Source organism: Saccharothrix saharensis (assembly GCF_006716745.1).
In the GTDB taxonomy this organism is placed as follows: Bacteria; Actinomycetota; Actinomycetes; order Mycobacteriales; family Pseudonocardiaceae; genus Actinosynnema; species Actinosynnema saharense.
This window is the reverse complement of sequence record NZ_VFPP01000001.1, coordinates 5,428,684-5,486,354: the sequence shown is the minus strand read 5'-3', so window position 1 is coordinate 5,486,354 and position 57,671 is coordinate 5,428,684. Positions and strand designations below refer to the sequence as shown.

Sequence of the window (57,671 nt, the reverse complement as noted above, 5' to 3'; positions counted from 1 at the left end):
GGGTACTGCTCGGTCTTGACGAAGTCCTTGACCGTGATCAGGCCGCGCAGCTTGCCGTCGCCGTCCACGATCGGCAGCTTCTCCACCTTGTGCCGGCGCAGCAGGCCGAGCGCGGCCTCCGCCGAGACGCCGACCTGGGCCGTGATCAGCGGGCCCTTGGTCATCACCTCGCTGACCTTGCGCGAGTGGTCCACCTCGAAGCGCATGTCGCGGTTGGTGATGATGCCGACCAGCTTGCCGTCGGCGTCCGTGACCGGCACGCCGGAGATCCGGTAGCGGGCGCACAGGTCGTCCACGTGCTTGATCGTGTCGTCCGGGGTGCACGTGACGGGGTCGCTCACCATGCCCGCCTCGGACCGCTTCACGGTCTCCACCTGGCGGGCCTGCTCCTCCAGGGACAGGTTGCGGTGCAGCACGCCGATGCCGCCCTGGCGGGCCATCGAGATGGCCATCCGACCCTCGGTCACGGTGTCCATCGCGGCCGAGGCCAGCGGCACCCGCAGGGTGATGTTGCGCGACAGCTTGGTGCTGGTGTCGACACCGCTCGGGACGATCTCCGACTCGGCCGGCAGCAGCAGTACGTCGTCGAAGGTCAGTCCCAGCATGGCGAACTTGGGCGGGACTCCGTCAGCGTTGAGCTCGCTGGTCATGGCGGCTGGCTTGCCTTCCGTCGTGCGGCGATCCCGCCGCCGCGGATCGGGTGCCACGCAGCGGCGATGGGTTCAGGTCATGGTATCTGGACGTGGTCGGGGGTCCGCCCGGTACCGTGCGGGGTCGTGCCGCACGACGCGTTGCCACCAGACCCGTTCGCGGGCGACCCGGAGGACCCGGCCCGGGCCCTCGGCGAGCCCGACCACGACCACGACCACCCGCCGATGGACGACGCCGAGCGGGCCGAGCTGATCGGCGACCTCAGCGACCTCGCGGTGTACCAGGCGCTGCTGGAACCCCGTGGTGTCAGGGGAATCGTGGTCGACTGCGGCGAGTGCCAGGAGCCGCACTACCACGACTGGGCGCTGCTGCGGTCGAGCCTGGAGCAGCTGCTGTCCGACGGCCGGATGCGCCCGCACGAGCCCGCGTACGACCCCGATCCGGCGGCGTACGTCAGCTGGGAGTACTGCCGCGGCTACGCCGACGGGGTCACCGCGACCGAGAGCGCCCGCTGAAAGTGTGACGAAGCCCGCCCCCTTCGTGCGGGGCGGGCTTCGTCACACGCGTGCTCGCGGGTCAGTTCTCGGACGTGGTCTGGCCGTCCGTGGCACCGGGGGTCTCCGACTCGCCCCGCGTCTGGCCGCCGGCCGGCTCACCCGAGGTGGGCGGCGGCGGCTGCGCCGTGCCGTCCGTGCTCGGGACCGTCACCGTGGTCGTCGTCGGCTGGGTCGTCGTGGTCGGTTCCGTCGTCGTGGTCACCACCGTGGCCGACGGCTTGCTCGGCTCGGTCGTCGGCAGCACCGGCGGCGTGGACGGCCCGGCGGTGGTCGGCGTGTTCGGCGACGGCGTGGTGCTGGTCAGCTCCTCCAGCAACGACGAGTGCTGCTGGACCAGGGCGTCCTTGTCGTCGTCCGGCGAGACCGACGGCAGGCTCTCCCCCGCCTTGAGCAGGGCGTCGCGGGCCTCGCTGTACCGGCCGTCGCGCAGGGCCGCGCGAGCGGTGTCGAGGTCGGTGCGCACGGCGACGGCGGCTTCCACCGACCGCGCGTGCTCGGAGTACAGGACCCTGGTCAGTCCCCAGAGCGCGTCGCCGGGCTGGGCGTCGCGCGCGACCAGGCTCATCCCCGTGAACGCGATCGCCAGCACGGCGGCGGCGCTCGCGAGGGGGATCAGGAAGCGTTGCCTGCCCCGCGGCTGGGGGCGGGCGGCGGCGATCGTGGCCACCGCGGTCTCGGTGTCGACCAGCTCGCCCATCGGCGGGCTGTCGACCTCGCGCCGCCAGGCCAGCAGCAGCGCGTTCAGCTCGTCGTCGACGAGCGAGTCCGGCTGCTCGCCGTCGCGCCCGCCCAGCGCGTCGAGCAGCGCGTCGTCAGCTCGGATGCCCGCGAGGTCGTCACCGGGTTCCACCGCGACGTCCTCGATCAGGGTGTCATCAGACTGCGGCGGTCTCTCATCTCGTCCGCGCACGACTTCTCCGTTGCCCTTCTCGTGCTGGTCAGCCACTCAGACCACCTCCTCCGCTGCCAACGTCTTGCGAAGGCGGGCCAAGGCGCGGTGCTGCGCCACCCGAACCGCGCCCGGGGTGGAGCCGACCGCGTCGGCGGTTTCCTCGGCCGACAGGCCGACGACCACTCGGAGCAGCAGGATCTCCCGCTGCTTCTCCGGAAGGACCTTCAGGAGCAGCGCCATCCGGTCCGACAGCTCGCCCTGCATGGCGCGCTGCTCGGGACCGGCCTCCGTTTCGGGGGCGTCGGGCACCTCCGGGACCGGTTCCGACCGGTTCCGGGCTGCGGAGCGATGCGCGTCGGCCACCTTGTGCGCGGCGATCCCGTAGACGAACGCCAAGAACGGCCGACCCTGGTCGCGATAGCTGGGCAGGGCCGTCAGCACCGCGAGACACACCTCCTGGGCCACGTCGTCCGCCGAAGCGAAAGACCTCTCCTGCCTTCCGACTCTGGCGCGGCAGTACCGCACCACGAGGGGTCGGATGGATGCCAGGAGCCGCTCGATCGCGTGGCGGTCGCCATCGACGGCTGCGCCCACTTCGGCGTCCAGTCCGTCCCCCAAGTTGGTCATCGCAGACAACTGCCCTGGTGTTACGCGTAGGCGTACCGACAAAGAACAGCACGGGACGATCGACGTCGCCCGTACTGGTGATGCTCACCGTACCGGTCCCGCGGCCGGATGTTCCGCAATGGGGTCCAGATGGGGTCTTTCGACCTCACCTGACCAGCCGACACACCGGGTACCCGCGGTGGACGCACGACGGCCCGGTGACGCGTGGGCGTCACCGGGCCGCGGCTGGAGGAAGGAGTGCCGGTGCGACTCGCCTGACGAGTCCGACGAGCCTGGCCCCGAGCCGTGTGGAGTCCTCGTGGAGTCCGCGTGCGCGCTACCGCTAGGACACGAGGCCACGCCGGAAGCCGTGCGCGACGGCCTGGGCGCGGTCGCGCACGCCGAGCTTGCGGAACAAGCGCCGGGCGTGCGTCTTCACCGTGTCCTCGGACAGGTAGAGCTCGCGCCCGATCTGCCCGTTGCTCTTGCCCTGGCTCATCCCGCGCAGCACCTGGAGCTCGCGCTCGGTGAGCTGGACGCCCGGGTCCGACGGCTGGCGCGGCGCGGGCACGCTGGTGCTCGCGAGCGTGTGCGCCAGCGCGGCGACCAGCTCGGGGCGCGAGGCGTCCCAACGCAGGTAGCCGCGAGCTCCGCCGGCGATCGCGGCGGCGATGCTGCCCGCGTCGTCCGGTGCGCCGAAGACGATGACGTTTGCCTGCGGGTTGGCCGAGACGAGTCGCCGGGTCGCTTCGACCCCGGTCGGGACGGCGCGCTGGGTGCCAACCAGTACGACGTCGACCGGCTGCCGAGAGAACCGAGCCAACAACTCGTCACCGTGCGCTACGCAGTCGATGCGGCTAACCCCTGGGACAGCCGACATCACGCGGGTGAGACCCTCCCGCACACTGCGCCGGTCGTCGCAAATAAGGACCGTGGTCACGGGGACTCCTTCCTGCAGCCGAGTGACGTTCCACATCCCCTATCGGACGCTAGAGGCCGAACCTTGACACGATCCGGTGCTTAATCCGTCAAGAAGTTCGTCTCAGCGTCTGCGTTCGGGGGTTCCCCGGAACGGAGCAGCGCAGTCGGGATCCACGGCGAGCGGTCCGCGAGTCGGCGGCCCGACGGGTCGGCTCTGCGCAACACGCAGCTCAGAGCGTTTTCCGCGCGTTCCTTCATGTTTCCCGTGCCCGCAATAGTGCGGTCTGCCTGGGCGTTTGTCAGGACAAGCGCCGTCGGCCAGACCAACGAGAAAAGCCCTCGGCGGTCAGTGTGATTTAGGTCACAGCGTAGCAGGTCGACCCCCCGGCCGACGCTTTCGGGTGTCCCCCGTACCACCAAAGCGACGCCCAGGACGAGGTCTGACTTGAGGATGTGTCGCGTCGCGCCGACGTCCCGGGCGGTCGCCGCGGCCTCCTCGGCCGGGTGCACCGCCTGTTCGGCGTGGCCGGCGGCCAACGCGATCTCGGCGGCCAACCACCGGTGCCGCACCCGGCTGCGCCACCCGCGCGGTTCGACCCGCGCGTGCAGCCGCCGCGCCTCGTCGAGCCGGCCGCCGCCGATCGCGTCGGCCGCGAGCCCGAGCATCGCGTCCGCCCGCGCACCGGCCACGTCCACGTCGTCGGGGTCGGGGTCGGGGTCGGGGTCGATTCGGCCGGGTTCGTCGGGCACCATCGCCAACGCCCGCCCGTCCAGCACCCGCGCCGCCGCGTGCCCACCCAACTGCCGCCGGTGCGAAGCCAGCGTGGAAGCCGCCAACGACCCGAACAACCCCCCGCCGGCGATCAACCCCTGCAGCACGGCCGCCGCCGCCGCGTAGTGCCCCTGCCCCCCGAGCACCACCGCCGCCAACCACCGCTCCCGCGCCCCACCACCCGACGCCGACCACACCCCGGCCTCGGGCCGATCCCCGAACGCCGCCTCCCGCAGGTCCACCGGCTCCACCTACTCACTGGTCGTCCACAGGCCCCGGAGTTGTCCACAGGCGGTGTGCTGACGCCTCGGACCGTCGGACCTCGGTGGCAGGGTAAAAGCAGGGGTCCCTCTGGCGGGGACCCCTGCGCAGCGAGGACAAGAGGTCACCGGCGCCACCCGGGCCGACGCCGTCGGGTCAGCAGACGGCTCGTTCGATGGCGTCGGCGGCGGAGGGGAGGGTGGTGATCCGGTCCGCCGGTTGGGGCACGACGCCGCGTTCCCAGCCCGGGCCGCCGACGAACACGCGGACTTGTTGGCGGGTTCGGGGCAGGGCCGTCACGACACCCGGATCGGCGTAGCGCGGCAGCTGGGCCCACAGCACGACGGCGGCCGGTGCGGTTCGGCGGACGGCGGCGGCCAGGGCGTCGGCGGGCAGGGCCGCGCCCAGTTGCCGCACCCCGACGCCACGCAGCGCGAGCACGGCCGCCAACGGGTACAGCGGAAGGTCGTGCCGTTCATCCGGCATGCACGCCAGCAGCACGGGGCGGTGGTTGCGCGGGCTCGTCACGACGGGGGTCGCGCGCACCAGCGCGGCCAGCGCGCACTCCTCGACCAGGTGCGCCACCTCGACCCCGGCGCCCGAGTGCTCCCACTTGGCCGAGATCGCGGCCATCACCGGGCGCACCACCTCGTCCCACGTCGTGATGACGCCGTCCGCCTCGATCGCGTCGGCCAGCAGCGTCTGCACCGCCGCCGAGTCCATCGCCAACGCCGCCCGCCCCACGACCCGGGCCCGCCGGTTCGCCACCGGCAGCTTCAGACCCCGCCCACCGGCGGGCCCGCCGCCGTCGAGCTCACCGCCGGTCAACGACGCGGGCACGGCGGTCGGCGGCGTGCGCACCGGGCTGGCCAGCGCGTACTTGGCCGCCTCGGCGGACGACGCGCCGCGCAGCAGCGCCCGCTGCATCAGCTCCAACCGCGCTACGTCGAGTGGCGCGTACTTGCGGTGTCGCCCGGTTGTGTGATCACTGGGTCCGAGGCCGTACCGCCGGTCCCAGGTGCGGAGGGTGGCCGGCGCGACGCCCAGCCTGCGTGCGACCGCGGCCACCGAGAGGGTCACCGCATGCGCGGGATCGTCTTCCTCCGCAACGGTTTCCCGATCGCCTTCCGGCACGGTCCCGGTGTGGTCGGGGGGCGTCATCACGCTGACATCGTCCGTTCACCTGACGTCACCGGCAACTCCGGGTTTCAACGCCGACCGATCACCCATCGTATGAATTGCCCGCAAAAGCCCCCGCACCCCCTTGAACAAGTTTTGGCGCGGTTCTACGGTGGATCATCATTAAGCCGAATGGAGCAGTTCTCGTCCATGGGCCAAGGAGGCGGTCTCGATGGCGGACACCCGAAGGCTTCCCGGTCCCAACGCGGATCTGTGGGACTGGCAGATGCGCGGCTCGTGCCGCGGGATGGACAGCGCGTTCTTCTTCCACCCGGACGGGGAGCGCGGACCGGCGCGGGCTCGACGGGAGGCGCGGGCGAAGGCCGTGTGCCTCTCGTGCCCGGTGCTGGAGATGTGCCGGCGGCACGCCCTGGCGGTGCAGGAGCCCTACGGGATCTGGGGCGGCCTCTCGGAGTCCGAGCGGGACAGCATCATCAAGGCGCGCAAGCGGCAGTTGACGCCCGCTTGACGCCACAACGCGCGGGAGGGACGGCACCACGCGGGTGCCGCCCCTCCGTTCGCGCTCTGACCGACCGATAACGCCTGGTCAGCGCCGGCCGTCAGCCACCGGCGCCGACCGTCGGCCGGCGGTGGCCGCTGTCAGTGGCCGTGACCGTGCCCGTGCCCGTGGCCGTTGGCGGCGGCGGGCTCCTCTTCCTTCTTCTCCACGACGGCGCTCTCGGTGGTGAGCACCATGCGGGCGATGGAAGCGGCGTTGGTGACCGCGGACCGCGTCACCTTCACCGGGTCGATGATCCCGGCTTCGAGCAGGTCGCCGTAGGTGAGGGTGGCGGCGTTGAGGCCGAAGCCCCAGTCCTGCTCGCGCACCTTGTTCACCACGACGGCGCCTTCGAGACCCGCGTTCGCGGCGATCCAGAACAGCGCCGAGCCCAGGGCCTCGCGGACGATCGCGACGCCGGTCGCCTCGTCGCCGGACAGGTCGAGCCCGCCGTCGAGCACCTTGGCCGCGTGCACCAGGGCCGAACCGCCGCCGGGCACGATGCCCTCCTCGACCGCGGCCTTGGTCGCCGACACCGCGTCCTCGATGCGGTGCTTGCGCTCCTTCAGCTCGGTCTCGGTGGCCGCGCCGACCTTGATCACCGCGATGCCGCCGGACAGCTTGGCCAGCCGCTCCTGCAGCTTCTCGCGGTCCCAGTCGGAGTCGGTGGCCTCGATCTCGCGGCGCAGCAGCTCCGCGCGACCCGCCACGTCGGCCTTGGTGCCGCCGCCGTCGACGATGGTCGTGTTGTCCTTGGAGACGACGACCCGCCGGGCCGAGCCCAGCACGTCGAGACCCGCCTCGGACAGCTTCAGGCCGACCTCGGCCGCGATGACCTGCGCGCCGGTGACGACGGCCAGGTCGTCCAGGAACGCCTTGCGGCGGTCGCCGAAGTACGGCGCCTTGACCGCGACCACGCGCAGGGTCTTGCGCAGGGCGTTGACGACCAGGGTGGACAGCGCCTCGCCCTCGACGTCCTCGGCGATGATGACCAGCGGCTTGCCGGCCTCGGCGACCTTCTCCAGGATCGGCAGCAGGTCGGCCAGCGCCGAGATCTTCTCGCGGTGCAGCAGGATGCGGGCGTCCTCGAACACCGTCTCCTGGGCTTCGAGGTCGGTGGCGAAGTGCGCCGACACGTAGCCCTTGTCGAACTGCACGCCCTCGGTGATCTGCAGCTCGGTGGCCATCGAGGAGGACTCCTCGACGGTGATCACACCGTCCTCGCCGACCTTCTCGATGGCCTCGCCGAGCAGGGCGCCGATGGACTCGTCACGCGACGAGACGGTGCCGACCTGGGCGATGTTGTCGCGACCCTTGACCGGGGTGGCCTTGGCCTTGAGGGCGTCCACGACGGCCTCGGCGGCGGCCTGGATGCCGACGCCGAGCGACATCGGGTTCGCGCCGGCCGCGACGTTGCGCAGGCCGACCCGGACCATGGCCTGGGCCAGCACGGTCGCGGTCGTGGTGCCGTCACCGGCGACGTCGTTGGTCTTGGTGGCGACGCTCTTGGCCAGCTGCGCGCCGAGGTTCTCGAACGCGTCGTCCAGCTCGATCTCGCGGGCGATGGTCACGCCGTCGTTGGTGACGGTGGGCCCGCCGAACTTCTTGTCGAGCACCACGTGCCTGCCGCGCGGGCCGAGGGTCACCTTGACCGTGTCCGCGAGCTTGTTCACGCCGCGCTCGAGTGCCCGACGAGCGTCCTCGTCGAAGCTGATCTGCTTGGGCATTGCCTACGCCTCTCTTGATGCGAAACGCCCCGGGAAGCCCCGGTGAGGGGTTCGCCGGGGCGCCTTGCGTGTCAGCCGAGCGTCAGTTGATGACGGCCAGCACGTCGCGGGCGGAGAGGATGAGGTACTCCTCGCCGTTGTACTTGACCTCGGTGCCGCCGTACTTGGAGTAGATGACGACGTCGCCGACAGCCACGTCCACGGGGACGCGGTTGCCCTTGTCGTCGATCCGGCCGGGGCCGACCGCGAGGACCTTGCCCTCCTGGGGCTTCTCCTTCGCGGTGTCCGGGATCACGAGGCCGGAAGCGGTCGTGGTCTCGGCCTCGCTGGCCTGGACGACGATCTTGTCCTCGAGCGGCTTGATGTTCACGCTCACCGGGCTGACCTCCACGGTCGTCGAAAGCGTTGGCAGGTTGCGTTTACGGCTCCTGCCACCCCGCCGTCGCGGGGGTCGGGGCGGTTGCTGGTGCCGTGCATCTAGCACTCTACCCACGCGAGTGCCAACGCTTCAACGAACCCCCCGCAACCGGTGGGGTGAAGTCGTCCACTCGTGTCACACCGCCGTTCACCTGGTCGCCAACCTGGTCGGCAACGGTGTCGGGCATGACTGCGGTGACCCGACGTTCCCTGCTCATCGGCGGTGCGGCCGGTGTGGCGCTCGCTACCGCCGGCGCGGGCGTGCCCAAGCTCGACGACCCCTTCACGCTCGGCGTGGCCTCCGGCGACCCCGGCCCGGACGGCATGGTGCTGTGGACGCGGCTGGCGCCCGCCCCGCTGAACGAGGACGGCCTCGGCGGCATGCCGAACCGGGTGGTCCCGGTGCACTGGGAGGTGGCCGAGGACGAGCGCTTCCGGCGCGTGGTGCGGCGCGGGGTGCAGGTGGCGCGCCCCGAGTCCGCGCACAGCGTGCACGTGGAGACGTTCGGCCTGCGGCCGGGCCGCGAGTACTTCTACCGGTTCCGGGTCGACGGCCACCTGTCCCCCGTCGGCCGCACCCGCACGACGCCCGAGCCGTGGGCGCTGGGCCGGGACCTGACCATGTGCTTCGCGTCGTGCTCGCACTACGGCGAGGGCTACTTCACCGCCTACCGGCGGCTCGCCGAGGACCACCCGGACCTGGTCCTGCACCTGGGCGACTACCAGTACGAGTACGCGGCCAAGGCGGCGGACGTGCGCACCGTGCTCGGCCCGGAGACCCGCACGCTGGCCGACTACCGGCTCCGGCACGCCCAGTACAAGACCGACGAGGACCTGCAGCTCGCGCACTCGGTGGCGCCGTGGCTGGTGATCTGGGACGACCACGAGGTCGAGAACAACTGGGCCGACGAGGTGCCGGAGCAGCCGGACGCGCACTTCGCCGCCCGGCGCGCGGCGGCGTTCCAGGCCTACTACGAGAACATGCCGCTGCGGCGCGGCGCGAAGCCCAACGGCGTCGACATGCAGCTCTACCGGCGCGTCCAGTGGGGCGGCCTGGTCAACTTCCACATGCTCGACACCCGCCAGTACCGCGACGACCAGGCGTGCGGCGACGGGTGGAAGACCTGCGCCGACGCCGGCCTGGCCACCCGCACGATCACGGGCGCGGCGCAGGAGGAGTGGCTGCTCGACGGTTTCCGCCGGTCCCGGTCGCGGTGGGACGTGCTCGGCCAGCAGGTGTTCTTCGCCGAGCGCGACCGCAAGGACGGCCCGGAGAAGGAGGTGTCCATGGACTCCTGGGACGGCTACCTGGCCTCCCGCGACCGGGTCACCCGCGGCTGGGTGGACGCCAAGGTCCGCAACGCGGTCGTGCTGACCGGTGACGTGCACGCGGCGTACGCGGCCGACATCAAGGCCGACTGGAACGACCCGGCGTCGTCGCGCACGGTGGGCACCGAGCTGGTGTGCACGTCGGTCACCTCCGGCGGCGACGGCAACGACACGGTCGACGAGGTGCAGCTGCGGCTGAACCCGCACATCAAGCTGCACAGCAGGCGGCGCGGGTACGTGCGGACGAAGTTCACCGCGCGGGAGGTGCGGGCGGACTTCCGCGCGCTGCCGCACGTGCGGACGGCCGGGGCCGAGGCCACGACGCTGAAGTCGTTCGTGGTCGAGGACCGCAACCCCGGCTTGAACCCCGTGTGATCAGCTCCGCAGGACGTTGATCAGGGCGGTCCAGCTGTCCTTGCCGTGCCCCGCCGCGATGGCGCGGTCGTAGAGGGACCGGACCGCCCTGGGCAGCGCGGCGTCGACGCCGGCGGCCTCGCTGGCACCCACGACGTGCGCCGCGGTGGCGCCCATCATGGTGGCGTTGGCCAGGTCGCCGGGGTGCTCGTCGGCGTCGACGTGCCGGACGGTCTCGGCGACGTACATCGACAGCGTGTTGAGGGTGTCGGTGAGGTACGGCGCGTACCGCTCGGCCGTGAAGCCCGCCGACTTCACCAGGGCGATGCCGTGCAGCATCGCGGCCAGCGAGGTGAGGAAGACGTCGAGCTGCGCCTGGTAGAGCAGCTGGGCCAGGGTGTGGTCCTCGCCCAGGTAGTCGGGCCGGCCGAGCACCGCGAGCGCGGCGGCGTGCCGGTCGAACACCTCGCGCGGTCCGCTGTAGAAGACGTACGCGGCCGGGTGGCCGACCATCTCCGCGTTCGCCATCACGCCGCCGACCAGCAGCTCCGCGCCCCGTTCGGCGAGCCAGGCGGCGGCCTTGAGGGTCTGGTCGGGCGTGTCGGAGCTCAGGTTGACCACGACGCGGCCGGCGAGGTCGGTGCCGTCGAGGATGTCGTACATGGCGGCGTAGTCGGTGAGGCTGAGCACCAGCAGCCGGTTCGCGGCCACCGCGTCGGCCGCGGTCGCGGCCCGGACGGCGCCCCGGGCGACGACGGCGTCGGCACGGGCGGTGGTGCGGTTCCAGACCGTGGTCGGGTGTCCGGCCTCGAGGAACCGGGTCACCATGGCCTGGCCCATCGGGCCGAGGCCGATCACGGTCAACGGGGTCTTGTCGGTCATGTGTTCCTCACTCCTTCGTGTGACTTCGAGGGTGGCCGGTGCCGCGCACGGTCTCCTGGGGGTCTGCTGGGGGTCGGCGCACGGCCGCCCGGTTACGGTCCGGGCGTGAGATTCGGGGTGTTGGGTCCGCTGGGCGTGTGGGCGGCGGGCGGCGGCGCGGTGCGGGTGCCGGAGGCGAAGGTCCGGTTGCTGCTGGCGGACCTGCTCGCGCACGAGGGTCGCCCGGTGTCCGCGGACCGGTTGGCGTTCGACCTGTGGGGCGACCGGCCGCCCGGCAACCCGGTGAACACGTTGCAGACCAAGGTCTCCCAGTTGCGCCGGGCGTTGGAGGCGGCGGAGCCGGGCGGGCGGGAGCTGGTCGCGCACGGGCCGGCGGGGTACGCGGTGCGGGTCGACTCGTCCACTTTGGACGTGTTGCGGTTCCGGGAGCTGGTGGCGGCCGGGCGGTACGGCGAGGCGTTGGCGTTGTGGCGCGGCGAGCCGCTGGCGGAGTTCGCCGACGCGCCGTTCCTGGCCCCGGTGACGGCGCGGTGGGCGGAGGAGCGGCTGGCGGCGTTGGAGGAGTTCGCCGAGTCGGGCTCGGGGTCGGGCGAGGTGGACCTGGCGGCCGAGGTGGCGCGGCACCCGTTGCGCGAACGCTTGCGCGGGCTGCACATGCGGGCCCTCTACCGGGCCGGGCGGCAGGTCGAGGCGCTGGCGAGCTACGCGGAGCTGCGGCGGGCGCTGGCCGAGGAGCAGGGGCTGGAGCCGGGGCCCGCGCTGGCCGCGCTGCACCGGGCGATCCTGGACCACGACCCGGCGCTCGGGCCCGTCGCGGCGGCGCGCACGAACCTGCCGGTGGCGGTGACGGCGCTGGTCGGCCGGGAACGGGCGGTGCGGGACCTGCGCGGGCTGCCGCGGGACGCCCGGCTGGTGACGCTCACCGGTCCGGGCGGGGTCGGCAAGACGAGCCTGGCCCTGGAGGTCGCCCGGCGGGACGCGGTCGCGGACGGGGTGTGGCTGGTCGAGCTGGCGGGTGTCGGGCGGGCCGAGCAGGTGGTGAGCGCGGTGGCCGACGTGCTCGGCGTGCGCGAGGACGCGTCCGGGGCGGCGCTGGTGGAGGCGTTGCGCGGGCGTGAGGTGCTGCTGGTGCTGGACAACTGCGAGCGGCTGGTGGAGCCGGTCGCCGCGCTGGTGTCCCGGCTGCTGCGGGCCGTGCCGGGGCTGCGGGTGCTGGCCACCAGCCAGGAACCGCTCGGGTTGGCGTTCGAGACGGTGTGGGCCGTGCCGCCGTTGGACCTGTCGGATGCGGTGACGTTGTTCGCGGCGCGCGCTGCCGCCGCCGCCCCCGGCTTCACCGTGACGCCGGACAACGCCGCGGTGGTCGAGGCGATCTGCCGCCGGCTCGACGGCCTGCCGCTCGCGGTGGAGCTGGCCGCGACGCGGGTGCGCGGGCTCGGCGTGACGGCGCTGCTGGACCGGCTGGACGACCGGTTCCGGGTGCTGGCGACCGGGCACCGGGACGCGCCCGCCCGGCAGCGGACGTTGCGGGCCATGATCGACTGGAGCTGGGACGTGCTCGGTGACGCCGAGCGGACCGTGCTGCGGCGGTTGTCCGTGCACGTGGACGGGTGCGCGTTGGACGCCGCCGAGGCCGTGTGCGCGGGCGGCGGGGTGGCGGTGGACGAGGTGCTCGACGTGCTGACCCGGCTGGTGGACCGGTCGCTGGTGGTCGCGCCGGAGCACACGGGCGAGCCGCGGTTCCGGTTGTTGGAGTCGGTCGCCGACTACGGGCGGGAGAGGTTGCGGGAGGCGGGCGAGTTCGAGGACGTGCGGGTGCGGCACGCGGCGTTCTACCTGGCGCTGGCCGAACGCGCCGACCCGGAGCTGCGGGCGGCCGGTCAGTTGGCGTGGCTGGACCGGCTGGACGCCGACACGGCGAACCTGCGTGCCGCGCACGACGCGTTGGGGCCCGCCGACTCGGCCCGGTTGACGCGTGCGTTGACCTGGTACTGGTTCCTGCGCGGCCGGTTGCGGGAGGGTCGGCGGCTGATGACCGCGACCGATCCGGTGACGGCGGCGTGGCGCGCCGGGTTCGGGGTGCTGCTGGGTGAGGCGGCGGAACCCGCGGCGGTGGCCGGTACCGCGGAGGTCGACGACGTTCCGCAGAGGGCACGGGCCCGGTGGTTCCTCGGCTACGTGCTGTCGACTGTCGGCGACATGCCGTCGGCCGAGCGGCTGACCTCCCGGGCGCTGGCGGCGTTCGAGGAGCTGGGCGACCGGTGGGGCGTGGCCGCCGCGCACAGCGACCGGGTGAGCCAGGCGCTGGCCCGGGGCTCGGTCGAGGAGGCACGCGCGTCGGCCGCGCGGTGCGCGGCGCTGTTCGAGGCGTTGGGCGAGCGGTGGGGGCAGCTCAAGGCGTCGTTCGGGCTGGGGATGCTCGCGCAGCTGGCCGGTGACTACGAACGCGCGGAGGCCGTGCACCGGGACGGGCTGCGGGTGGCGGAGGAGCTGCGGTCGTGGCCGGAGGTGTCGTACAAGCTGTCCTGGCTGGGCCGGGTGGCGTTGACCCGCGGTGACTACCCGAAGGCGCGTGAGCTGCACGAACGGGCCCGTCGGACGGCGGCCGAGCACGGGTTCTCGCCCGGTGAGGTGTACGCGGTGACGGGCTTGGCGCTGGGCGCGCGGCGGGAGGGGCGGCTCGACGAGGCGGAGGCGCACTGGGAGCGACTGCGGGCGTGGCACCGGCAGGTCGGGTTCGCGGCGGGTGCGACGTTGGTGCTGGCGGAGCTGGGGTTCGTGGCCGAGCAGCGCGGTGACGCGGCGCGGGCGGAGGAGCTGCACTCGGAGGGGTTGGCGCTGGCCCGGGAGGTGGGCGACCCGCGGGCGATCGCGTTGGCGCTGGAGGGCTCGGCGGGCGCTCGGGCGTTGGCGGGCGACGCGCGGACGGCGGCGCGGCTGCTGGGTGCGGCGACGGCGGCCCGCGCGTCCGTCGGCGTGCCGCTGCCCGTCGGGGAACGCGACGACGTGGACCGGATCTCCGCCGCGGCCCGCGCCGCCTTGGGCTCCGACGCCTACGCCGCCGCTTTCGCCGCAGGTCACGCCGAAGGCCTGACCGTCCCCTACCCGTGAGTCGAACGCTCAGGCCCCGCGTGTCGAACGCTCGGGTACCCCGAATTCAACACTCGGGTACGGCCGGAGCCGACGCGAACGTGGAACTCGGGGGACCTGAGCGTTCGACTCACGAGACCTGAGCGTTCGACACGCGGGGGGTCAGAGGATCTGGATGGTGCTCACGGGCAGGCCGGGGGTGGTCGAGAGGTCCAGGGCGGACGGCTTCGCGCCGGCGGCCACCAGGTGCGCGCCGAGGGCGGCGATCATCGCGCCGTTGTCGGTGCACAGCCGGGGACGCGGGACGCGCAGCTCGATGCCCGCCTCGGCGCACCGCTCCGCCGCGAGCCCGGACAGGCGCGAGTTCGCGGCCACCCCGCCGGAGATCACCAGCGTGTCCACGGCCAGGTCCTTGCACGCCCGGATCGCCTTCGCGGTCAGCACGTCGGCCACCGCCTCCTGGAACGACGCGGCCACGTCGGCCAGCGGGATCTCCTCCCCCGCGCGCTCCTGCTTCTCCACCCACCGCGCCACCGACGTCTTCAAGCCGGAGAACGAGAAGTCGTACTTCGCGTCACGCGGACCGGTCAGCCCGCGCGGGAACGCGATGGCGCAGCCGTTGCCCTGCTTGGCGAGCTTGTCGATCGGCGGGCCGCCCGGGTACGGCAGGTCGAGCAGCCGGGCCACCTTGTCGTAGGCCTCGCCCGCCGCGTCGTCCACCGTGGACCCGATCTCGGTGATCTTCTCCGCCAGCCCCTCGACCAGCAGCAGCTGCGAGTGCCCGCCCGACACGAGCAGCGCCACGCACCGCTTCGGCAGCGGCCCGTGCTCGAGGGTGTCCGCCGCGACGTGGCCCGCGAGGTGGTTCACGCCGTACAGCGGCTTGTCCAACGCCGCCGCGTACGCCTTGGCCGCCGACACGCCGACCAGCAGCGCGCCCGCGAGCCCCGGACCGGCGGTGACCGCGATCGAGTGCACGTCCCGCAGCGCGATCCCGGCCTTCTCCACGGCACGGCGCATGGTCGGCACCATGGCCTCCAGGTGCGCGCGGGACGCGACCTCGGGCACGACGCCGCCGAAGCGGGCGTGCTCCTCGACGCTGGACGCGACCTCGTCGGCGAGCAGTTCCAGCGACCCGTCCGGGCCGAGCCGGACGATGCCGACGCCGGTCTCGTCGCACGAGCTCTCGATACCGAGGATGAGCCGGTCAGTCACGGTTCGCGGGCCTTCCCATCGTGTACGCGTCGGCGCCCGACGGCTGGTAGTAGCGGCGGCGCAGGCCGAGGTGCTCGAACCCGTGCGCCAGGTAGAGGCCGATCGCCCGCGCGTTGTCCGTGCGGACTTCCAGGAACACCGGGAGCCCCAGCTCGTCGGCCTTGGCGAGCAGGGCGCGCAGCAGCGTCTTGCCGACACCGCTGCCCTGGTAGTCCACCACGACCGCGATCGTGTGGACGCTCGACTCGAAGTCGGTCAGGCCGAGGCCCGCGTACCCGATCAACGTCTCGTCGACGTACGCGCCGACGTAGAAGTTGCCGTGGTCCAGCTCGCTGCGGAACGCGTCCGCGCTCCACGGGTCGTCGCCCGGGAACAGGTCCTGCTCGATCTGCGCGCACCTCGCCGCGTCCCGGCGGCGCAGCGGCGCGATCGTGACGGTGCCGGGACTCACGCCCGGGTCACCCGCTTGCGCCCGACGGGCTCCACCGCGTCCGGACGGCGCAGGTAGAGCGGGGTGAGCGCGGCCGGACGCGCGCCCGCGAGCAGCTCCTCGGCCGCCACCGCGACCAGCGACACCGGCGACGGGTAGCGCGCCGCCACCACCGGCAGCCCGATCACGTCGGCGTACAGCTCGGCGCCCTCGCCGGCGGCCTCGGCCACCGCGGGCAGCTTCACGACCAGGTCGGCGGGCCGGTCGACGTGCGGGCCGTCGGTGCGCCGGCCGGCCGCGTCGTAGGCCGCCCAGTACACCTCCTTGCGGCGCGCGTCGGTGGCCACCAGCAGCGGTTTGCCGGTGGCGGCGTCCAGCGCGACGGCGTCCGGCGTCGGCACCGGGTACACCGGCCGGTTGAGCGCCTGGCCGAGCGCGGCGGCGGTGACCAGGCCCACGCGCAGCCCGGTGAACGGCCCGGGGCCCGAGCCGCACACGATCGCGTCGAGGTCGGCGAGCCGGTGACCTGCCTCCGCCAGCGCCTCCTGGAGGTGCGGTGTGAGCAGCTCACCGTGCGCCTTCGCGTTCACCGTCACCCGCTGGGCGAGCAGCCGGGGAGGCGAGCCGGGCGTCAGTTCCACCACACCGGCCGTGACGGCGGGGGTGGCGGTGTCCAAGGCGAGCACTAGCACAACTGACAAGGGTATCGGGTGGCGTGCACCACACTTGTGTTGACGTCCACGTCAAGTCGGAGGATGAGCGCGTGCGCATCGGAGAACTGGCGCGGCGGGGTGGCACGACCACCCGTGCGCTGCGCTACTACGAGTCCCTCGGACTGCTGCCCGCGCGGCGCGCCGCGAACGGGCAGCGGGAGTACGACGAGGACGACCTGAAGCTGGTGCACGAGATCCGCTCGCTCACCGGCATCGGGTTCGCCCTGGAGGACACCAGGCCGTTCGTCCAGTGCCTGCGCGACGGCCACACCTCCGGCGACGCCTGCCCGGCGTCGGTCGAGGTGTACCGGCGCAAGCTGGCCGAGCTGGACGACTGCATCACCCGGTTGCGGGCCGTCCGGGACCAGGTGCGCGCGCAGCTTCAGGACGCCGAGCAGAGGAGCAGGCCGTGCGGACGTTGACCGACGACGAGTTCACCGGAGCGGTGGCCGGCGGGAACGTGCTGGTGGAGTTCGGCGCCGCGTGGTGCGGGCCGTGCCGGATGCTGGAGCCGGTGCTGGACGAGATCGACCGGGAGCGCGACGACCTCACCGTGCTGAAGGTCGACATGGACGCCAGCCCGGGCACGGCCCGCGACCAGGGGATCATGTCCGCGCCCACGCTCCAGCTCTACCGGGACGGCCGGTTGGTCGCACAGACAGTCGGCGCTCGGCCGAAGATCCACCTGATCGCGTGGCTCGAACCACACTTGTGATGCGTCCGGGGGCGGGGCCGGTCACTGTAAGGGGATGCTGCTGCCAGCGCTGGCCTCACCGTCGCCGAAGATCGCCCTGCGGTTCCCCGAGCGGGAGCTGACCTACGAGCAGTTGGCGCGCGAGGCCCGCGCCGTGGCGGGCGGGCTGGTCGGGCGGCGGAGGGTCGCGGTGTGGGCGCGGCCGACCCCCGAGACGTGCGTGGTGGTCGTCGGCGCGTTGCTGGCCGGCGTGCCGGTCGTGCCGCTCAACCCCAAGGTCGGCGAGCGGGAGCTCGCGCACATCCTCGCCGACAGCGAGCCCGACCTGGTGGTGGACGACGTGCTGCCGTCCGGCCCGGTGGTCGACCTGCCGGAGCCGGACGGCGAGGCGCCGGCGTTGATCGTCTACACGAGCGGCACGACGGGACCGCCCAAGGGCGTGGTGCTGCCGAGGCGGGCGCTGGCGACGAACCTCGACGCGCTGGCGGCGGCGTGGGCGTGGACCGAGGACGACGTGGTGGTGCACGGCCTGCCGTTGTTCCACGTGCACGGCTTGGGCGTCGGGGTGCTCGGGCCGTTGCGGCGGGGCGGGACGGTGCACCACCTCGGGTCGTTCGGCGTCGCCGAGGCGGCCGAGGCGCTGCGCGGCGGCGGCACGATGATGTTCGGCGTCCCCACGATGTACCACCGGATCGCGGCCGAGCCCGAGCACGCCGCCGCGTTCGGGCGGGCCCGGCTGCTCGTGTCCGGGTCCGCGGCGCTCCCGGCCACCGTGCACGAGCGCATCTCGCAGCTCACCGGCCAGCGGGTGGTGGAGCGCTACGGGATGACCGAGACGCTGATGAACACCAGCGTCCGCGCGGACGGCGACCGGCGGCCCGGCGCGGTCGGGCTGCCGCTGGACGGGGTGGAGCTGCGGGTCGTCGGCGGGTCCGGCGACGAGCCGGGCGAGATCGAGGTGCGCGGGCCGAACCTGTTCCTGGAGTACCTGAACCGGCCGGACGCCACGCGTGACGCGTTCCGCGACGGCTGGTTCCGGACCGGTGACCTGGCCGTGGTGGAGCCGGACGGGTACGTGCGGATCGTCGGGCGACGGGCCACGGACCTGATCAAGAGCGGCGGGTACAAGATCGGTGCGGGCGAGGTCGAGAACGCCCTGCTGGAGCACCCGGCCGTGGCCGAGGTCGCGGTGACCGGCGAGCCGGACGACGACCTGGGCGAGCGGGTGGTGGCGTGGGTCGTGGCCGACGGCGAACCACCCGCGCCCGAGGCGTTGGGCGACCACGTGGCCAGGTTGCTGTCGCCGCACAAGCGGCCGAGGGTCGTGCGGTACGTGGACGCGTTGCCGCGCAACGACATGGGCAAGGTGCTGAAGCGGGAGCTGCGGTGAACCCGCTGGGCTGGCCGGGTTACGAGGAGCAGCTCGGCCGGGCGCGGGCGCGGTCCGGTGGCGTCGAGTCGGTGACGTGGCAGCGGTCGGCGCACGCGGTGGAGATCACCTTCGACTTCCGGTTCCTCGGCGGCTCCGTCGGCACCGCGACCGGCGCCCTGATCGAGGAGGCGTTCACCGGGGCGCGGGCCGCCCGCTTGCCCGTGGTGTCCCGGATCGCCACCGGTGGGAGCCGGATGCAGGAGGGGATGCTGTCGTTGCGGCAGCTCCAGCGCGTGGCGCGGCTGTGCGCCGCGCACCGGGAGGCGGGCTTGCCGCACGTGTCGGTGCTGGGTGACCCGACCACCGGTGGCCTGTGGGCGTCACTGGGTGCCGGGGCCGACTTCGTCATCGGCGTGGCGGGCGCGCAGGTCGGCTTCGCGGGCAGTCGCGTGCGGCCCGCCGACGACCCCGCTTACACCGCTGAGGGCCAGTTCGCGGCCGGCACGGTGGACCTCGTCGTGCCGGCCGCCGACGTCGGTGCGACCGTGGCGGAGGTCGTCTGGCTGCTGACGCACGGCGACGCCGTACCTGCCGAGGTGCCGCGCGCACTGGGTGCCCAGGAGCTGCCCGCGGACGGGTGGAGTGCCGTGCGGCGGGCGCGTTCGGCGGACCGCCCCCGCGCCGGGGCTTACCTGGACGACTACTTCGACTCCCGGATGCCGATCAACGGCGACCGGGCGGGTGGCGTGGACGCGGGGGTGCTGTGCGGCGTCGGGCGGCGGGGCGACCGGGCCATCGCCTTCGCCGCTCAGACGGGCACCGCCACCACGCCCGCCGGTTTCCGCACGGCGGCCCGCCTGGTCCGGCTGGCGTCGCGGTTCGCCTTGCCGGTGTTGACGTTGGTCGACACGCCGGGCGCGGCGAACGACGCGGCGGCGGAACGGGCCGGGGTCGGCGCGGCCATCGCCGAGCTGTTCGCGGCGGTCGCGGAGGCGCGGGTTCCGATCACCACCCTGGTCGTGGGGGAAGGCGGGTCGGGTGGGGCGTTGGCCCTGTCGTCCCCGGAGCACACGTGGATCACCCCGGATGCGTACTTCTCGGTCATCGCACCGGAGTTGGCGGCGGCGATCCTGAAGCGGGACGACGTGCTGCGGCTCGCGGATGACCTGCGGTTGCGGCCTCAGGACTTGGTGGAGCTGGGCGTGGTGCGGGGGATCGCCGGTCGACCGGGGAGTTCGCGGTCGACCCAGGCACCGTGAGGGTGCAGGTGGGCGATGCGCACGTCGTCGTCCCGGCGTTCCAGCTTGATCAGCAGGTGGTCCTCGGACAGCCGCTCGGCCGCGCCCTCCCCCCACTCCACGGCCACCACCGCGTCCACCAGATCCGTGTCGAGGTCGAGGTCGTCCAGCTCGTCGAGATGACCACCGAGCCGGTAGGCGTCCACGTGCACCAGGGGCACCCCGCGGCCACCGGGCGCGGGATCGTGGACGCGCGCGATCACGAAGGTCGGCGAACTGACCCGTCCCGTCACACCGAGGCCGTCGGCCAGGCCGCGCACCAGCGCCGTCTTGCCCGCGCCCAACGGCCCGGACAGCAGCACCAGGTCGCCACCCCGCACCAGCCCACCCAGCTCGCGCCCGAACTCCTCGGTGTCGTGCACCTCGGGGAGCGTCACGCTCACGCTCGTCGCCACCAACGCCGCCTGCTTTCCGACCGTTCGGCGGCACTGCGCCGAACCACTCCGACCAGGTGCCCGGTGACCAGGTCGGGTTGTTCCAACATGAGCATGTGGCCCGCCCCGGACGCGCGGACCAGTTCGCCGTGCGGCATCTCCTCGGCCATCCGCTCGGCGTGCGAGAACGGCGTCAGCTTGTCCGCGTCACCGCTGATCACGAGCACCTCGCAGTGCCGCAGACCGGCCAGCGCCTTGTAGCGGTTGTGGGTGCCGAGGGTCTCCAGGAACTCGGTGAGCACCTGCACCGTCGTTCCGCCGATCATCTGCTCCATCAGGTCGACCAACGACGGGCTGACCTCGCCGGTGCCGAACGCCAGCGCCCGGATGCCGCTCCACGTCAGCGTCGAGGCGCGCCGCCGGACCCACTCCACCAGACCCGGCTGCAACCCCGCGAGCCTGCCGACGCCCAACGTCACCGGGTTGTAGCGGGACAGCACGGACTTCGGCAGGCCGGCACCACCCACCGCGCCGGCGGCCGTGCCGACGAGCGCCACTCCGCGCACCCGGTCGGCGAACAGGTCGGGGCGCTGCTCGGCCAACGCCATGATGGTCATTCCGCCCATCGAGTGACCGACCAGCACCAGCGGACCGTCCGGCGCCATCGAGCGGATCACCGCGTCGAGGTCCTTGGCGCACTGGTCGATCGTGCTGCCCTCGGCCGTGGACCGGCCGGAGCGGCCGTGGCTGCGCTGGTCGTACAGGACCTGGCGGACGCGGGGCTCGGTGAGCTCGGCCAAGTCGCGGCGCTGGAAGTGCCAACAACGGCGGTCCAGGGCGAAACCGTGCACGAGGACGACCGTCACCTCGGGTTTCCCGCCGTCCTCCGGGTCGACCTCCTCGACCGACAGCGGCACGCCGTCGTCCGCCGCGACGGTCGACTCGCGGGTCGGGGTGAGGCGGCCGAGCGGTTCGCCGGCGAGCGGGTCGTCGGCTTGCCGGTCGTGCGAGACCTTCTTCTGGTTCGCGGCCACGCCCACCGCGACACCGGTCGCGGCGGCGCCGAGGATGCCGCCGGCCCAGCCGACGGCTTTCCACACCGTGTTCACCGCCGTGTCCCCACGTACTTCCGGGTGACACGCGGTCGGTACATGCCGGTGACGATCTCGTAGTCGATCGTGCCGGTGGTGTCGGCCCACTCGCGGGCCGTCGGCTCGCCGTCGCCCCCCGGTCCGAACAGCACGACCTCGTCCCCCTCCGCCACCACGTCGTCGCCGCAGTCGACCACCACCTGGTCCATGCAGACGCGGCCGACGACCGGGCGGCGGCGTCCGGCCAGCCAGACGTCCATCCGGTTCGAGAGGCTGCGCGGCACGCCGTCGGCGTAACCGACGGGCACCAGGGCCAGGTTCGTGTCGCTCTTCGCGGTCCAGCTCAGACCGTAGGACACCGACTCACCGGCCGGGACGCGCTTGACGAGGGCGACCGCGGACCGGAACGTCATCACGGGCCGCAGGTCGGTGGGGACGGGGACCGGGTTGAGGCCGTAGATCGCGATGCCCGGGCGGACGAGGTCCAGGTGGAGGTCGGGGCGGGTGATCAGCGCGGCGGAGTTGGCGATGTGGCGGCGCGGGTCGAGGCCCGCCGCGACGGCTTCGCGGTAGGCGTCGTCGAAGCGCTCGGCCTGGGCGTCGGTGGCGCGATGCCCGATCTCGTCGGCCGCGGCCAGGTGGGACCAGATCGAGTGAACTTCGACGTTCGGGGTCTTGGCGGCGCGCTCGACCAGCTCCGGCCACCGCGCGGCCGGGCAGCCGTTGCGGGACAGGCCGGTGTCGATCTTGAGGTGGACGCGGGCGGTCCGCCCCGCCTTCTCGGCCGCCGCCGAGATCTCCTCCAGCTGGGTCAGGGACGACGCCGACAGGTCGACGTCCTGCTCGACGCCGGGTGCGTAGTCCGTGCCGTGCGGGTCGAGCCAGGCCAGGATCGGCACGGTCAGCCCGGTGGCGCGCAGCGTCAGGGCTTCGGCGAGCGAGCAGGAGCCGAGCCACGTCGCGCCCGCCTCGACCGCCGCTCTGGCCACCTCCACCGCGCCGTGCCCGTACCCGTCGGCCTTGACGACGGCCATCGTGTCGGCGTTGGGCGCGAGGGCGTCGAGGTGGGCGACGTTGTGCCGGAGGTTGTCGAGGTCGATCACGACCTCAGCGCGAGGAGCAGCCATAACGCCGTTCATGGTGACACAACCACCTCCACCCCAACCGCGCGAGTCGAACGTCCAGGTCCCGAGTGTCGAACGCTCGCGTCCCCTGAATTCAACACTCGGGTCGCGGGGGTCGCCGCGCTGAGCGTTGAACTGGCGGGACCTGAACGTTCGACACTCGGGACCGGAGCGTTCGACACTCGGGACGTGAGCGTTCGACACTCGGGACCGGAGCGTTCGACTCGCGCGGGGTCAGAGGGGGCGGACGGCGCGGATGGCGTCGGGGAGGGAGTGCAGCAGGGAAGTGGCGGGGATGGGGGCGCCGTCGGCGGCCAGGTCGGCGGCGAGGACGTGCACCTTGGCGGCGCAGCCGGCGGCCAGGACCGGGTCCAGGCCCGAGGCCAGGAGGGAACCCAGGACGCCGGAGAGGACGTCGCCCGAGCCGGCGGTCGCGGCCCACGACGTGCGGGCGCGGTTGACCAGGACGCGGCCGTCCGGGCCGGCGACGACGGTCGCGTGCCCCTTCAGCAGCACGACGGCGTTGAACCGCTCCGCCGCCTTCCGCGCGGCCGTCACCCGATCAGGGCCGACCGGCCCGGCCAACCGCTCGTACTCGCGGTCGTGCGGCGTCAGCACGAGCGGTGTGTCGGGGTCGCGCGCGTCCCACAGGTCCGGGTTGTTCGCGAGCATGGTGATCGCGTCGGCGTCCGCGCACACCGGAACCCCGGCCTCCAGGACCGCCCGGAGCACCGACTCCGCGCCCAGCCCGGTGCCCAACCCCGGCCCCACGACCCACGCCTGGACGCGACCGGCGTCCGTGATCGACCCGGTGCAGATCGCCTCCGGCCACCGCGCCCGCACACCCTCGGCCGCCGCACCGGCATACCTGACCAGCCCGGACGTCGACAGCAACGCCGCACCGGTCGCCAGCACCGCCGCGCCGGGGTACGTCGCCGACCCGGCCGCCACCCCCGTCACGCCCTGCGTGTACTTGTCGTCCTCCGGCCCCGGCACCGGCCACGCCAGCCCGACGTCGTCCACGTCCAGCTCGACCAGGTCCGGCCCGTGCAGCTCACCGCCCAGCCCGATGTCGACCAGCCGCACGTCACCGCAGTCCGCCAGCGCGTGCACGGGCTTGAGGCAGCCGAACGTCACGGTGGTGTGCGCCCGCACGGCGGGACCGGGGATCGCGCCGGTGTCGGGGTCGATGCCGCTGGGCAGGTCGACCGACAGCACGGGCGCGTCGAGGTGCGCCACGTGCTCGGCCGCGTCCGGTCGCAGCGGGCCGCGAGCCGACAGGCCCACGATCCCGTCGATCACCAGGTCGACGTCCACCAGCCGGTCGACCACCCGCCCGCCGACCCGGCGGAACGCGGCCAAACCCTCGGCGTGCACACGATCAGGTGTCAGCAGCACAGCGGACACGGCGACCCCGCGCTTGCGGAGGTAGTAACCCGCCCACAGCGCGTCACCACCGTTGTTGCCCGCGCCGACGAGCAGGCCGACGCGCCGCTTGCCCGCGAGCAGCTCCGCCGCGACGACCGCCACGCCGAACGCCGCCCGCCGCATGAGCGTGCCGGGCGGCACGACCGCCATCACCCGTTCTTCCGCCGCCCGGACCCGATCCGTCGTCCACAGACCCCGCATGGGGCCAAGCCTGCCCTACTCGACCGTGACGGACTTGGCGAGGTTGCGCGGCTTGTCCACGTCGTACCCGCGGCTGCGGGCGATCTCCGCGGCCAGCACCTGCAACGGCACCGTGGAGATCAACGGCTGCAGCAGCGTCGCCACCGCCGGGATCTCGATCAGGTGATCCGCGAACGGGCGAACCGTCTCGTCACCCTCTTCCGCGATCACGATCGTGCGCGCGCCGCGTGCCTGGATCTCCGAGATGTTCGACACCAGCTTCGAGTGCAGCACCGCGCGGCCCTTCGGCGACGGCATCACCACGACCACCGGCAGGCCCTCTTCGATCAACGCGATGGGCCCGTGCTTCAGCTCGCCCGCCGCGAAGCCCTCGGCGTGCATGTACGCGAGTTCCTTGAGCTTCAACGCACCTTCGAGCGCGACCGGGTAGCCGACGTGCCGGCCGAGGAACAGCACCGCCTTCGAGTCGGCCAGCTCCCGACCCAGCGCGCGGACCTGCTCGACCGTGCCCAGCACCTTCTGCACGGCGTCCGGCATGGCCTCGAGCCGGTGGAACTCCTGCGCCACCTCGTCGGGGTACTTCGTGCCGCGCGCCTGCGCCAGTGCCAGGCCGACCAGGTAGTTCGCCGCGATCTGGGCCAGGAACGCCTTGGTCGACGCGACGCCGATCTCCGGGCCCGCGTGCGTGTAGAGGACGGCGTCCGACTCGCGCGGGATCTGCGCGCCGTTGGTGTTGCACACCGCCAGCACCCGCGCCTTCTGCGACCGCGCGTGCCGGACGGCCTCCAACGTGTCAGCCGTTTCACCCGACTGGGACACGGCGACGACGAGCGTGTCGCGGTCCAGCACCGGGTCGCGGTAGCGGAACTCGCTGGCCAGCTCGACCTCGACGGGCAGCCGCGTCCAGTGTTCGATGGCGTACTTGGCGACCAGGCCCGAGTGGTACGCCGAGCCGCAGGCCACGACGAAGACCTTGTCCACGTCACGCAGGTCCTGGTCGGACAGGCGCTGCTCGTCCAGCACGACCCGGCCGTCGCGGAAGTGGCCGCGCAGCGTGTTGGCCAGCGCTTCCGGCTGCTCCTCGATCTCCTTGAGCATGAAGTACTCGTGGCCGCCCTTCTCGGCGGCGGACAGGTCCCAGTTCACCGTGAACGGCTTGGCCCGCGCGTCCGCGCCGTCGAAGTCGGTGACGCGGTAGCCGTCCCGGTCGATCACCACGAGCTGGTCCTGGCCGAGCTCGACGGCCTCGCGGGTGTGCTCGATGAACGCGGACACGTCGCTGGCGACGAACGTCTCACCCTCGCCGACGCCCACTACCAGCGGTGACGAGCGGCGGGCCGCGACCACCACGTCCGGGTGATCCGCGTGCGTGACGACGAGCGTGAAGGCGCCTTCGAGGCGGCGGACGACCGAGCGGACGCTGGCCTCCAGGTCGGCCTTGGTGTCGCCCTCGTCGTACGCGCGGGCGATGAGGTGGGCGGTCGTCTCGGTGTCGGTGTCGCTGGCCATCTCGACGCCGACGGCCTCGAGCTCGGCGCGCAGGGCGGCGAAGTTCTCGATGATGCCGTTGTGGACGACGGCGACGCGGCCCGTGGCGTCGCGGTGCGGGTGGGAGTTGCGGTCGACCGGCGCGCCGTGGGTGGCCCAGCGGGTGTGGCCCATGCCGGCGGTCCCGGCGAAGGCGTCGCGGCCGACTTCGTCCAGGCGGGCCTCCAGGTTCGTCAGGCGGCCGGCCTTGCGTTCGACGGCCAGGCCGCCGTCACCGTCGAGGACGGCGACGCCCGCCGAGTCGTAACCCCGGTACTCCAGCCGCCGCAGACCGTCGAGCACGACGTCCAGCGCCGACCTGTGGCCCACATATCCCACGATTCCGCACACGCCGCACAGCGTAACTAGACCAGGGCCGTCCCTCGAACGGGCCGCTCGACCGGGTTCGCGCAGGTCAGGGTGCAGATTGGTGTAGACCAATCCGGGCGTGCGCGCCGTCACCTCGATCGACTACCGTTCGCGTGGTGAGCGGCTACTCGGCGAAGCAGGTGCTCGACCAGCTCAGCAAGCCCGGTGAGCACCCCGTGCTGCGCGGCGACCTGGCGTTGGTCGGACTTCCGGGCCTGGTCTACACGCCCGCGGTCGGGTTGGGACTGCCCGCGGTGGCCTTCGGCCACGGCTGGTTGCAGCCGGTCAACCGCTATCGCGCGCTGCTGCGGCACCTGGCGTCGTGGGGTTTCGTGGCCGCCGCGCCCGGGACCCAGCGCGGGCCGTTGATGTCGGCTCGGCTGCTGGCCGGGAACCTGCGGACGACGCTGGACGTGTGCACCGGCGTGCGGCTGGGTGACGGCGGGATCAGCGTGGACGCGTCCCGGCTCGCGGTGGCTGGTCACTCGATGGGCGGCGGCGCGGCGGTGCTCGCGGCGGCGGACGACGAGCGCGTGCGGTCGGTCGTGACGTTCGCCGCATCCGAGACCCGGCCGTCGGCGCTCGACGCGGCCCGCCGGGTGGCCGTGCCGGGGTTGCACCTGGCCGGCGGGGAGGACCGCATCGCGCCGCCGGTCGGGCACGCGGAGGCGATCGCGGAGGCGTGGCAGGGGCCGGTGCAGCTGCGGTCGTTGCCGAAGGCCAGCCACCTGGGGTTCGCGGAGGGGCGGCACTGGAGCGAGCTGCTGCTCGACGGCAAGGGCGAGCGGGCGGCGCAGAAGTTGGCGCGGGCGCTGACGACGGCGTTCCTGTTGCGGACGCTCAAGGGCGACAAGCGGTGGGACGCGCTGCTGGACGGCGACGTGAAGGGCGCCGTGCTGACCTACCAACGCGGCCCCCTGGTCCGGGGCTGACGGTCAGGTCCGGCATTCGCGCGGTGCGGCTCTGACGCGGTTCGCCGCAGGGCCGTGATCCGCGGCGGACCGGGATTCGCGGCGGGCCGGGATTCGCGGCGGGCCGGGATTCGCTGCGGGCCGCGATTCCTGCTGGGGTTCCGGCGCCTCCAGTGGGCGCCTCCAGTTCGGTGGCGTGGGTGGGTGGGTTGCAGTGGGCTGGGGTCCTCCGGCCCCTCGTCGTGTCCTGTGGCCGTTCCCGGGTCGCACGGTCGGCGCTGCGGTGGGCGTCGGCTGTGGTTGTCGGGGGCGGTCTCGTTCTAACCGAGGTACGGGAACGGTGTTTCCGTACATCTTCGGGCGATGTTCACCCGATTGGGTCGGTAGGACGCGGCGAGGGGCCGGGGGGACGTCAGGTCAGCCAGCTCTGGCCGCCGAAGTCGTCGTCATCATCCACTGGTGCCGGGCGGCGGGGGGCCGGGCGGGCCGGGGGTGGTGGCGGCGGTGGCGGGACGGCGGTGGGTGGTGGTGGTGGTGGAGGAGGTTGTGGGGTCGGGGTCCACGAGGTGGTCGCCGGTGGCGGGGTTTCGTAGGTCGGTTCGTCGTCTTCCGCGCCGAACCTGTACTCGCCGCTCTTCTTCTCCGTCGCCGCCTGCGTGTTCCACCCGCCGGCGGCCTTCTGGGCCTTCTCGGCCTCGTTCAGCCGCTCGACGATCTTCTGCGCGACCTGGCCCTGCTTGGCGAAGCTGTCGCTCGCCTGCTCCTTCGCCTCACGCGTGCGACGTTCCCGCAGCTCACGCCGGTCGGCGTGCTCCCGGGAGATCTGGTCCATGCGGCTCATCGCCACGGCCAGCCGCTCCGACGCGACGCTCATCGGCCCTCCTCACCCAACACGCCCTGGACGCGGCTGAGGCTGGCGTCGTCGTCGAACAGCGACCCGGTCGTGCGCCACTGCCCGGGGCTGTTGCGCTCGCTGTCGCCGCCACCGCCCTGCTGACCACCGCCGGGCATGCCGCCACCCATCATCCCGCCGCCCATCATGCCGCCACCGACGGCGGATCCGCCGGGTTGGCCCGCCGCCTGCGACTCCTGCATCGACGGGAGGGTGGCCGAACCGGCCTGGCCGGCCTGCGACGCGTTCGTGTCGGACGCCAAGCCCTGGTCGGCGGCGTTGGCCGGGGGGCTGCTCCACGTGTGGTCCGAACCGGACGCCGACGAACCGCCGCCCAGCACGGAGTCCGCGCCGTTGAAGCCCGAGCCGCCACCGAGGACGGAAGCGCCGGACGTCGACGTGGTGCCCTCGGTGTTGTACTGGGTGAAACCGCCGTCGAACGCCGGCGGCGGGGCCTGGAAGCCCGGAGCCTGGAAGCCCGGCCCCTGGAACGACGGTGCGGGCGGTGGTGGGAACGCCGACGGTTCGGTGAAGCCGCCGCTGATCGGGGCGGCCGCGGGGGCGGCGGTGAAGGCCGCGTTGGCCGGTGCGGCCTGCGGGGCGGCCTGCGGTTCGGTGAAGCCGCCGGCGAAGCCCGGGTCGGGCGCGGTCGGCGGGGCGGCCTGCGGTTCGGTGAACCCGCCGGCGAAGCCCGAGTCCGGCGCGGGCATCGCGCTGACCTGGGGCTCGCCGAAGCCACCGCCGCCGACGGCCGCGCCGACGGCCGGTTCCGGCTGACCGATCAGGGTTTCCGTCGGTGCGGGCATGGTGGTGACGTCCGCCGGCAGCGGCACGGCGTTGTCCATGCCCGGGATGCCCGGAGTCGCGCCGGAGTCGGCGTTGTCCTCGCCGAACTCGACGCCGTACTCCTCGGGCGAGCCGTCGCCGTTGTCGACCGTGAGGTTGATCTCGCCGGTCAACGGGTCGACCTCGGCGGTGATGGCCAGGCCGTCCAGTTCGATCAACGCCTTGCCGTCCGCGCCCGCCTCGATCGGGATCGCACCGTTCGCGCCGCCCTCGGCCGGGCCCGCGACGACCCCTGCCGCACCGGCCGCACCGGGGGTTCCGGCGGGCACCGCGCCCGTGGTCGACGTCGCGCCGGCCACCGCGCCCGCCAGCGCCGCCGCGCCGTTCTGGCCCATCAGGGCCTTCAGCGCGTCGGGGTTGTTGCTGAAGTCGACGTCGTAGGTCTTCGGCTCGCTCTGCGGCGTGTCCACGGTGATCTGCACGTGGCCGTTCTCGTCCGGCTCCGTGATCTTGATCTCGTTGTCGCCGCTCTTGATGGTGACGGTCTCCGGCGCTTCCTCGTCGCCCTTCAGCCCGTCGGGCTTGCCGGCCTGGTCGTCCGGCTTGCCGTCGCCGTCGAGGTCGTCGATCTTGCCGTCGCCATCGGTGTCGCCGGGCAGCTTGACGTCGTCCGGCTTGCCGTCGCCGTCCTTGTCCAGCGGGTTCTCGGGCTTCGGCATCTCGGGCACGGGCGGCGTGCCGCCGCCACCGCCGCCGGAACCGCTGCCGCCGCCACCCGTGCCGCCACCCGTGCCGCCGCCGGTGCCACCACCGCCGCCGGTGCCACCGCCGGTGTCCCCGCCCTTGTCGTCACCGCCCTTGTCACTCGCGGGCGCCGGGAACGGGTTCTCGAACTCCGCCATGTAGCCGGCGAGGGTCTCCCACTGGGCGTCCACCGAGGACTTGGTCTCCGTGCAGCACGTCTTGAACTGCTCGTAGAGCTGCCAGAACTCGCGGTTGAACGACTCGCGGATCCACTTCTTGCACTGGTTGATCGCGTAGTCGCGGTTCTCGTCGTTCAGGCTGCAGTCGTCGGAGTGGATCCGGTCGGCGATGTTGCTGCCCGTCTTCGAGTCGACCCAGCCGGCGATCTCCAGCACGCGGTCCTTGGAGTAGTCGCCCTCGCCGCGCGCGAACGAGACGACCTTCTCCGCCATGTACGTGTCGGCTTGGCCGATCTGCTCCCGGTACATGCCCAGGACCTCGTCGGCCTTGCTCTTGCACAGGTCGTACACGCCGCGGACCGCGGTGCGGGTCAGCTTGGCCGCGCCCTCGAACGCGTCGGCCAGCTCGGTGATCTTCGGCGAGAGCTCGCCGGTGTAGTGCTCGTGGGACTTGGTGGCCGCCTGGCCCTCCCACTCGCCGTACAGCGCCTTGAGCTGGTTGTCGACGTCGGACTTCATCTCGTCGATCTTGGTCTTGGCGGTGCTGAACTCGTCGGCTTCCATCAGCAGCTTGTGGAAGTTGATCCCGCGCTGCTCGTCGTACGGCTTCTGGATCTGCTCGGCGTAGTTGATCGCCGTGGTGTTGCCCATGCAGTCGCCGGGCCGGTTGTTCCAGATGCCCTCGAACTTCTCGAAGACCTTCAGCCCGGCCTTGCCCGCGTCGAACAGCTCGTCGGACAGCTTCACGCCCGAGCCGGACGCGGTCGGCGGCTGCTTCGCGTCGAGGTCCTGCCGGCCGTCGTCGACGGCCTTGGTCTGCTCGTCGCTGTTGTAGCTGTTGGACTCGCCCTCGGCCTTGGCCTCGTCGTAGCGGTTCTGCAGGCCGTTGTCGGCGGACGCGCCGTCGCCCCAGTTCCAGAAGCTGGAGGTGTCGTAGCGGTCCTTGTAGGTGTTCGCCTCGTCGGGGATGTTCCACGGCGCGGTCTCGGACACGTAGGCGTGCATCAGCTCCGCCTTCTTGTCCTCCGACACGTTCGGGTCGTCGAGAACGGCCTTGACGTCGTTCCAGCTCGGCTCGGCCATCAGTACTGGCTCCCCAAGTCGGCGGCGTTCGTGGATTCGACGTCGCCGTAGGTCGTGGCACCGGAAGCGATCTTCCCGGCGAATCCGCCGAGCACGCTCGTCATGTTCGTGATGCCCTTGCCGAAGTTGTCGATGCCCGCTTTGTAGTTGGTGAAGTGCTGTTGGTGCGCTTCACCGAAATCGCGGGCGATCGTCTGGGTCTGACCGACGTCCTTCAACCCGTCGGCCGTCTCCTTCGCCGCATCGGAAATGCCCTTCGAGGCTTTTTGCATCGCCTCGGTACTGGTGCCGTAACCGGCCACGGCGCTCCACTCCCCTCCGTGGCGCGAAGGCCACGACCCAACTCGACGACTCGCCCCTTTTCGACGCGACGCTTCGGTGTGCGGTTCCCATGGTGGCACCCCGGCGGTCCGCCCGACGGGGGTTCCGCGCTGGTCCTTGCAGGTGTAAACGCCGAGGTGTCGGCGCTACTGCGGCGGACCGGCGGGCGGCTGGGGCGGCTGGTGGCCGTGGGGAGGGTTCGGGCCGTGCGGCGGCTGGCCCGGCCGGCCGGGGTACGGGCCACCGGGCTGCCCGCCCGGGAACTGCTGACCGGGGAACGGTTGCCCCGGGTGCCCCTGGCCGGGGTGCTGCTGACCCGGGTGGGGTTGACCGGGGTACGGCTGACCGGGGTGTTGGCCCTGGTACGGGTGTCGGGGCGGCTTGTTGCCGCTCTTCTTCACCAGCACGACGATGCCGACCACGACCGCGATCACCACGAGCGCGATGATCGCCATCTCGGCGAAACCCAGGTTGCCCATCCCCGAACCCCCGAACGACGTGCCGTCAGTGCACCGAGGAAACCACACCGGCGAGTCGCTGCGCCGCCGACTCCGCCAGTTCGTGCGTGGCCGCCTCGACCATGACCCGCACCAGCTGCTCGGTGCCGGAGGGCCGCAGCAGCACCCGGCCGGTGTCGCCCAGCTCGGCCTCCACGGCGGCGACGGCCTCGTTGACCGCGGCGTCCTTCGCCACCGCCGCCTTGTCGCCGACGACCACGTTGATCAGCACCTGGGGCAGCCGGCGCATCACGCCCGCCAGCTCGGCCAGCGGCTTGCCGGTCTCCGCCATCCGCGCCATCAAGCGCAACGCGGTCAGCAGGCCGTCACCGGTGGTGGCGTGCGCCGGCAGGATCACGTGCCCGGACTGCTCGCCGCCCAGCGCGAACCCGCCCGCGCGCAGCTCCTCCAGCACGTAGCGGTCGCCGACGGCGGTCGTCTTGAGCGCGATGCCGTGCTCCCGCATCGCCAGGTGCAGGCCGAGGTTGCTCATCACGGTCGCGACGAGCGTGTTGTCGGTCAGCTCGCCGGCTTCCTTCATGCCCAGCGCCAGCACCGCCATGACCTGGTCGCCGTCGAGGTCGTTGCCGTCGGCGTCGACCGCGACGCAGCGGTCCGCGTCACCGTCGTGCGCGATGCCCAGGTCGGCGCCGTGCTCGACCACCGCGGCCCGCAGCTTCGCGACGTGGTTGGAGCCGCAGTCGTCGTTGATGTTCAGGCCGTCGGGCGCGGCGTGGATCTCCACGACCTCCGCGCCGGCGCGGCGGTAGGCGTCGGGCGCGGCCACGGACGCGGCGCCGTTCGCGCAGTCCACCACGACCTTCAGGCCGTCCAGGCGGTGCGGCGTCACCTTCAGCAGGTGCTGCACGTACTGGCCCTCGGCGTCCTCGATGTCGCGGACGCGGCCGATGCCCGCGCCGGTCGGGCGGTGGTCGCGCTCGTCCAGCTTCTGCTCGATCTCGTCCTCGACCGCGTCGGGCAGCTTGTGCCCGCCCGCGGCGAAGAGCTTGATGCCGTTGTCGGGCATGGGGTTGTGCGAGGCGGAGATCATCACGCCGACGTCCGCGCCCAGCGCCGACACCAGGTAGGCGACCGCGGGGGTGGGCAGCACGCCCGCGCGCAGCACGTCCGCGCCCGCCGATGTGAGGCCGGCCACCACGGCCGCCTCCAGCATCTCGCCGCTGGCCCGCGGGTCGCGGCCGACCACCGCGACCGGGCGGTGCGAGCGGTCGTGCTCGGCCAGCACCCGTGCCGCCGAGGCGGCGATGGACAGCGCGAGTTCCGGGGTCAGGTCCGCGTTGGCGAGACCGCGTACGCCGTCGGTGCCGAACAGCCGAGCCATGATCGCCGTGACCTCCATGTACGCGAGGAAAAGGGGGAGAAAAACACTGCGGGAGCAGCAGTTCGACGAAGAACTGACTGCTCCCGCAGAGTGGTGCTCGCTCGACCCGGGAAGGGGTCAGCGCTTGCTGTACTGAGGCGCCTTGCGGGCCTTCTTGAGACCGTACTTCTTCCGCTCCTTGACCCGGGGGTCGCGGGTGAGGAAGCCGGCCTTCTTCAGCACCGGGCGGTCCTCGGAGTCGACGGCGATCAGCGCACGCGCGATCGCGAGGCGCAGCGCGCCGGCCTGGCCGGTCGTGCCGCCGCCGCGCAGGTTCGCGATGACGTCGAACGTCTCCGGCTTCTCGGTCGTCACCAGGGGCTCGCGGATGAGCTGCTGGTGCACCTTGTTCGGGAAGTAGTCCTCGAGGGACTTCCCGTTCAGGGTGAACTTGCCGGAGCCGGGGAGCAGCCGCACGCGGACGATGGCCTGCTTGCGCCGGCCGACGGTCTGCGCGAGGTGGTGCGCACCCGCGTTGAGGGTGTGCCGCACGACGGGCGCGGCCTCGACCTCGGCGGAGTCCTCGACCTCGTCGGACTCGGCTGCCGCGGTGTCGGCTTCGGTGGCCTCGGCCTCGGTGGCCTCCGCCTCGACGGCGTCGGTCTCGACAGCTTCGAGGTCGGCCTCAGGGGTCGTCACGTCGATGTCCTCGGTCTGGTGCTCGGTCACTGGGCGACCTTCTTGATCTCGAACGGCTGCGGCTGCTGCGCAGCGTGCGGGTGGTTCGGGCCCGTGTAGACCTTGAGCTTGCCCGCGATCGCGCGGCCGAGGCGGTTCTTGGGCAGCATGCCCTTGATCGCCTTCTCGACCAGCCGGTCGGCGCGGGTGTCGAGCACCTCGCCGAACGAGCGCTGGCTCAGGCCGCCCGGAAAACCGGAGTGCCGGTACACGAACTCCTGATCACGCTTCTTGCCGGTCAACGCCACCTTGTCCGCGTTGATGACGATGACGAAGTCACCGGTGTCAACGTGTGGGGCGTAAGTCGGCTTGTGCTTGCCGCGCAGCAGCGTCGCGGCCTGGGTGGCGAGCCGACCGAGCACCACGTCCTGGGCGTCGATCACGTGCCAGGTTCGGGTCACCTCGCCGGGCTTCGGGCTGTACGTGCGCACGGGTCTACCTCGTCGTCACTTGCGTCTGGGGTCATTGCGGCGGTTGCTCAGGCCAGAGACCCCAGGTGGGCAGAGGACCAGAACACGCGGCACGCATACTGCGCACCAGTTACCGCACAACAACGTAGGAAGATACCGGGTGGGGTCGGCGTGGGTCAAAACGGGGCCCCCGAACCGGCCTCGAACAGACGCGTGGCCCCGGAACCTCGAGGTTCCCGGGGCCACGCGTGGGGTCACACCGAGGTGACCGAGGTCACCAGCGCTGGGTGTTCTTGGCCTCAGCGGCCTGGTAGGCGTCGGTCGCCGACTGCACGGCGGTACCGATCTGCGCCAGGACCTGCTGGAGGCCGGCGGCGGACTCGTCCCACGCGCGCTGGGCGGCCTGGTAGCTCTCCGACGCGCCACCTTCCCACTGCGCGATGACCGGGGCCAGGCGGGACTTGAGGTTGTCCAGCTCGGACTGGATCTTGCCGGCCTGGTTCGTGATGTCACCGGAGGCGCTGCTCAGCGCACCGAAGTCGACCTTGATCTGGTTGGTGTCCATTGTCTCCCCTTGGAAGTCGAGTCAGAAAGAGAAGGAAAAGCGAAAGGAACGGAAACGAAGCGCGAATGCGAAGCGTCAGCCACCGAGGCGGTTGGTGATCGCCGACATCTCCTGCGCCTGCTCCTCTTCCTGCTGGACGTAGGTCTGCGCGGTGCCGTCCATCTGGTCGGCGATGTCGAGCAGCGCCTTCTGCAGCTTGTCGGCGTCCTCGCGGAAGCGCTCCATCAGCTTCTGGAACGCGAGGGCGGCGCCACCGCTCCACGCGCTGGACAGGCCGTCGATCGTGCCGCCCAGCTGGCCCAGGACGCCCTGCACGTTGTTGTTGGTGCTCACGATGTCCTTGGCGGCATCGAAGAGCTCCTGAGATCCGGACGCGTAACCAGCCATTGGGTGCGACCCCCTTGGTAGACGAGATCAGGCGTTCTTGCTCGGTACGCCTCTTACGACGCAGACCTTGCCACGTCCGGTTCCACGCTGTCCCGACTTCTTGGGAAGTAGTTGCGGGTGTAAACGCAGCGGGTGCGGAAGCGCGCTCAGTAGAGGATTCGCGCTTGCGAAAAGTCCTCGTCATCGCCCCTTTCGGGGGGAAGTTGCCCGCTCGGCCCGGCAACTGCGCGGGAACCGAGCACGGGGCGCGGCGGAACCGAATTTGCATTCGCGTCCGTTTGCTCTCGCGATTTCTCCGGCGCGAGCAGTTCGGGGCCCGACGGCACCTCCTCCACGGGCAGGCCGCGGTGCTGCCGGAAACCGGTGGCGACCCGCTGCACGTCCGGCGACGTGGGCGCGTGCCGGTCGGGCTGGACCTGCCGCGCCCTGGCCTGGTCGGCGAGTTGCCGGTTCCGCTCGCGCTGGGCCGCGCTCCGCTCGCCCGCGGCGGCGGCCGCGCGCCGTCCTCTGGTCACCGCCGCGTCGAGGTCGGCGCGGAACCGGGCGAAGGCCTCCGGGATGCCGGTCATCACATTCCCCACAAAGTCACTTGGTCACGGTCAGCGTGCCGACCACCTGCTCGCACGCGGGGCGGACCCGGTCGTGCCCGTCCTGCGGGTACTGGCACCCGACGCTGACCTGTACGTCGTCCTGGAACAGCACGTACCAGTCGATGACGGCCGACCCCACCTGTTCCCGGTAGTAAACGACATCCTTGGTGGCGAAGTCCGCGGAAGGGTCGAAGTCGGACACGTTCTCGCGCTGGTCGTACTGGTCGCGCAGCTCGGCCTCGGCCCGGCCCCGGTCCTCGGTGGCGTTGTAGTTGAGCAGCCGCTCCTCCACCGCGATGACGTCCAGCTCGGAGCCGGCCGACTCGGGTTTGAGCAGCACCTTGCGGGTCTCGACCTGGCCGCCGGTCTGCTGCCAGCCGCCCGGCGCGACGAAGCTGTAGTCGTACTGCGCGATGGTCTTGCCCGCCACGCCGGTCGAGGTCGTGGTGGGCGTCGTCGGTCCACCGCCGATGTCGTCGTCCCGGGACAGCGCGTACGCCACGGACGCGCCCACGATCGCGACCACCACGACGACGGCCGTCACGAGCAGCGGCACGCGGCTGCGGCGCGGCGGCGCGGGCGGTGGCGGGGGCGCGGGCGGTGGCGGGGGCGCGGGCGGCGGGAAGTACCCGGGCTGCGCGAACCCGGCGGGCGGCGAGGGCGGGGTGATCCGCCGGGTGATCTTGCGGGTCCGGTCGTCGGTGATCTTCCGGGTGACGTCGCCCTGGCCGGCGGGCAGCGCGCCCGTCCGCAGCGGGTCCACGCTGACCGCCCGCAGCGCGCCGCGCGCCACCACGGTCTCCGGCTGGTCGATGCTCGTGGGCACCACGCCGGACTGCTCCAGCACCAGGCGCGCCACCAGCGGGATGCGGCTGGACCCGCCGACCAGGAACACGCCGGCCAGGCCGCGCGGGTCGAGCCCGGCGTCGCGCACCGCCGTGACCACCAGGGCGGCGGCGCGGGTCAGCGGCGTGCTGATCAGGCGTTCCAGGTCGGTGCGGGTGACGTGGGCGTCGGGGAACGGCGGCGGCATCGGCACGTCGGTGTAGGCGTGCCGGGACAGCGTCTCCTTCGCGCCGCGCACGTCCTGGCGCAGCACCCGGCGCTTGCGGCGGTCGGCCAGCTCGCGGCCCTCGACGAGCCGGCGCCAGGCGTCCGGGTCGCCGGGCGAGACCAGCGAGCCGACGTGCTCCAGCAGCGCCTGGTCGACGTCCGCGCCGCCGAAACCGGGGTCGCCCTTGGTGGCCAGCACGCGGAACGCGCCGCCCTGGCGGGCCACCACGCTGGCGTCCACCGTGCCGCCGCCGAGGTCGAGCACGGCCAGCGCCGCGCCGTCGGGGATGGCGTGGGTCGCCGAGTGGAACACCGCCGCCGCGACCGGCTCGGGCACCAGCCGGACCTCCTGGCCGAGTCCCCGTGCGGCCTGGAGCAGCACCCTGGTGCGGATCGCGCCCCAGTCCGCCGGGTGGGTGAGCACGAGCAGGTCGACCCGGGCGCCGCCGGCCACGTGCCGCGCCTCGTCCACGGCCCTGGTCAGCACGGCGCGCACGACGTCGACCACGGGCAGCACGCTGGTGCCGAGCAGCAGCTCGCCCTCGTCGACGCGGCGCTTGGGGTGCGGCTCGTAGCGGGACGGGTCCACCGCCGCCTGGCGCTCGGCCTCCTGCCCGACGAACAGCGTGCCGTCGGCCGCCGCGAACACCGCGGACGGCACGATCGGCTGCCCGTCGACCACGACGACCTGCGGTTCGCGGCCGTGCCGGGACATGGCGACGCAGGTGCTGGACGTGCCGAAGTCCACCGCCACGTGCAAGCTCATCCGTCATCCCCTCGTCGGCCGGGGCGGGCCTGCATATGCATACCTCACGGGACCGACGGTGCGCCGCCGGGTCGCGGGACCACGGCCGAGGCCCGCTGGAGGGCCTGTCGCAACCTGTCGATCGCCTGGGCCGCGCCGACGTCCCGGTACTCGCGCATCGCCGGTTCCAGCACGGCCAGCGCGTCCTCGGGCCGGCCGAGCTCCAGGTAGCCCTCGGCCATGGACGCCACCGCGTCCACCACGCCGATGCCTTCCCCGATGTCGACGAAGATCCGGTGCGCCCGGCCGGCGAGCCGCACGCCCTCGGCGTGGTCGCCGGCGGCGAGCTTCACCCGGCCGGCGAGGTTCGTCACCCAGCCCGCGGCCCGCGGGTCGTCGATCGTCCCGACGAGGCGCACCGCCCGGTCCACCGCTTCGACCGCCCGGTCGACGTCGCCGCTGTCCAGCGCGCACCGGGCGATGCCGTAGTGCACCTGGGCCTCGGGGAGCGGCCCGAGGTCGCGGGAGATCGCCAACGCCTCCTCGAAGCAGGCCAGGGATTCCCGGTGACGTCCCGACTCGCCGAGGATCAGGGCCAGCTCCCGCACCGTCGAGCAGTAGGCGGTGCGGGAACCGCTGTTCCGCCCCGCCTCGACCGCGCGACGGGCCAGGTCGATCGCCGACTCCTGGCCGTTGATGTGGCCGTAGTGCGCGAGCGTCGCCAGGGCGATCGCCTCCTCCACGGTGTCGCCGTGCTGCCCGAACACCTCGGCGCACCGCTCCAACTGCTGCAACAGGCCGTCCTCGACGGAGCGCTTGAGCAGTTGGTAGACCCGGTGGAACTCCACGCCCCACGCCAACCGGACGTCACCCCCGGCGTGCAGGACGCCGGCCACCCGCTCGGCCAGTTCGGCCACCCGGTCCAGGGGGATGTAGACGTCGAGGTACCTGACCGTGCGCTGGTAGAGCCCGGCCGCCACCGCTCCCCAGCCCCGGCGGCAGGCCACCTCGATGGCGCGCTCCAGCGGGACCTGCTCGACCAGCAGCCACTTGACGCCGTCCTCGGTCAACCGGTCGACCTCCGCCGCGGTGAGCACGGTCGACGGTTCCGCCGGGATCAGGGGCAGCTCGTCCACGGTCGCCGCCAGCCGGTGGCACGCGGCGTCCGCGAGCGCGGTCAGCGCGTCGAGGTAGGCCCGCAGCGCCCGGGTGCCGCCGTCGTCCTGCTCGACCAGTTCGGCGGCGTACACGGCCAGGATGTCGTGCAGCCGGTAGCGCGGCTCGCCGGTCGCGTCACGGCCCACCTCCTCCAGCAGGTTGGCCTCGACCAACCGCTCGATCGGCTGCTCCGGGTCGGCCAAGCCGGTCAGCGCCTTGACCGCCCAGGACGCCACGTCGGACGCGCCGATCAGCCCCAACCTGCGGAACGCGAGCGCCGCGTCGGGCGGCAACGCCTCGTAGCTCAGCTCCAGGCCGGCGCGGACCTCCAGGTCACCCGCGGCCAGCTCGTCCAGCCTGCGGCGTTCGTCGGCGAGCCGGTCGGCCAGCTTGGCCAGCGGCAACGACGGCCGCGCGGCCAGCCGCGCGCCGACGATCCGCAGAGCCAGCGGCAGGCCGCCGCACGCCTCCGCGATCGAGGCCGCGGCCCCGGCCTCCGCCTCGACCCGGCCGTCGCCGATCACCCGCGACAGCAGGGCGAGTCCCGCCGAGGCGGTCAGCGGCGGCACGCGCAGCGAGTGGACACCGGGCAGGCCGCCGAGCAGGTGCCGGCTGCTGATCAGCACCGCGCTGGTCGCCGTGCCGGGCAGGAGGTGCCGCACCTGGTCGAAGCGCGCGGCGTCGTCCAGGACCAGGAGCACCGCGCGGTCGGCGACGCGGGACCGGAACGCGGCGGCGCGGGCCTCGAGCCGGTCCGGCATGGCGGCGGGGTTGAGGCCGACCGCCGTCAGCAGCTCGGCCAGCACCTCGGCCGGGTCGCGCGGCGCCGCGCCGGCGCCGTCCAGGCGGACGAACAGCTGGCCGTCCGGGAACCGGTCGCGCAGGGCGTGCGCGACGCGGACGGTCAGGGTGCTCTTGCCCGTGCCGGGTGCCCCGGTGATCGCGACCACCGGCACCGCCGTCCGCGACCGGTCGGTGAGCAGCGCCGACGCACGGGCGCACAGGTCGTCGCGGCCGATGAAGTCGGCCGTGTCCGGGGGCAGCTGGCACAGGGCGGTCCACGGCGTGAGCGCGGGCCTCGCGTCACCGGCCAGCACGGTGCGGTGCACCGCGCGCAGGTACTCGCTGGGGTCGACGCCCAGCTCCTCGGCCAGCAGCTCGCGCACCTCGCGGAACGCGGCCAGCGCCTCGCCCTGCCGGTCGCTGCCGTGCAGGGCCAGCACCAGCTGACCCCAGAACCGCTCCCTGAGGGGGTACGCCCTGGTCAGCGCGCGCAGCTCGGGGACGAGCCCGGCGGCCCGGCCCGCCGCCAGGTCCGCTTCGACCCGTCGTTCCAGCACGGCCAACCACTCGTCGCGCAGCGGCTCGACGTCCTCGCGGTGCAGCGCGTCCGACTCGACGTCCGACAACGGCTCGCCGCGCCACAACGCCAGCGCCTCGGCGTGCCGGCCTCCCGCCGCCAGTCGGCGGAACCGGTGCAGGTCGACCGACTCGGGGTCGACCTCGGCCACGTACGCGTTGGTGGCCGTCCGCACGACGTTGGCGTCGCCGAGCGCTTGCCGCAGTCGCCGCACCGCCATCTGCAACGTCGCCTTGACCCGGTCGGGGTTCGGCGCGGCGTCACCCCACAGCCGCTCGACCAATGCGTCCACCGGCACCGGCTGGTTCGCCCGCAACAGCAAGGTGGCCAGCAGCACCCGCGCGCGGCCGGCGGGGATCGGGACGGGCACGTCACCGTGCCACACCTCCAGCGGGCCCAGCAGGGTGAACCGGACGGCCGGGCGCGGTCCCGCGGCGGTCACGGCGGGCCCGCCTCGGCCTGGGCGCGGTGCGCGGCGGCGCGACCCGGGCCGTCCGGCGCGGTCACGGCCCCGGACCACAGCCGGCGCGCCGCGTCGTGGTCGCCCGAGGCCGCCAGGGTGTCGCCCGGGCGGTCCGGGGTCAGGGCTTCGTCGTAGCGCTCGCCGATGGACCGGTGCACCGGCGGCGCTACGACGTAGCCGCGCACCGCGTCGGCGAGGGTGCCGACGCGGTGGTGGAGGTGGCCGGCCGGGTCGAGGGTGCGGCGGTGGAGCATGGCCTCACCCGGCCCGTCCGCGATCGCCAAGGTCTGTCGGGCATGGTCCAGCGCCTCCACGTGCTTGCCGTCGTCCTCGTGCAGGACGCGCGGGTCGGCGTGGAGGTTGGCGCGGGCCCGCCGGTCGCCGGTGGCGCGGGCCGCGGCCGGCGCCTGCTCGACCACCCCCGACACGGTGGTCCTCTCCGGTTCCAGCCAGGCCGGCGGGTCGAGTGGTGTCCCGGGGTCGCGGTGGGGGGCGCGCACGGACTCGACCTCCTTCGCGGTGTGCAGGTAGTGGTCGAGCCGGCCCCAAGCACCCGGCCACGACCTCGCGGGCGTAAGCGTGCACGAGGTCGTGCCGGGAGAAGCGGCCGGGTCGGTGCTCGACCAGCGGGTTCATCCCGCTCAGCGCGCGCGGGCACGCCCACGACGCCCTCATGCCCGACCGCGCGGCTCCCCCGCCTCGTCCGCGCCCACCCCGAGCGCGGCGAGCCGGGCCCGCAGGTCGGCTTCGTGCGGCAGGCCGCGCTCGACCGACAGGTCCAGCGCGCGGACCAGGTGGGTCCGGGCCGCGTCCCGGTCGCCCGTCGACAGCAGCAGGTCGGCGTAGTTGGCGTGCAGGCGCACCACGTTCAGCCCGCTCCACGCCTCGGTGCCGTGCGCCAGGATCTCCCGGTACGTGTCCGCCGCCTCCCGCAACCGGCCCAGCTTGGCCAGGATCTGCGCCAGGGTGTCCTTCACCGCGCCGAAGTCCGGCTGGTCGGGCATCCGCTCGCTGAGCGCGACCGCCCGCAGGCACACCTCCAGCGCCTGCTCCGGGTCGCCCGCCAGCAGCAGCGTCCCGGCGTAGTTGTTCAACGTCACGACCAGGCCGGCCAGGTCGCCCTGCTCGGCGCGCCGCTCGGCCGCGCGCCTGCCGTGCTCGACGGACAGGTCGTAGCGGCCCAGCGCCTGGTACGCGCTCGCCAGCTCGGTCAGGGTCACCGCGATGCCGTGCCCGTGCCCGATCTCCTCGCGGATCTCCAGCGCCTGGCGCAACAGCGGCACCGCCTCCTCGCCGCGCAGGGTGTTGCGGTGGATGCTGCCGAGGGTGTGCAGCGCGACGGCCTCGGCGAACCGGTTGCCCAGCAGGCGCGCCGAGTCCAGCGCGATCCGGGTCAACGTCGACCACTCGGCCCAGACCGACGACAGGTACAGGTAGCCCCACAGACCGGTGGGCAGCTGCCAGGCGTGCTCCAGCCTGCCCCGCTCCCGCGCGAACCCGACCAGCACCCGCAGGTTCGGGAACTCGTCGTCCACCCAGCCCACGGCGCGCCGGCGGTCGGGGAAGGCCACCAGCGGCACGGCGTCGGTCAGCGGGGTCAGCGGCAGCTCGGTGCGGCTCTTGCGCAGCACCCGGTCCGCCCGGTCGACGTTGTGCAGGTAGAAGTCGAGCAACCGGTCCACGGCCCGGTCCCGCTCGGGCCCGGTCTCGTCGGTCCGGGCGCGGCCCTCGGCGTGCAGCCGCAGCAGGTCGTGCAGCGCGTACCGGCCCGGGCGGTGCTGTTCCAGCAGGTGCGCGCGGAGCAGCTCGCCCAGCGTCGACCGCACCTCGTCCGGCCGGACGCCGGTCAGCGCCGCGGCGGACTCGGCGGTGAAGTCGCGGCACGGCGTCACGCCGAGCAGCCGGAACAGCCGCTGCGCGGTCGGCGTCAGCTTCCGGTACGACAGGTTGAACGTCGAGCGGACCGCGGCGGGCAGGTCTCCGGGGATCTCCAGCTCGGCGAGCCGGTCACCCGACCGCAGCGCGGCCACGTAGTCGGCGACGCCGCCCGGCTCGACGGTCAGGGTCGCGGCGGCCACCCGCAGCGCCAGCGGCAGCCCCGCGCACACCCGCACCAGGTCGGCGACCGCTTCCGGTTCGGCGTCCACCCGGTCCGGGCCCAGGATGCGGCGCAGCAGGTCCACCGCCTCCGCCGGGGCGAGCCCGTTCAGCCGGACCAGCACGGCGTCGTCCAGCGCGACCAGGCCGCGCAGGTCGTCCCGGCCGGTGATCACGGTGAAGTTCCCGCCGCCGGGCGGCAGCAGCGGCCGCACCTGCGCCACGTCGGCGGCGTTGTCCAGCACGACCAGGGTGCGCCGGTCGGCGACCACCGACCGGTACAGCGCGACCTGGTCGTCCAGCCCGAGGGGGATGCGTTCCGGCGCCACGCCCAGCCCGCCGAGCAGGTGGGTCAACGCCTGACCGGGCGTGAGCGGCCGGAGGTCGTGGTCGTAGCCGCGCAGGTTGACCACCAGCTGCCCGTCGGGGAAGGCCGCGGCCGCGCGGTGCGCCCAGTGCACGGCCAGCGCCGTCTTGCCCAGCCCGCCCATGCCGGTGATCGCGACCACCCGCGCGTCCGCCGCCACCCGGTCCAGCTCCGCGATCTCCCCGTGCCGCCCGGTGAAGCTGCGCACGTCCGCCGGGAGCTGCCGGGGCGCGATCGGCCGGCCGCGCGGCCCGACCCCCGCGCCCAGGACCTCCTGGTACGCGTCACGCAGCCGTTCACCGGGGTCCACGCCCAGCTCGTCGGCGAGCAGCGTGCGCACCTCCTGGTACGCGGCCAACGCCTCGGCCGTGCGCCCCGACCGGTGCAGGGCGGGCACCAACGCGGCCCAGAACCGCTCGCGCAACGGGTGCTCCCGCGTCAAGGCGCGCAGCTCCGGCACCAGCTCGGCGGCCCGGCCCGCCTCCAGGTCCGCCTCGACCCGCCGTTCCAGGACGGCCAACCGCTCCTCCACCAGCGGCGCGACCTCCTCGGGACGCAGCACGTCGGACAGCGGGTCACCCCGCCACAGCGCCAACGCCTCGGCGAACCGCTCGTCGGTCACCAACGCGCGGAACCGGTGCAGGTCCAACGCACCCGCGGGCACCTCGGCCAGGTAGCCGTTCGTGACCGTGCGCACCACGTTCGCCTCACCCAGCGCCTGCCGCAGCCGCCGCACCACCATCTGCAACGTCGCCCTGGCCCGGTCCGGGTTCGACGCACCACCGTCCCACAACCGGTCCACCAACTCGTCCACCGCCACCGGCCGGTTCGCCCGCAACAGCAACACCGCCAACAACAACCGCGCCCGCCCCGCCGGAACCGGCACGGGCACGTCACCGCGCCACACCTCCAGCGGACCGAGCACCCGGAAGGTCGTCCCGTCCCCCACCGCGGTCAACCCAGTTCTTCCAGTTCGCGCCGCACCTCGTCGGCGAGCGGGTGCCGGAGCTCCTCGAAGATCGTCAGCGCCGCGCGGACGGCGGCACGTGCCTCTTCCCGGTCACCCAGGCGCCGGTGGGTTTCGGCGAGGTCGCGCCACACCCCGGCCTCGTAGTAGCGGTCGCCGGACTCCACGAAGAGGTCCAGGCTCTCGCGGATCATGGTCAGCGCGTCGTCCAGCCGTCCCAGCTCGCGGTAGGCGAGTCCCAGGGTGCCGAACGCCGCCGCGTGCCCGGGCAGGTCGGTCAGCCGCTCGTACCACCGGACCGCGTCCGTGGCGTGCCGGACCGCCTCCTCGTGCCTGCCGATCAGGTGGTAGCTCCAGGAACTCGCGGTGAGCGCCCGCGCCTGCCCGTGCGCGTGGCCGAGCTCCCGGAACAGCTCCAGCGCGGCCAGTTGCAGCGGCAGCGCCTCGGTGGACCTGTTGCCCGTCTCCTGGATGCCGCTGAGGTTCACCAGCACGTAAGCCTCGGACACGCGGTCGCCGAGGTCGTGGAACAGCCGGCGGGCCGTGCCGAGGTGCTCCCTGGCCTCGCCCCACCGGTGCAGCAGGGTGGCCGCCCGGCCCAGGCCGCGGTGCATGGCCGCCTGCCCCCGGACGTCGCCGAGCCGTCGCGCCGCGCCCAACGCCTGCCGGCACGCGTCCAGCCACTCCGGCCAGTGCCCGCTGGAGTGGAAGTACGTCGCGGTGCACTCGGGGATCAGCCAGGCCCGCGCGTCCGACGCGTGCTCGGCCGCGTGGGCCGCCACCGCCAGCAACGTCCGGAACTCGGTGCCGTACCAGGCGAGCGCGGCGGCGTGCGACTCGACGTGCTCGGGCCGGACGCCCGGCCGCGCCGGGGGCGGGTCCACCGGCTTGCGCTCCGGGTAGAGCGTCTTGTCGGCCTGCTCGGCGGTCCGCACGAAGTGGTCGAGCAGGCGGGTGCCGGCCTCGCGGAGCTCCGCCGGCGCGTGCTCCTCGGCGGCCTGGTCGCGGGCGTAGCCGCGCAGCAGGTCGTGCAGCGAGTACCGGCCAGGGACCTGCTCGGCGACCAGGTGCGCCCGCGCCAGCTCCGCGAGCGCGCGGCGGGTCGTGGTGAGGGGCAGGGCGGCCAGGCTCGCCGCGGCGGCCGGCGAGATGTCCGGGCCCGGGTGCAGGCCGAGCAGCCGGAACACGAGGGCGGCGTCGTCGCTCAGGTACCGGTAGGACCAGGAGAAGACGTCGCGCACCGACGTGAGCCGGTCACCGGTGTCCAGCGCGTCCAGCCGCGTGCGGTCGGCCGCCAGTTCGTCGGCGAACGCGCGCAACGGCGCGGAGGGCGCGCCCGCCGTGCGGGCCGCCACCACCGCCAGGGCCAGCGGCAGGCCCGCGCACCGGGCGACGAGCTGGTCCACCGCCTCCGGCTCGGCGGTCGACCGCGACCGGCCCACACCGGCCTCCAGCAGCGCCACGGCCTCGTCGCGGTCGAGCAGGTCCAGCCGCACGGGCCGGGCGCCTTCCCGCACGACCAGGCCCGTGAGCCGGTCGCGGCTGGTGACCAGCACCAGGCAGCCGGGCGTGCCGGGCAGCAGGGGCCGCACCTGGTCCGCGTCACGGGCGTTGTCCAGCACCACCAGGACCCTCCGGCCCGCGAGCAGGCTGCGGTACAGCGACGCCTGCCCCTGCGCCGTCGGCGGGATCCGGGACGGCGGCACGTCCAGCGCTTCGAGGAACCCGCGCAGCGCGTCCTCGGCCGGCATCGGCTGCCCGGACGGGTCGTAGCCGCGCAGGTTCACGTACAGCTGGCCGTCCGGGAACCGCGCCGCGACCTCGTGCGCCCAGTGCACGGCCAGCGCGGTCTTCCCGATGCCGGCCGTGCCGCTGATCGCCGAGATCACCACGGCCGAACCGGACGCGGCGGCGTCCAGCTCGCGCAGGGCGCGGTGCCGTCCGACGAAGACCCGCGGCCGGACCGGCAACTGGCGCGGCGGGCGGGCATCGCGCGCCGGCGTGGCCGACTCGGCCAGGACCAGCCGGTGGACCTCGCGCAACACCGGTCCCGGCTCCACCCCGATCTCCTCGACGAGGAGCGCGCGCACCTCCTGGTAGGTGGTCAACGCCTCCGCTTGCCGTTGCGACCGGTGCAGCGCCAGCACCAGCTGGGCCCAGAAGCGCTCCCGCACCGGGTGCCGCCGGGTCAGCACCCGCAGCTCCTCCACGACCTGCGCGGCCCGACCGGCCTCGATGTCGCCGTCGAGGCGTTGTTCGAGCACGCCGAGGCGGTGCTCCAGCAGGGGCGCGACCTCGTCGCGGTGCAGCAGGTCGGACCGCACGTCCGGCAGCGGGTCACCGCGCCACAGGGCCAGCGCCTCGGCGTGCTCGCCCCGCCCGGCCAACGCGCGGTAGCGGTGCAGGTCGAGGCTGTCGGGCGGCACCTCGGCGACGTAACCGCCGATGGCGGTGCGGATCACGTTCGCCTCGCCCAGCGCCCGGCGCAGTCGGGTCACCGCCATGTGCAACGTCGCCTTGGCGCGCTCCGGGTTGGGCGGCGCCCCGTCCCACAGCCAGTCGACCAGCAGGTCCGCGGGCACGACCTCGTCGGCCCGCAGCAGCAGGGCGGCGAGCAGGGTGCGCCCGGCGCCGGCGGGCACCGGCACGTCCCGGCCGTCGACCCGCACGCGCAGCGGACCGAGCACGGCGAACTCGATCACCGGACCCCCTTCCACCTCGGCGTTGACATGGTTCACGACGTGCCGCCGGGCGGCTACCGAGTTGTGGCGGCACGCACCAGCCGGACGAAGCGCGCCCACCCGGACCCCACCCGGACCCGAGCCGGGCCGACGCCTCGGCGGGCAGCCGCCCGACGGCGTTGGCCGCGGTGTGGGCGTACCGGGTCAGCGCCCGTGCGGTGACCCCGGTTCGACGCCCGGCTCGGTGGCGGTGACGACCTCGCCCGCCCGCACCAACGACGTGGCCGGCAGGACCCGCGCCCTGCCCGCGGGGACGGCGACGGGGCGGGCGGCGCGCGTGACTCCGAGCGGTCCGAGCACCCCGAACCCGGTGATCGACCTTTCCCCCACGGTCGCCAGTGTACCGGCGTGATCACGCCTGGTGACGTCACGACGACAGGTGGTCGATCTCCCCGCGCAGCGACGCCGCCTCGGTGTGGAACCAGCCGACCGCGTTCAGCGCGCCGGGCGGGACGTCGGCGAGGTCGCCGTTCCCGGCCGTGCGCTCCACGTTCGCCTCGCCCAGCGCCTGCCGCAGCCGCGTCACCGCCATCTGCAACGTGGCCCTGGCCCGGCGCGGGTCGGGCGGGTCGCCGTCCCACAGCCGCTCGACCAGGTCGTCCACCGCCACCGGCCGGTTGGCGCGCAGCAGCAACGTCGCCAGCAGCACGCGCGCCCGCCCCGCGGGCAGGGCACCGGCCGCTCGCCGAGCCGCACGTCCAGCGGTCCGAGCACGCCGAACCGGACGTTCGCCGTCATACCGGGCAGCCCTCCGCTCCACGTGGTGTCGACGCCGCCTGTGTACCCGCCCTCGTCACCCGGCGTCGCGGGCGATTCCCGCCGGGGTGAGCAGGCCGTGAGCCGATTGTGAGGTCCGTCGCGCACAGTGGTCACGTGCACCGCCGCGACTCCAACGGGCCGCGGGACCGGAGGTCCGATCGAGGGGGGAAGCCGGTCCCGGTGACGGGCGGGTCGTCGGGGGGCGACGCGCCCGTCCGGCCCTCGCCGCGGTGACGACCGGATCGCGGGGCCGCCGACTCCTCCCCGTCGGCGACCCCGCGATGTCGGTCCGCGCCTCACTCCCCTCCGGCCAGCCGCGCCCGGATCTCGGCCTCCTGCGGGAAACCCGCCTTGACGCACAGCTCCAGGGCGTGGGTCAGGTGCACGCGGGCGGTGCCCGGGTCGCCCAGGCGCAGCAGCAGGTCCGCGTAGTTCAGGTGGGTCCGCATGGCGGACAGGCTGTTCAACTCGCCGACGCCCCGCGCGAAGATCCGCTGGTAGGTCGCCGCCGCGTCGGTCAACCGCCCGAGACCGATCAGGACCTGCGCCAACGTCTCCTCCACCACGGCCGGCGCCAACCGGCCGGGCAGCCGCCGGTACAGCTCCACGGCCCGCAGGCACACCTCCAGCGCCTGCTCGTGGCGACCGGCCGCGCTCAACGTCCCGGCGTGGTTGTTCAACGCGATCGCCAGCGCGGGCTCGTTGCCCGACCCGGCCCACAGCTGCACCGCCCGCTCGCCGAACCGGACGGCCTCGTCGTGCCGGCCGAACGACTCGTAGGCGCCCGCGAGCTCCAGGCAGCTTGCCGCCATGCCGTGCACGTGGCCGATCTCCTCCCGGATCGCCAACGCCTGGTGCAGGTGGTCCAGCGCCTCCTCGGGCCGCATGTTGCGGGTGATGCCGCCGAGCGTGTGCAGGGCCACCGCCTCGGCGAACCGGTTGCCCAGCCGGCGCGCGGACGCCAGCGCGACCTCGGTGAACCCCCGCCACTCGGTCCAGACGTAGTTGCGGTACAGGTAGCCCCACAGCGCGGTCGGGATCTGCCACGCGTGCTCGTGCCTGCCGTGCTCGCCCGCGTACGGGATCACCAGCCGCAGGTTCGGCATCTCGCCGTCGATCCAGGCCACCGCCTCCGCCTGGTCGGCGAACGCCAGCAGCGGCACGGCGCCGTCGACCGGGGTCAGCGGCAGCTCGGTGCGGGTCGGCCGGATCACCCGGTCCGCGCGATCGATGTTGTGCAGGTAGAAGTCCAACAACCGGGTGACGGCGAGGTCGTGCTCCGCCGCGGACCCCTCGCTGCGCGCGGTGCTCTCCGCGTGCAGCCGCAGCAGGTCGTGCAGCACGAACCGGCCCGCCCGCGGCTGTTCCAGCAGGTGCGCGCGGAGCAGCTCGCCCAGCACCCGCCTGGCCTCGTCGAGGCCCATCCCGGCCAGCGCGGCGGCGGTCTCGACGGTGTGGTCGCGGCACGGCGCCACGCCGAACAGCCGGAACAACCGCTGCGCGGCCGGCGTCAACGCGCGGTACGACAGGAAGAACGTGCTGTGCACCGCGGACGCCGGGTCGCCGGGGATCTCCAGCTCGGAGAGGCCGTCACCGGCCTGCAACGCGGTCACGTAGTCGGCCACGCCGCGCGGCTCGCCCGCCAGCGTCGCCGCCGCCACCCGCAGCGCCAGCGGCAGCCCCGCGCACAGGTCCACCAGCTCGGCGATCGCGTCCGGCTCCGCGTCCACCCGGTCCGGGCCGAGGACGCGGCGCAGCAGGTCCACCGCCTCGGCCGGCGCCAACCCGTTCAGCCGCACCAGCACGGCGTCGTCCAGCGCCACCAGGCCGCGCAGGTCGTTGCGGCCGGTCAGCACGGCGAAGTTGCCCGCGCCCGGCGGCAGCAGCGGCCGCACCTGCGCCACGTCGGCGACGTTGTCCAGCACGACCAGGATCCGCCGGTCGGCCAGCACCGACCGGTACAGCGCGACCTGCTCGTCCAGGGCCGCGGGCACCCGTTCCGCGGGCACGCCGAGCGCGCCGAGCAACTGGGTCAACGCCTGTTCCGGCGTCAGCGGCGGGAACTCCTGGTCGTAGCCGCGCAGGTTGACCATCAACTGCCCGTCCGGGAAGTCGGCCGCCACCCGGTGCGCCCAGTGCACCGCCAGCGCCGTCTTGCCCAGCCCGCCCATGCCGGTGATCGCGACCGCGGTGGCCGCCCGCGCGTGCGCCGCCAACCGGTCCAGCGCGGCCACCTCGTCCCGCCGGCCCGTGAAGCTGCGCACGTCGGCGGGCAACTGCCGGGGCGCGGCCACCCGGCCGGGCGGCTCCGGCACCGCGCCCAGGGCCAGCCGGTGCGCCTCCCGCAACTGCTCGCCCGGCTCCACGCCCAGCTCCTCGGCCAGCAGCACGCGCACCTCCTGGTACGCCGCCAACGCCTCGGCCGTGCGCCCCGACCGGTGCAGGGCGTGCACGAGCATCGCCCAGAACCGCTCCCGCAACGGGTGCTCCCGGGTCAGCGCACGCAGCTCCGGCACCAGCTCGGCGGCCCGGCCCTCCTCCAGGTCGACGTCGATGCGCCGTTCCAGGACGGTCAGCCGCTCCTCCAGCAGCGGCGCGACCTCCTCGGCGTGCAGCACGTCCGACCGCACGTCCGACAACGGCGTGCCGCGCCACAGCGCCAGCGCCTCGGCGAACCGGCCCCGCGCCGCCAGGTCGCGGAACTCGTGCAGGTCCAGCGCGCCGGGCGCGACGTCGGCCACGTAGCCGTGCGTGACCGTGCGCACCACGGTCGGATCGCCCAGCGCCTGCCGCAGCCGGGCGACCACCATGTGCAGCGTCGCCCTGCTCCGCTGCGGGTTGGGCCGGTCGCCGTCCCACAGCCGCTCGACCAGCTCGTCGACCGTCACCACCTGGCCCGCCCGCAGCAGCAACGCGGCCAGCAGCGCGCGGCCCCGGCCGGCGGGCACCACCACCGGCTCGTCACCGCGCCACACCTCCAGCGGCCCGAGGACGGCGAAGCGGGTCACCGGCCCGGTCACGGCAGACCGGCCGCTTCCGCCCGCAACGCCGCCACGTTGCCGTGCCCCGGCTCCTCCGGGATCGCCGGCGCCGCCTGCCACGCCTCGCGCGCCGCGGCGTGGTCGCCCGCCGGCGCGTGCGTGTCGCCCAGTCGCAACGTCGCCCTGGCGCGGCCGGGGTTCGCCGACCTGCCGTCCCACAGCCGGTCCACCAGCACACCGGTCGGCACCACGTCACCCGCGCGGAGCGGCAGAGTCGCCGGCAGCACGCGCGCCTTGCCCGTCGGCAACGCCACCTGCCTGCCACCGTGCCAGACCTCAAGGGGCCCGAGCACCTTGAACTCGGTCTCCACGCGCCACCCCCCTAACGTGCGCGCCGAAGCATAGGGCAGCGCACCGACAACCCCCGGGACGGCGTGAGTCGAGTGTGAGCGCCGTCCGGCAGAGTCGGACCCGTCCACCGCACCGGCCGCACGGCGGCCCGCGACCCGGGGGGTGCCGCCGTCCGGGCAGGTGGGACGGTCGCGGTGCGGCGACGGCCCGCCGGACCCGGGAGCCGGACACACGGGAGGCCCCGCCTGGGCGGGGCCTCCCGGTCGTTCCGGTACCCGGTCAGTCCGGGTCGATCCACGCCACCTGGATGCGCTGCTGGCCCAGCTTGCGGGTGACCAGCGTGCCCCGACCGGGAGGCTGCGGCGACGCCTTCAGGTTGCCCACGATCGCGCCCTCCTCCTTCGAGCCGGAACCGACCATGATGGGCGCCGAGATCTCCTTCAGCTTGCCCAGGATCGGGTCGTACATCGCCCGCGACGCGCCACCCATGCGGCGCACCGCGACGATGTGCAGACCCACGTCCTTGGCCTGCGGGATGAACTCCGCCAGCGGCTGCAACGGGTTCTGCGCGCCCTGCGGCGCCACCAGGTCGTAGTCGTCCACGACCACGAACAGCTCCGGGCCCTTCCACCAGGAGCGGTTCTTCAACTGCTCCTGCGTGACGTCCGGGCCGGGCAGGCGGTTGGCCATCGAGCCCCGCACGTCCTTGATCATGTCCGTCAGCTGCGCCGAGGACACCGCGTAGGACAGCAGGTGGTCGGTCTCGATGTAGCCGAGCATGGTGCGCCGGTAGTCGACCAGCATGATCAGCGCCTCGGTCGAGGTGTAGCTGGTCATGATGCCGCGCACGATCGTGCGCAGCAGGTTGGTCTTGCCGGACTCGCCGTCGGCCAACGCCATGAAGTGCGGGTCGGCGTCGAAGTCGAGGTACACCGGCGCCAGCTCGTCCTCGTTGACGCCGATCGGCACCAGGTGGCCCCGGTTCGGCCGGTGCTGCTGCACCTGGCCCAGGAACTCCGGGTACGGCAGCAGGTCGGGCAGCAGGCGGACCTGCGGCGCGCGCGGGCCGCGCCAGGCGCCGCTCACCTTGGCGATCATGTCCTGCACGCCCGCCGCCACGTTCTCCGCGTCGGACGAGGCGTCGATGCGCGGCAGCGCGGTCAGGAAGTGCAGCTTCTGCGGCGACAGACCGCGACCCGGGCGGCCGGGCGGCACGTTCACCGCGACCTTGCGGTCCACCTCGGACTCGCTGACGTCACCGAGGCGCAGCTCGAACCGCGTGCCGAGCAGGTCCTTCATCGCGGGCCGGATCTCCGCCCACCGGTTCGCCGCCACGACCACGTGCACGCCGTAGGACAGACCCTGCGCGGCCAGCGCCTGGACCATCGGCTCCAGCGCCTCGAACTCCTGCCGGAAGTTCATCCAGCCGTCCACGACGAGGAACGCGTCACCGAAGTTGTCGTCCCGGATCTCGCCGCGCCGCCTGCGGTTGCGGAACTCGACCATCGAGTCGATGCCTTGCGCGCGGAACCGCTGCTCGCGCTCGGTGATCAGGCCCGACAGCTCGGCCACCATCCGGCGCGCCTTGTCCACGTCCAACCGGCTGGCGAACCCACCGACGTGCGGCAGGTTCTCCAGGGACGCCAGCGTGCCGCCACCGAGGTCGAGGCAGTAGAACTGCACTTCCTGCGGCGTGTGCGTCAACGCCATGGCGGTGATCATCGTGCGCAGCATCATCGACTTGCCCGACTGCGGGCCGCCGACGATCGCGCCGTGGCCCGCGGCACCGGAGAAGTCCGCCCACAGCAGGTCGCGCCGCTGCTCGAACGGCTTGTCCACCACGCCCAGCGGCACCTGGAGCTTGCCGTTGGAGAAGAACCCGGGCGGGGTCAGGCCGCGGTCCTCGGTCGCCTGCAACGGCGGCAGCAGCGTGTCCAGCGACGGCGGCTCGTTGAGCGGCGGCAGCCACACCTCGTGCGCCGGCGGGCCCTGGCCCACCAGCCGCTCGACGATGACCTCGAGCTCGGAGGGCTCGTTCGAGTCCTCCTCCTTCTTCTCCTGCTTGACCGGCTCGATCGGCCGGACCGGCTCCTTGGGGATCTCGATGTAGTCCGGCACGAAGTAGCGCGGGCGCTTGTCGCTGGTCACCGGCGCGGACGGGCCCGCGACCTGCAACCCGGCGGGCCGGTACGGACCGGACACGTACAGCGCCTTGAACCGGGTCAGCGGCGAGCCCTGCACGCCCAGGTACCCCGAACCCGGGATGGGCGGCAGCTCGTAGGCGTCCGGCACGCCGATCGCGGCGCGCGACTCCGCGGCGGAGAACGTCTTCAGGCCGATCCGGTAGGACAGGAACGTGTCCAGGCCGCGCAGCTTGCCCTCTTCGAGGCGCTGCGAGGCCAGCAGCATGTGCATCTGCAGCGACCGGCCGACGCGGCCGATCTGCAGGAAGATGTCGATGAAGTCCGGCTTCGCGGTCAGCATCTCGGAGAACTCGTCGATGCAGATGAACAGCGCCGGCAGCGGGTCGAGGTCGGCGCCGTTCTCACGCGCCTTCTCGTAGTCCCACACGTTCTTGTAGTTGCCCTTGGCCAGCACTTCCTGGCGCCGGGACACCTCGCCCGCGATGGCGTCCTTCATGCGGTCGACCAGGGTCAGGTCGCCCGCCAGGTTGGTGATCGTCGCGGCGACGTGCGGCGCCTTGTCCAGGCCGAGGAAGGTCGCGCCACCCTTGAAGTCGACCAGGATCATGTTGAGCGAGGTCGAGGAGTGCGTGGCCAGCATGCCCAGCACCAGCGTGCGCAGGAACTCGGACTTGCCGGAACCGGTCGCGCCGATGCACAGGCCGTGCGGGCCCATGCCCTCCATGGCCGCTTCCTTGATGTCCAGCTCGACCTGCTGGCCGAACTCGCCGATGCCGAACGGCACCCGGTAGCGGTCGCGCACCGGCCGCGGCCGCCAGGCCGCCTGCACGTCGAAGGTCATCGGGTCGCCGGGGATGCCCAGGAACTCCAGCAGCGGCGGGTTGTTGCTCATCGACAGCGGGTCCTCGTCGCTGCCGCCCGCGTCCACGCCGCCGATCCGGTACGGCGACAGCCGCCGGGCCAGCGCCTCGGCCTCGACCACGCTCAGCCAGTCCGGCGAGCCGAACCACTCCACGCCGCTGGCGCTGCGCGCGCCGAGCTTGCCGTCCTCGATCACCAGCCGCAGGCCGCGGCGCGCGGTGAGGTTGCCCAGCGACTCGGACAGGTCGAGCAGCGTGACACCGACCAGCCCCTCCTCCAGGATGATCTGCTCTTCCCGGGTGACGTCGCCGTCGTCGATCACGATCACGACGTGCGGCTGGTCGGCGGGCGGCGGCGCGTTGCGGGTGAACCGCTGCCGGTCGCGCAGCTGGTCGTCCAGCATCTGCTCGACCTCGGCCAACGAGCCCGCCATCATCCGCATCTGGCCGATGCCGTCGACGATCGTCGGGTGCTGCACGTGCGGCAGCCACTTCATCCACTCCCACTCGGCCTTGGTGCGGCCGGTGGTGACGACGGCGATCAGCAGGTCGTCCGGCGAGTGGAAGGTGACCATCTGGGCCAGCAGGGCGCGGGCCAGGCCGCGCTTCTCCTCGATGTCGCCGAGCAGGCCGACGGCGGCGAAGCCGCGCAGCGCGATGGAGATCGGCAGGTCGGGCACCAGCGAGTGGGCGCGCACGAACCGGCGCAGCGCCAGCGTCGCGATCGGCTCCAGCTCCTCGACCGGGCCGGTCTGCGGCGGCACGAGCCGGGTCGCCAGCCGCTGCGAGCCGCGGCCCGCGCGCAGGTGGCAGAAGTCGGGGTCGTTCTGCCGGCGCTCCCACATGCGCCGGGTGGTGGCCAGGGACCACAGCATCTGCGGGTCGGGGTGCACCCACTCGCGCTCGGCGCGCTGCTCGTTGGCGGCTTCGCGGGCGCGGTCGCGCATCTGGCCGAGGTAGCGCAGGTAGTCCTTGCGGTCCTCGTTCATCTCGGCCTTCTTCTGGCCCTTGCCACTGCCCATGCCGCCGGCCATCATGCCGATGGTCGAGACCAGCATCATGCCGGGCATGATCATCGCAGCGGGGCTGCGCCCGCTGTAGCTGAACATCAGCACCATCATGCCGACGGACGACACGATCATGACGACGGGCATCGCCTTCATCATGATGTTGCCGGGGATGACCCGGGGCACCTCGGGTGGCGGTTCGAGGTGGACCTCACCGCCCGGAGGGCGGGGGGCGGCGAGGCGTGCCGTGCGCTTGAACTGCAGCGTGCTCACCTAACAGGCACCTCTTCAGGTCGATCCAGAAACCAACACCCCGACTGCGCTCCACTGCCTCGGCCCGCCACAGTCGCACCGACACTATGGCGCATCGGAACCCCGCACGACGGGGGGTCGGTGAAATCCGCGGCCGACGTGTTGCGCGGAACGGCCGTGCCACGGCGGCCCCCGGCCCCATACTGGGTCTGCTCCGCCAGGGGCGGACCGAACCGCGTCCGACCGGACCAATAAGGTCGGGGCGGACCACGGCACACACTGATCAGGACATTAGGGGGCGCTGGTGGCGACCGGTACGACGGTGTTCAGCCGGGTGACGGTGGTTGCGCCGCGAACGCGTATCGACGTCGCGCTGCCCGCCGACGTCGCGGTGGCCGACCTGCTGCCGATGCTGCTGGACATGGCCAAGGAGGCCACTCCGGACGGTGGCGTGCGGCACGGCGGCTGGGCGCTGGCCAAGCTGGGCGACGCCCCGCTGGACCCCAGCCGCACGCTGGCCTCGCTCGGCGTGGTCGACGGCGAGCTCCTGCAGCTGCGCAAGCGCAACGAGAACCCGCCGCCCCCGCTGTACGACGACGTGGTCGACGCGATCGCCGAGTCGGACCCGGACAGCTTCCGCCCGTGGACCAAGGACACGGCGCGGCGCTACGGCCACCTCGCGGGCGCGCTGGCGCTCATCACGGCCGCGGTCGCGGTGCTGATGGCCGGTCCGCTCGCGGGCGGCGGCAACCTCGCGCCCGCCATCTGCGCGGGCGTCCTCGCCGTCGTCGCCATCGCGGCGGGCGCGGTGGTGGCCCGGTCCTACTCCGCGACCGGCACGGGCGTGCTGGTCGCGGCGGCGGGCGGCCTGCCCATGGCCTACGTCGCCGGCCTCTACATCGTGCCCGGTCCGATCGGCCGGCCGAGCCTGCTGCTGGCCAGCGTGCTGGTGCTGATCTTCGCCTCGGCCGCGATCCTGCTGATCGGCCGGGGCATCACGGTGTTCATCGCCGCCGCCACGGCCGGCGCGCTGAGCGCCCTCGCGTTCCTGATCGGCATCTTCGTCGACCACCCCGTGCAGGGCATCGCGGCGGGCACCGCGGCGGTCTCGCTGGCGGCGCTGTCCGTGCTGCCCCGGTTGACGATCCAGCTGGCCAAGCTGCCGCTGCCGACCGTGCCGGGCAGCGCGGAGGACCTCAAGGAGGACACCGGTTTCCCGGAGTACTCGGTGATCGAGCGGCGCACCGCGAACGCGCACGAGTACCTGACCGGCATGATCATCGGCTGTGGCGGCACGGCCGCCCTGTTCGCCGTGATCGCCGCGGGCGACGGCACCATCTGGGGCCCGCTGCTGGCGATCGTGGTGACGTTGGTGCTGCTGCTGCGGGGCCGCGCGTACGCCAACGGCGCGCAGGCGGTGGCGCTGCTGGTCAGCGGCATGGTCGCGGGCGCGGGCGTGCTGCTCGGGTGGCTGGTGGAGTCGTCGCCGGGAGACCGGCTGCTGTACGTGTTCGGCGCCCTGGTGATCGTCGGCGCGGCCGCCCTGGTGCTCGGCGTGATCTTCCCCAACCAGAAGTTCTCCCCGGTGCTGCGCCGCACGGTCGACGTGCTGGAAGCCATCCTGATCGCCGCGGTGCTGCCGCTGGCGCTGGCGGTGATGGACCTGTACGTGGCCATGCGCCAGCTCATCCCCGCGTGAGGACCCGATGCGCATCCGCAAGATCGCCGCGCTGACCGCGGCCGCGGTCACCCTGGTGACCGCACCCGGCGCGTACGCCCAGCCGTCCACGACGAACGCCAACGCCCGGCCGAACTCGCAGCCGCCGCCGGTGGACCGGTCGTTCCTGCGCCCGCCCGAGGCGCCCAAGGAAGACGTCGACTACCAGAAGAAGACCGAGTGCGTGACCTCGGGCACGGGCAACCGCCCGATCCCGAACAAGCCGTGGGGCCAGATGCAGCTCCGGCTGGAGGAGGCGCACCGCTTCGCCACCGGCAAGGACATCAAGCTCGCGATCATCGACACCGGCGTCAACACCCACCCGCGGCTGCAGGGCCGCGTCATCCCGGCCGGCGACTACGTCGAGACCGAGAAGAAGGGCAACGACGACTGCGACGGCCACGGCACCGAGGTGGCGGGCGTCGCGGCGGCCAGCAAGGACGAGCAGACCGGGTTCATCGGCGCCGCGCCCGAGGCCACCGTGCTGGCGTTCCGGCAGACCAGCAACCACTTCAAGTACGAGGACCCGGCCAAGAAGGACAACCGGGACTCCGCGGGCAAGGTCGCCACGCTGGCCAAGGCCATCATCTCCGCCGTCGACCAGGGCGCGCAGGTCATCAACATCTCGCTGACCGCGTGCGCGGCCCCGAGCGCGCCCAGCGACCAGGAACGCGAGCTGCAGGCCGCGATCGACTGGGCGGTGAACGACAAGGACGTCGTCATCGTGACCGCCGCGGGCAACATCGACTCCAAGGGCGGCTGCCAGGGCCAGAACGACAACCAGGACCCGAACACGGTCAACGTGGTCGCGTCGCCGCCCTGGTACGCCGACAACGTCCTGTCGGTGGCGTCGATGAACATGGACGGCGAGGTGTCGTCGTTCTCCGTGTGGGGCCCGTGGGTCAGCGTGGCCGCGCCCGGCGAGAACATCGTCACCCTCGACCCGCGCGGCCAGGGCCTGACCGACGCGAACTCCGACGAGAACAAGCGGCTCACCGCCATCCAGGGCACGAGCTTCGCCTCGCCGTACGTGGCCGGCGTGGTCGCGCTGGTGCGCCAGCGGTTCCCGGACCTGAAGGCGCGGCAGGTGATGGACCGGATCAAGGCGACCGCGCAGCACCCGGGCAACCCGAACGGCCGCGACCACAAGGTCGGCTACGGGATGATCAACCCGGTGGCCGCGCTGACCGCCGAGCTGCCGTCCGAGCGGCCGGGCGCGAAGCCCACCACGCCGGAGCAGCTGATCACCAAC

48 protein-coding genes (2 of these 48 only partly in view) are annotated in these 57,671 nt (G+C 73.2%); 11 read left to right on the top strand and 37 right to left on the bottom strand.

Annotation, left to right across the window (positions count from 1 at the left end):
• Positions 1-650, bottom strand: partial view of an IMP dehydrogenase gene (gene guaB / locus FHX81_RS24615; protein WP_141980369.1) — the start only. 862 nt of this gene lie to the left of the window's left edge; the window shows 650 of its 1,512 coding nt (coding positions 1-650); the start codon lies at positions 648-650; the stop codon falls past the left edge of the window.
• Positions 651-716: 66 nt separating this feature from the next.
• Here guaB and FHX81_RS24610 point away from each other — a divergent pair, with 66 nt between their 5' ends.
• The gene (locus FHX81_RS24610) at positions 717-1,166 is read left to right on the top strand and encodes a DUF5319 domain-containing protein (RefSeq protein ID WP_141980368.1); all 450 of its coding nucleotides are present in this window, start codon (positions 717-719) and stop codon (positions 1,164-1,166) included.
• Between the two features lie 61 nt (positions 1,167-1,227).
• Here FHX81_RS24610 and FHX81_RS42650 read toward each other — a convergent pair whose 3' ends face one another.
• The 5 genes from FHX81_RS42650 to FHX81_RS24585 form a co-directional block, all read right to left on the bottom strand.
• On the bottom strand, positions 1,228-2,154 hold the full coding sequence (locus FHX81_RS42650; protein ID WP_141980367.1) for an anti-sigma-D factor RsdA: 927 nt from the start codon (positions 2,152-2,154) through the stop codon (positions 1,228-1,230).
• Positions 2,155-2,727, bottom strand: coding sequence for a sigma-70 family RNA polymerase sigma factor (locus tag FHX81_RS24600; protein WP_141980366.1), 573 nt, complete (start codon positions 2,725-2,727; stop codon positions 2,155-2,157).
• Between the two features lie 322 nt (positions 2,728-3,049).
• A complete protein-coding gene (locus FHX81_RS24595; RefSeq protein WP_015805222.1) occupies positions 3,050-3,646 on the bottom strand; it encodes a response regulator transcription factor in 597 nt (198 codons plus the stop codon).
• 80 nt (positions 3,647-3,726) lie between these two features.
• Positions 3,727-4,548: a hypothetical protein gene (locus FHX81_RS24590; RefSeq protein WP_425473891.1), complete on the bottom strand. Its 822-nt coding sequence runs from the start codon at positions 4,546-4,548 to the stop codon at positions 3,727-3,729.
• 268 nt (positions 4,549-4,816) lie between these two features.
• Entirely contained in the window at positions 4,817-5,740 is a 924-nt protein-coding gene (locus FHX81_RS24585; RefSeq protein WP_246107956.1) for a MerR family transcriptional regulator, read from the bottom strand.
• A gap of 271 nt (positions 5,741-6,011) precedes the next feature.
• Between FHX81_RS24585 and FHX81_RS24580 the strand changes: the two genes are divergently transcribed.
• A complete protein-coding gene (locus FHX81_RS24580; RefSeq protein ID WP_033428626.1) occupies positions 6,012-6,308 on the top strand; it encodes a WhiB family transcriptional regulator in 297 nt (98 codons plus the stop codon).
• Positions 6,309-6,439: 131 nt separating this feature from the next.
• Here the strand turns inward: FHX81_RS24580 and groL are convergent, their stop codons facing one another.
• Entirely contained in the window at positions 6,440-8,065 is a 1,626-nt protein-coding gene (gene groL / locus FHX81_RS24575) for a chaperonin GroEL (RefSeq protein WP_141980364.1), read from the bottom strand.
• Between the two features lie 82 nt (positions 8,066-8,147).
• Entirely contained in the window at positions 8,148-8,441 is a 294-nt protein-coding gene (groES, locus tag FHX81_RS24570; protein WP_033428811.1) for a co-chaperone GroES, read from the bottom strand.
• A gap of 227 nt (positions 8,442-8,668) precedes the next feature.
• Between groES and FHX81_RS24565 the strand changes: the two genes are divergently transcribed.
• Complete coding sequence (locus FHX81_RS24565; RefSeq protein WP_141980363.1) at positions 8,669-10,186, top strand: alkaline phosphatase D family protein; 1,518 nt, start codon at positions 8,669-8,671, stop codon at positions 10,184-10,186.
• On the opposite strand, the gene FHX81_RS24560 is transcribed toward FHX81_RS24565, so the two are convergent.
• Positions 10,187-11,047, bottom strand: coding sequence for an NAD(P)-dependent oxidoreductase (locus FHX81_RS24560; RefSeq protein WP_141980362.1), 861 nt, complete (start codon positions 11,045-11,047; stop codon positions 10,187-10,189).
• A 105-nt stretch (positions 11,048-11,152) separates the two neighbouring features.
• Here FHX81_RS24560 and FHX81_RS24555 point away from each other — a divergent pair, with 105 nt between their 5' ends.
• Positions 11,153-14,158: an AfsR/SARP family transcriptional regulator gene (locus FHX81_RS24555; protein WP_141980361.1), complete on the top strand. Its 3,006-nt coding sequence runs from the start codon at positions 11,153-11,155 to the stop codon at positions 14,156-14,158.
• A 141-nt stretch (positions 14,159-14,299) separates the two neighbouring features.
• On the opposite strand, the gene tsaD is transcribed toward FHX81_RS24555, so the two are convergent.
• The 3 genes from tsaD to tsaB are packed head-to-tail and all read right to left on the bottom strand — an operon-like array spanning position 14,300 to position 16,474.
• The gene (gene tsaD / locus FHX81_RS24550) at positions 14,300-15,352 is read right to left on the bottom strand and encodes a tRNA (adenosine(37)-N6)-threonylcarbamoyltransferase complex transferase subunit TsaD (RefSeq protein WP_141980360.1); all 1,053 of its coding nucleotides are present in this window, start codon (positions 15,350-15,352) and stop codon (positions 14,300-14,302) included.
• Positions 15,345-15,803, bottom strand: a complete 459-nt coding sequence (gene rimI / locus FHX81_RS24545; RefSeq protein ID WP_141980359.1) for a ribosomal protein S18-alanine N-acetyltransferase — start codon at positions 15,801-15,803, stop codon at positions 15,345-15,347. The genes tsaD and rimI overlap by 8 nt, the downstream gene beginning before the upstream one ends.
• Positions 15,800-16,474: a tRNA (adenosine(37)-N6)-threonylcarbamoyltransferase complex dimerization subunit type 1 TsaB gene (tsaB, locus tag FHX81_RS24540; protein ID WP_141980358.1), complete on the bottom strand. Its 675-nt coding sequence runs from the start codon at positions 16,472-16,474 to the stop codon at positions 15,800-15,802. Before tsaB ends, rimI begins: the two co-directional genes overlap by 4 nt.
• Before the next feature lie 71 nt (positions 16,475-16,545).
• On the opposite strand from tsaB, the gene FHX81_RS24535 reads away from it, so the two are divergent.
• The 4 genes from FHX81_RS24535 to FHX81_RS24520 are packed head-to-tail and all read left to right on the top strand — an operon-like array spanning position 16,546 to position 19,820.
• Positions 16,546-16,917: a MerR family transcriptional regulator gene (locus FHX81_RS24535; RefSeq protein ID WP_141980357.1), complete on the top strand. Its 372-nt coding sequence runs from the start codon at positions 16,546-16,548 to the stop codon at positions 16,915-16,917.
• Entirely contained in the window at positions 16,905-17,210 is a 306-nt protein-coding gene (locus tag FHX81_RS24530; protein WP_141980356.1) for a thioredoxin family protein, read from the top strand. The genes FHX81_RS24535 and FHX81_RS24530 overlap by 13 nt, the downstream gene beginning before the upstream one ends.
• A gap of 34 nt (positions 17,211-17,244) precedes the next feature.
• Positions 17,245-18,579, top strand: a complete 1,335-nt coding sequence (locus tag FHX81_RS24525; RefSeq protein WP_141980355.1) for an acyl-CoA synthetase — start codon at positions 17,245-17,247, stop codon at positions 18,577-18,579.
• Positions 18,576-19,820, top strand: coding sequence for a carboxyl transferase domain-containing protein (locus tag FHX81_RS24520; RefSeq protein ID WP_141980354.1), 1,245 nt, complete (start codon positions 18,576-18,578; stop codon positions 19,818-19,820). Before FHX81_RS24525 ends, FHX81_RS24520 begins: the two co-directional genes overlap by 4 nt.
• On the opposite strand, the gene tsaE is transcribed toward FHX81_RS24520, so the two are convergent.
• The 5 genes from tsaE to glmS form a co-directional block, all read right to left on the bottom strand.
• Entirely contained in the window at positions 19,742-20,236 is a 495-nt protein-coding gene (tsaE, locus tag FHX81_RS24515) for a tRNA (adenosine(37)-N6)-threonylcarbamoyltransferase complex ATPase subunit type 1 TsaE (protein WP_246107955.1), read from the bottom strand. The genes FHX81_RS24520 and tsaE overlap by 79 nt on opposite strands.
• A gap of 2 nt (positions 20,237-20,238) precedes the next feature.
• The gene (locus FHX81_RS24510; protein ID WP_170232164.1) at positions 20,239-21,342 is read right to left on the bottom strand and encodes an alpha/beta fold hydrolase; all 1,104 of its coding nucleotides are present in this window, start codon (positions 21,340-21,342) and stop codon (positions 20,239-20,241) included.
• A complete protein-coding gene (gene alr / locus FHX81_RS24505; protein WP_425473842.1) occupies positions 21,339-22,463 on the bottom strand; it encodes an alanine racemase in 1,125 nt (374 codons plus the stop codon). The genes FHX81_RS24510 and alr overlap by 4 nt, the downstream gene beginning before the upstream one ends.
• A gap of 219 nt (positions 22,464-22,682) precedes the next feature.
• Positions 22,683-24,077, bottom strand: coding sequence for an NAD(P)H-hydrate dehydratase (locus FHX81_RS24500; RefSeq protein WP_141980350.1), 1,395 nt, complete (start codon positions 24,075-24,077; stop codon positions 22,683-22,685).
• 15 nt (positions 24,078-24,092) lie between these two features.
• Positions 24,093-25,955, bottom strand: coding sequence for a glutamine--fructose-6-phosphate transaminase (isomerizing) (gene glmS, locus FHX81_RS24495; RefSeq protein ID WP_141980349.1), 1,863 nt, complete (start codon positions 25,953-25,955; stop codon positions 24,093-24,095).
• 134 nt (positions 25,956-26,089) lie between these two features.
• Here glmS and FHX81_RS24490 point away from each other — a divergent pair, with 134 nt between their 5' ends.
• Entirely contained in the window at positions 26,090-26,905 is an 816-nt protein-coding gene (locus FHX81_RS24490) for a dienelactone hydrolase family protein (protein WP_141980348.1), read from the top strand.
• A gap of 391 nt (positions 26,906-27,296) precedes the next feature.
• On the opposite strand, the gene FHX81_RS40745 is transcribed toward FHX81_RS24490, so the two are convergent.
• The 20 genes from FHX81_RS40745 to eccCa form a co-directional block, all read right to left on the bottom strand.
• Positions 27,297-27,758, bottom strand: coding sequence for a hypothetical protein (locus FHX81_RS40745; protein WP_170232163.1), 462 nt, complete (start codon positions 27,756-27,758; stop codon positions 27,297-27,299).
• Positions 27,755-30,568 carry a WXG100 family type VII secretion target gene (locus tag FHX81_RS40740; protein ID WP_170232162.1) on the bottom strand — a complete coding sequence of 938 codons (2,814 nt, stop codon included), beginning with the start codon at positions 30,566-30,568 and terminating at the stop codon, positions 27,755-27,757. The genes FHX81_RS40745 and FHX81_RS40740 overlap by 4 nt, the downstream gene beginning before the upstream one ends.
• Positions 30,568-30,870, bottom strand: coding sequence for a hypothetical protein (locus FHX81_RS24465; RefSeq protein WP_141980346.1), 303 nt, complete (start codon positions 30,868-30,870; stop codon positions 30,568-30,570). Before FHX81_RS24465 ends, FHX81_RS40740 begins: the two co-directional genes overlap by 1 nt.
• A gap of 165 nt (positions 30,871-31,035) precedes the next feature.
• Positions 31,036-31,368 carry a hypothetical protein gene (locus tag FHX81_RS24460; RefSeq protein WP_211363552.1) on the bottom strand — a complete coding sequence of 111 codons (333 nt, stop codon included), beginning with the start codon at positions 31,366-31,368 and terminating at the stop codon, positions 31,036-31,038.
• A gap of 25 nt (positions 31,369-31,393) precedes the next feature.
• Positions 31,394-32,728, bottom strand: a complete 1,335-nt coding sequence (gene glmM / locus FHX81_RS24455; RefSeq protein ID WP_141984109.1) for a phosphoglucosamine mutase — start codon at positions 32,726-32,728, stop codon at positions 31,394-31,396.
• A 117-nt stretch (positions 32,729-32,845) separates the two neighbouring features.
• On the bottom strand, positions 32,846-33,436 hold the full coding sequence (gene rpsI, locus FHX81_RS24450; protein WP_141980345.1) for a 30S ribosomal protein S9: 591 nt from the start codon (positions 33,434-33,436) through the stop codon (positions 32,846-32,848).
• On the bottom strand, positions 33,433-33,876 hold the full coding sequence (gene rplM, locus FHX81_RS24445) for a 50S ribosomal protein L13 (RefSeq protein WP_033436749.1): 444 nt from the start codon (positions 33,874-33,876) through the stop codon (positions 33,433-33,435). The genes rpsI and rplM overlap by 4 nt, the downstream gene beginning before the upstream one ends.
• A gap of 253 nt (positions 33,877-34,129) precedes the next feature.
• A complete protein-coding gene (locus FHX81_RS24440) occupies positions 34,130-34,420 on the bottom strand; it encodes a WXG100 family type VII secretion target (protein ID WP_141980344.1) in 291 nt (96 codons plus the stop codon).
• 75 nt (positions 34,421-34,495) lie between these two features.
• Positions 34,496-34,807, bottom strand: a complete 312-nt coding sequence (locus FHX81_RS24435; protein ID WP_141980343.1) for a WXG100 family type VII secretion target — start codon at positions 34,805-34,807, stop codon at positions 34,496-34,498.
• Between the two features lie 146 nt (positions 34,808-34,953).
• Positions 34,954-35,376 (bottom strand): hypothetical protein, encoded by a 423-nt coding sequence (locus FHX81_RS24430; RefSeq protein WP_141980342.1) that lies wholly within the window; start codon positions 35,374-35,376, stop codon positions 34,954-34,956.
• A gap of 16 nt (positions 35,377-35,392) precedes the next feature.
• Positions 35,393-37,216, bottom strand: coding sequence for a type VII secretion-associated protein (locus tag FHX81_RS24425; protein ID WP_141980341.1), 1,824 nt, complete (start codon positions 37,214-37,216; stop codon positions 35,393-35,395).
• 44 nt (positions 37,217-37,260) lie between these two features.
• The gene (locus FHX81_RS24420; protein ID WP_170232161.1) at positions 37,261-40,155 is read right to left on the bottom strand and encodes an AfsR/SARP family transcriptional regulator; all 2,895 of its coding nucleotides are present in this window, start codon (positions 40,153-40,155) and stop codon (positions 37,261-37,263) included.
• Complete coding sequence (locus FHX81_RS24415) at positions 40,152-40,676, bottom strand: hypothetical protein (RefSeq protein WP_141980339.1); 525 nt, start codon at positions 40,674-40,676, stop codon at positions 40,152-40,154. The genes FHX81_RS24420 and FHX81_RS24415 overlap by 4 nt, the downstream gene beginning before the upstream one ends.
• Before the next feature lie 171 nt (positions 40,677-40,847).
• The gene (locus FHX81_RS42160; protein WP_246108296.1) at positions 40,848-43,589 is read right to left on the bottom strand and encodes an AfsR/SARP family transcriptional regulator; all 2,742 of its coding nucleotides are present in this window, start codon (positions 43,587-43,589) and stop codon (positions 40,848-40,850) included.
• 5 nt (positions 43,590-43,594) lie between these two features.
• A complete protein-coding gene (locus FHX81_RS24405) occupies positions 43,595-46,309 on the bottom strand; it encodes an AfsR/SARP family transcriptional regulator (protein ID WP_170232159.1) in 2,715 nt (904 codons plus the stop codon).
• Positions 46,310-46,492: 183 nt separating this feature from the next.
• Positions 46,493-46,678 carry a hypothetical protein gene (locus FHX81_RS24400; RefSeq protein WP_141980336.1) on the bottom strand — a complete coding sequence of 62 codons (186 nt, stop codon included), beginning with the start codon at positions 46,676-46,678 and terminating at the stop codon, positions 46,493-46,495.
• 37 nt (positions 46,679-46,715) lie between these two features.
• A complete protein-coding gene (locus tag FHX81_RS24395) occupies positions 46,716-46,997 on the bottom strand; it encodes an AfsR/SARP family transcriptional regulator (RefSeq protein WP_170232158.1) in 282 nt (93 codons plus the stop codon).
• Between the two features lie 406 nt (positions 46,998-47,403).
• Positions 47,404-50,127 carry an AfsR/SARP family transcriptional regulator gene (locus FHX81_RS24390; protein ID WP_170232157.1) on the bottom strand — a complete coding sequence of 908 codons (2,724 nt, stop codon included), beginning with the start codon at positions 50,125-50,127 and terminating at the stop codon, positions 47,404-47,406.
• Entirely contained in the window at positions 50,124-50,459 is a 336-nt protein-coding gene (locus tag FHX81_RS40720; protein ID WP_170232156.1) for an AfsR/SARP family transcriptional regulator, read from the bottom strand. The genes FHX81_RS24390 and FHX81_RS40720 overlap by 4 nt, the downstream gene beginning before the upstream one ends.
• A 259-nt stretch (positions 50,460-50,718) precedes the next feature.
• A complete protein-coding gene (eccCa, locus tag FHX81_RS24385) occupies positions 50,719-54,723 on the bottom strand; it encodes a type VII secretion protein EccCa (protein ID WP_141980333.1) in 4,005 nt (1,334 codons plus the stop codon).
• 283 nt (positions 54,724-55,006) lie between these two features.
• Here eccCa and eccD point away from each other — a divergent pair, with 283 nt between their 5' ends.
• On the top strand, positions 55,007-56,401 hold the full coding sequence (gene eccD / locus FHX81_RS24380; protein WP_141980332.1) for a type VII secretion integral membrane protein EccD: 1,395 nt from the start codon (positions 55,007-55,009) through the stop codon (positions 56,399-56,401).
• A 7-nt stretch (positions 56,402-56,408) separates the two neighbouring features.
• Positions 56,409-57,671 carry the 5' portion of a type VII secretion-associated serine protease mycosin gene (mycP, locus tag FHX81_RS24375; protein ID WP_141980331.1) on the top strand. The gene runs 162 nt beyond the window's last position, so only the first 1,263 of its 1,425 coding nucleotides appear in the window; it begins with the start codon at positions 56,409-56,411; its stop codon lies beyond the right edge, outside the window.

Bases quoted from the DNA above. Each gene is read 5' to 3' on its own strand.
- FHX81_RS40740 (WP_170232162.1), bottom strand. From the start codon at position 30,568: ATGGCCGAGCCGAGCTGGAACGACGTCAAGGCCGTTCTCGACGACCCG.
- alr (WP_425473842.1), bottom strand. From the start codon at position 22,463: ATGAACGGCGTTATGGCTGCTCCTCGCGCTGAGGTCGTGATCGACCTC.
- FHX81_RS24525 (WP_141980355.1), top strand. From the start codon at position 17,245: ATGCTGCTGCCAGCGCTGGCCTCACCGTCGCCGAAGATCGCCCTGCGG.
- glmM (WP_141984109.1), bottom strand. From the start codon at position 32,728: ATGGCTCGGCTGTTCGGCACCGACGGCGTACGCGGTCTCGCCAACGCG.
- FHX81_RS24610 (WP_141980368.1), top strand. From the start codon at position 717: ATGGGTTCAGGTCATGGTATCTGGACGTGGTCGGGGGTCCGCCCGGTA.
- FHX81_RS40745 (WP_170232163.1), bottom strand. From the start codon at position 27,758: ATGAGCGTCGCGTCGGAGCGGCTGGCCGTGGCGATGAGCCGCATGGAC.
- FHX81_RS24560 (WP_141980362.1), bottom strand. From the start codon at position 11,047: ATGACCGACAAGACCCCGTTGACCGTGATCGGCCTCGGCCCGATGGGC.
- FHX81_RS24435 (WP_141980343.1), bottom strand. From the start codon at position 34,807: ATGGCTGGTTACGCGTCCGGATCTCAGGAGCTCTTCGATGCCGCCAAG.
- FHX81_RS24500 (WP_141980350.1), bottom strand. From the start codon at position 24,077: ATGCGGGGTCTGTGGACGACGGATCGGGTCCGGGCGGCGGAAGAACGG.
- FHX81_RS24580 (WP_033428626.1), top strand. From the start codon at position 6,012: ATGGCGGACACCCGAAGGCTTCCCGGTCCCAACGCGGATCTGTGGGAC.
- groL (WP_141980364.1), bottom strand. From the start codon at position 8,065: ATGCCCAAGCAGATCAGCTTCGACGAGGACGCTCGTCGGGCACTCGAG.
- FHX81_RS24430 (WP_141980342.1), bottom strand. From the start codon at position 35,376: ATGACCGGCATCCCGGAGGCCTTCGCCCGGTTCCGCGCCGACCTCGAC.
- FHX81_RS24440 (WP_141980344.1), bottom strand. From the start codon at position 34,420: ATGGACACCAACCAGATCAAGGTCGACTTCGGTGCGCTGAGCAGCGCC.
- FHX81_RS24460 (WP_211363552.1), bottom strand. From the start codon at position 31,368: ATGGGCAACCTGGGTTTCGCCGAGATGGCGATCATCGCGCTCGTGGTG.
- FHX81_RS24600 (WP_141980366.1), bottom strand. From the start codon at position 2,727: ATGACCAACTTGGGGGACGGACTGGACGCCGAAGTGGGCGCAGCCGTC.
- FHX81_RS24425 (WP_141980341.1), bottom strand. From the start codon at position 37,216: ATGAGCTTGCACGTGGCGGTGGACTTCGGCACGTCCAGCACCTGCGTC.
- FHX81_RS24565 (WP_141980363.1), top strand. From the start codon at position 8,669: ATGACTGCGGTGACCCGACGTTCCCTGCTCATCGGCGGTGCGGCCGGT.